At 70.9% G+C, this 57,671-nt stretch carries 44 protein-coding genes (2 of these 44 cut by a window edge); 20 read left to right on the forward strand and 24 right to left on the reverse strand.

From position 1 onward, the window contains the following. From AB0K00_RS22415 to AB0K00_RS22425, 3 genes are all read right to left on the reverse strand, one after another. Nucleotides 1-483 carry the 5' end (the start) of a nitrate- and nitrite sensing domain-containing protein gene (locus AB0K00_RS22415; RefSeq protein ID WP_363523427.1) on the reverse strand. Its footprint begins 2,046 nt before the window's first position, so the window shows 483 of its 2,529 coding nt (coding positions 1-483); its start codon is at nt 481-483; its stop codon lies off the left edge, out of view. After that, nucleotides 473-1,567 carry a hypothetical protein gene (locus AB0K00_RS22420; RefSeq protein ID WP_363523428.1) on the reverse strand — a complete coding sequence of 365 codons (1,095 nt, stop codon included), beginning with the start codon at nt 1,565-1,567 and terminating at the stop codon, nt 473-475. The genes AB0K00_RS22415 and AB0K00_RS22420 overlap by 11 nt, the downstream gene beginning before the upstream one ends. A gap of 301 nt (nt 1,568-1,868) precedes the next feature. Then, nucleotides 1,869-2,219 (reverse strand): hypothetical protein, encoded by a 351-nt coding sequence (locus AB0K00_RS22425; RefSeq protein ID WP_363523429.1) that lies wholly within the window; start codon nt 2,217-2,219, stop codon nt 1,869-1,871. A gap of 37 nt (nt 2,220-2,256) precedes the next feature. Here AB0K00_RS22425 and AB0K00_RS22430 point away from each other — a divergent pair, with 37 nt between their 5' ends. The 4 genes from AB0K00_RS22430 to AB0K00_RS22445 all read left to right on the forward strand — a co-directional run bounded on the left by AB0K00_RS22430 (nt 2,257) and on the right by AB0K00_RS22445 (nt 4,958). Beyond that, complete coding sequence (locus tag AB0K00_RS22430; protein ID WP_363523430.1) at nt 2,257-2,379, forward strand: hypothetical protein; 123 nt, start codon at nt 2,257-2,259, stop codon at nt 2,377-2,379. Nucleotides 2,380-2,844: 465 nt separating this feature from the next. Beyond that, nucleotides 2,845-3,144, forward strand: coding sequence for a hypothetical protein (locus AB0K00_RS22435; RefSeq protein ID WP_363523431.1), 300 nt, complete (start codon nt 2,845-2,847; stop codon nt 3,142-3,144). Continuing rightward, entirely contained in the window at nt 3,144-3,533 is a 390-nt protein-coding gene (locus tag AB0K00_RS22440; protein ID WP_363523432.1) for an integrase core domain-containing protein, read from the forward strand. Before AB0K00_RS22435 ends, AB0K00_RS22440 begins: the two co-directional genes overlap by 1 nt. A 114-nt stretch (nt 3,534-3,647) precedes the next feature. After that, the gene (locus AB0K00_RS22445) at nt 3,648-4,958 is read left to right on the forward strand and encodes an NAD(P)/FAD-dependent oxidoreductase (RefSeq protein WP_363523433.1); all 1,311 of its coding nucleotides are present in this window, start codon (nt 3,648-3,650) and stop codon (nt 4,956-4,958) included. 257 nt (nt 4,959-5,215) lie between these two features. On the opposite strand, the gene AB0K00_RS22450 is transcribed toward AB0K00_RS22445, so the two are convergent. Beyond that, nucleotides 5,216-6,793: an MFS transporter gene (locus AB0K00_RS22450; protein WP_363523434.1), complete on the reverse strand. Its 1,578-nt coding sequence runs from the start codon at nt 6,791-6,793 to the stop codon at nt 5,216-5,218. Between the two features lie 400 nt (nt 6,794-7,193). On the opposite strand from AB0K00_RS22450, the gene AB0K00_RS22455 reads away from it, so the two are divergent. The 3 genes from AB0K00_RS22455 to AB0K00_RS22465 all read left to right on the forward strand — a co-directional run bounded on the left by AB0K00_RS22455 (nt 7,194) and on the right by AB0K00_RS22465 (nt 12,122). Beyond that, complete coding sequence (locus AB0K00_RS22455) at nt 7,194-10,001, forward strand: AAA family ATPase (RefSeq protein WP_363523435.1); 2,808 nt, start codon at nt 7,194-7,196, stop codon at nt 9,999-10,001. 104 nt (nt 10,002-10,105) lie between these two features. After that, nucleotides 10,106-11,686 (forward strand): FAD-dependent monooxygenase, encoded by a 1,581-nt coding sequence (locus AB0K00_RS22460; RefSeq protein WP_363523436.1) that lies wholly within the window; start codon nt 10,106-10,108, stop codon nt 11,684-11,686. Between the two features lie 49 nt (nt 11,687-11,735). After that, complete coding sequence (locus AB0K00_RS22465) at nt 11,736-12,122, forward strand: hypothetical protein (RefSeq protein WP_363523437.1); 387 nt, start codon at nt 11,736-11,738, stop codon at nt 12,120-12,122. A gap of 61 nt (nt 12,123-12,183) precedes the next feature. Here the strand turns inward: AB0K00_RS22465 and AB0K00_RS22470 are convergent, their stop codons facing one another. Next, nucleotides 12,184-13,650 (reverse strand): FAD-binding oxidoreductase, encoded by a 1,467-nt coding sequence (locus AB0K00_RS22470; RefSeq protein ID WP_363523438.1) that lies wholly within the window; start codon nt 13,648-13,650, stop codon nt 12,184-12,186. 145 nt (nt 13,651-13,795) lie between these two features. Between AB0K00_RS22470 and AB0K00_RS22475 the strand changes: the two genes are divergently transcribed. After that, nucleotides 13,796-15,793 (forward strand): LuxR C-terminal-related transcriptional regulator, encoded by a 1,998-nt coding sequence (locus AB0K00_RS22475; RefSeq protein ID WP_363523439.1) that lies wholly within the window; start codon nt 13,796-13,798, stop codon nt 15,791-15,793. 30 nt (nt 15,794-15,823) lie between these two features. Here the strand turns inward: AB0K00_RS22475 and AB0K00_RS22480 are convergent, their stop codons facing one another. From AB0K00_RS22480 to AB0K00_RS22515, 8 genes are read right to left on the reverse strand one after another with little or no spacing between them, the layout of a single operon-like run. After that, nucleotides 15,824-16,477, reverse strand: coding sequence for an isochorismatase family protein (locus AB0K00_RS22480; RefSeq protein WP_363523440.1), 654 nt, complete (start codon nt 16,475-16,477; stop codon nt 15,824-15,826). 51 nt (nt 16,478-16,528) lie between these two features. Continuing rightward, nucleotides 16,529-17,317 (reverse strand): 2,3-dihydro-2,3-dihydroxybenzoate dehydrogenase, encoded by a 789-nt coding sequence (locus AB0K00_RS22485; RefSeq protein WP_363523441.1) that lies wholly within the window; start codon nt 17,315-17,317, stop codon nt 16,529-16,531. A 34-nt stretch (nt 17,318-17,351) separates the two neighbouring features. Then, nucleotides 17,352-18,536 (reverse strand): FAD-dependent monooxygenase, encoded by a 1,185-nt coding sequence (locus tag AB0K00_RS22490; RefSeq protein ID WP_363523442.1) that lies wholly within the window; start codon nt 18,534-18,536, stop codon nt 17,352-17,354. 15 nt (nt 18,537-18,551) lie between these two features. Next, nucleotides 18,552-19,865 (reverse strand): AMP-binding protein, encoded by a 1,314-nt coding sequence (locus AB0K00_RS22495; protein WP_363523443.1) that lies wholly within the window; start codon nt 19,863-19,865, stop codon nt 18,552-18,554. A gap of 16 nt (nt 19,866-19,881) precedes the next feature. Next, a complete protein-coding gene (locus tag AB0K00_RS22500) occupies nt 19,882-20,640 on the reverse strand; it encodes an amidohydrolase family protein (protein WP_363523444.1) in 759 nt (252 codons plus the stop codon). Nucleotides 20,641-20,650: 10 nt separating this feature from the next. Next, entirely contained in the window at nt 20,651-21,754 is a 1,104-nt protein-coding gene (locus AB0K00_RS22505) for a 3-dehydroquinate synthase II (RefSeq protein ID WP_363523445.1), read from the reverse strand. 58 nt (nt 21,755-21,812) lie between these two features. Next, nucleotides 21,813-22,640, reverse strand: coding sequence for a 2-amino-3,7-dideoxy-D-threo-hept-6-ulosonate synthase (locus AB0K00_RS22510; RefSeq protein ID WP_363523446.1), 828 nt, complete (start codon nt 22,638-22,640; stop codon nt 21,813-21,815). A 14-nt stretch (nt 22,641-22,654) separates the two neighbouring features. Then, the gene (locus AB0K00_RS22515; protein ID WP_363523447.1) at nt 22,655-23,899 is read right to left on the reverse strand and encodes an aspartate kinase; all 1,245 of its coding nucleotides are present in this window, start codon (nt 23,897-23,899) and stop codon (nt 22,655-22,657) included. Between the two features lie 193 nt (nt 23,900-24,092). Between AB0K00_RS22515 and AB0K00_RS22520 the strand changes: the two genes are divergently transcribed. From AB0K00_RS22520 to AB0K00_RS22530, 3 genes are all read left to right on the forward strand, one after another. Then, nucleotides 24,093-24,710 (forward strand): malonic semialdehyde reductase, encoded by a 618-nt coding sequence (locus AB0K00_RS22520; protein ID WP_363523448.1) that lies wholly within the window; start codon nt 24,093-24,095, stop codon nt 24,708-24,710. Nucleotides 24,711-24,930: 220 nt separating this feature from the next. Beyond that, nucleotides 24,931-26,850, forward strand: a complete 1,920-nt coding sequence (locus tag AB0K00_RS22525; RefSeq protein ID WP_363523449.1) for an anthranilate synthase family protein — start codon at nt 24,931-24,933, stop codon at nt 26,848-26,850. A gap of 10 nt (nt 26,851-26,860) precedes the next feature. Then, nucleotides 26,861-27,121, forward strand: a complete 261-nt coding sequence (locus AB0K00_RS22530; RefSeq protein ID WP_363523450.1) for a chorismate mutase — start codon at nt 26,861-26,863, stop codon at nt 27,119-27,121. Between the two features lie 98 nt (nt 27,122-27,219). On the opposite strand, the gene AB0K00_RS22535 is transcribed toward AB0K00_RS22530, so the two are convergent. Next, complete coding sequence (locus AB0K00_RS22535) at nt 27,220-27,654, reverse strand: DUF6069 family protein (RefSeq protein WP_363523451.1); 435 nt, start codon at nt 27,652-27,654, stop codon at nt 27,220-27,222. A gap of 193 nt (nt 27,655-27,847) precedes the next feature. On the opposite strand from AB0K00_RS22535, the gene AB0K00_RS22540 reads away from it, so the two are divergent. From AB0K00_RS22540 to AB0K00_RS22555, 4 genes are all read left to right on the forward strand, one after another. Further along, nucleotides 27,848-28,267, forward strand: coding sequence for a MarR family transcriptional regulator (locus AB0K00_RS22540; RefSeq protein WP_363523544.1), 420 nt, complete (start codon nt 27,848-27,850; stop codon nt 28,265-28,267). A gap of 80 nt (nt 28,268-28,347) precedes the next feature. After that, nucleotides 28,348-28,695 carry a PPOX class F420-dependent oxidoreductase gene (locus AB0K00_RS22545; RefSeq protein ID WP_363523452.1) on the forward strand — a complete coding sequence of 116 codons (348 nt, stop codon included), beginning with the start codon at nt 28,348-28,350 and terminating at the stop codon, nt 28,693-28,695. A gap of 9 nt (nt 28,696-28,704) precedes the next feature. After that, on the forward strand, nt 28,705-28,887 hold the full coding sequence (locus AB0K00_RS22550; protein ID WP_363523453.1) for a hypothetical protein: 183 nt from the start codon (nt 28,705-28,707) through the stop codon (nt 28,885-28,887). Next, on the forward strand, nt 28,888-29,190 hold the full coding sequence (locus AB0K00_RS22555; RefSeq protein WP_363523454.1) for a transposase: 303 nt from the start codon (nt 28,888-28,890) through the stop codon (nt 29,188-29,190). It begins immediately after the preceding gene. Nucleotides 29,191-29,196: 6 nt separating this feature from the next. Here AB0K00_RS22555 and AB0K00_RS22560 read toward each other — a convergent pair whose 3' ends face one another. The 4 genes from AB0K00_RS22560 to AB0K00_RS22575 all read right to left on the reverse strand — a co-directional run bounded on the left by AB0K00_RS22560 (nt 29,197) and on the right by AB0K00_RS22575 (nt 31,802). Then, nucleotides 29,197-29,601: a hypothetical protein gene (locus AB0K00_RS22560; RefSeq protein ID WP_363523455.1), complete on the reverse strand. Its 405-nt coding sequence runs from the start codon at nt 29,599-29,601 to the stop codon at nt 29,197-29,199. Between the two features lie 202 nt (nt 29,602-29,803). Beyond that, entirely contained in the window at nt 29,804-30,469 is a 666-nt protein-coding gene (locus tag AB0K00_RS22565; protein ID WP_363523456.1) for a hypothetical protein, read from the reverse strand. A 70-nt stretch (nt 30,470-30,539) separates the two neighbouring features. Further along, nucleotides 30,540-31,322 carry a transposase family protein gene (locus tag AB0K00_RS22570; protein ID WP_363523457.1) on the reverse strand — a complete coding sequence of 261 codons (783 nt, stop codon included), beginning with the start codon at nt 31,320-31,322 and terminating at the stop codon, nt 30,540-30,542. A 195-nt stretch (nt 31,323-31,517) separates the two neighbouring features. Further along, a complete protein-coding gene (locus tag AB0K00_RS22575) occupies nt 31,518-31,802 on the reverse strand; it encodes a hypothetical protein (RefSeq protein ID WP_363523458.1) in 285 nt (94 codons plus the stop codon). A 645-nt stretch (nt 31,803-32,447) separates the two neighbouring features. Here AB0K00_RS22575 and AB0K00_RS22580 point away from each other — a divergent pair. From AB0K00_RS22580 to AB0K00_RS22590, 3 genes are all read left to right on the forward strand, one after another. Then, nucleotides 32,448-33,389 (forward strand): hypothetical protein, encoded by a 942-nt coding sequence (locus tag AB0K00_RS22580; protein ID WP_363523459.1) that lies wholly within the window; start codon nt 32,448-32,450, stop codon nt 33,387-33,389. 4 nt (nt 33,390-33,393) lie between these two features. Further along, a complete protein-coding gene (locus AB0K00_RS22585; RefSeq protein WP_363523460.1) occupies nt 33,394-35,022 on the forward strand; it encodes an insulinase family protein in 1,629 nt (542 codons plus the stop codon). A gap of 786 nt (nt 35,023-35,808) precedes the next feature. Continuing rightward, nucleotides 35,809-38,358, forward strand: coding sequence for a tetratricopeptide repeat protein (locus AB0K00_RS22590; protein WP_363523461.1), 2,550 nt, complete (start codon nt 35,809-35,811; stop codon nt 38,356-38,358). Nucleotides 38,359-38,933: 575 nt separating this feature from the next. Here AB0K00_RS22590 and AB0K00_RS22595 read toward each other — a convergent pair. The 6 genes from AB0K00_RS22595 to AB0K00_RS22620 form a co-directional block, all read right to left on the reverse strand. After that, nucleotides 38,934-39,458 (reverse strand): hypothetical protein, encoded by a 525-nt coding sequence (locus AB0K00_RS22595; RefSeq protein ID WP_363523462.1) that lies wholly within the window; start codon nt 39,456-39,458, stop codon nt 38,934-38,936. A 45-nt stretch (nt 39,459-39,503) separates the two neighbouring features. Beyond that, entirely contained in the window at nt 39,504-40,007 is a 504-nt protein-coding gene (locus tag AB0K00_RS22600) for a hypothetical protein (RefSeq protein WP_363523463.1), read from the reverse strand. 19 nt (nt 40,008-40,026) lie between these two features. Further along, on the reverse strand, nt 40,027-46,308 hold the full coding sequence (locus tag AB0K00_RS22605) for an RHS repeat-associated core domain-containing protein (protein ID WP_363523464.1): 6,282 nt from the start codon (nt 46,306-46,308) through the stop codon (nt 40,027-40,029). Next, the gene (locus AB0K00_RS22610; RefSeq protein ID WP_363523465.1) at nt 46,305-49,910 is read right to left on the reverse strand and encodes a LamG-like jellyroll fold domain-containing protein; all 3,606 of its coding nucleotides are present in this window, start codon (nt 49,908-49,910) and stop codon (nt 46,305-46,307) included. Before AB0K00_RS22610 ends, AB0K00_RS22605 begins: the two co-directional genes overlap by 4 nt. Then, nucleotides 49,907-53,104 carry an FG-GAP repeat protein gene (locus tag AB0K00_RS22615; protein ID WP_363523466.1) on the reverse strand — a complete coding sequence of 1,066 codons (3,198 nt, stop codon included), beginning with the start codon at nt 53,102-53,104 and terminating at the stop codon, nt 49,907-49,909. The genes AB0K00_RS22610 and AB0K00_RS22615 overlap by 4 nt, the downstream gene beginning before the upstream one ends. Nucleotides 53,105-53,482: 378 nt before the next feature. Continuing rightward, nucleotides 53,483-53,935, reverse strand: a complete 453-nt coding sequence (locus AB0K00_RS22620) for a TIM barrel protein (RefSeq protein WP_363523467.1) — start codon at nt 53,933-53,935, stop codon at nt 53,483-53,485. A 707-nt stretch (nt 53,936-54,642) separates the two neighbouring features. On the opposite strand from AB0K00_RS22620, the gene AB0K00_RS22625 reads away from it, so the two are divergent. Together AB0K00_RS22625 and AB0K00_RS22630 are read left to right on the forward strand one after the other, a co-directional pair. Beyond that, nucleotides 54,643-55,656, forward strand: a complete 1,014-nt coding sequence (locus AB0K00_RS22625) for an integrase core domain-containing protein (protein WP_363523468.1) — start codon at nt 54,643-54,645, stop codon at nt 55,654-55,656. A 115-nt stretch (nt 55,657-55,771) separates the two neighbouring features. Next, a protein-coding gene (locus tag AB0K00_RS22630; protein WP_363523469.1) for a hypothetical protein crosses the window boundary here: on the forward strand, nt 55,772-57,671 show its 5' portion. The gene runs 383 nt beyond the window's last position; 1,900 of the gene's 2,283 nt are visible here — the first part of the coding sequence; its start codon is at nt 55,772-55,774; the stop codon falls past the right edge of the window.

The raw sequence follows: 57,671 nt of genomic DNA on the forward strand, positions 1-57,671 counted from the left end.
GCCCTCTGCGGTGGTCGCGTCGGCCGCGTCCATCAGCCGCAGCGCGTCGATCAGCCGGCCGATGACCGCGGTGAACTGGGTCAGCACCCCCTCGACGTCGGCGGTGCCGGCCACCAGCGAGGCACGCAGCCCGGCGAGCGACTTCACGTCGTCGATCGCTTCCGCCACCTCCGGTGACAGGTCGCCGGCGTAGTCGAGCCTGAGGTTGGTGATCCGGTCGGTGACCGCCGCCGTCTGCAGCAGCAGCCGCGAACGGCCGACCACCTGGACGAGGTACCCAACCGCCATCAGCCGTTCCTGCTGCAGGTCCTGGATGAGCGCGCCGACGTCACCGGCGACCCGGGCGGTCCGCGCGGTGTCCGCCGCCCGGCCGGCCTGCCCGACCCGGTCGACCACGACGACGACCGTGAGCAGCACGATCGCGACCAGCGGGGCGATGAGGAGGACCGCGAGCTTGCCGCGGATGCGAAGCCTAGCGAGCACCGGTCGGCTCCCGGCGCCAGGTGGGGACCACGTCCTCGGCCGGCAGGGAGGGCAGCGGGACGGGTGGGTCCGTGACCGGCCGACGGCGGGGCCGGACGAGCCGCACGGCCAGCGGGATCAGCGCCAGCAGCACCCCCACCGCCAGGGTGACAGCCGCCGTCCGCCGCTGCCGGTCCAGGTCCTCGATCCGGGCGCCGATCAGCAGGTCGAGCTCGTCCAGGATCGTCGCCGCCAGCTCAGACGCGGCCGTCTGGACCTCGTTGCGGACGTCCCGCAGCGCCGCGGTGTTCACCGCGGTCCGCCCGTCGACCGGCACCGTCGTCGCCGTCAGCGTCTCCATGCCGCGCCGGAACCGGTCCAGCCGGCTCAGCAGGTTGCCACTGAGGGTCCGGCTGCTGGTGCCGTCGACCGCGGCCTGCAGGCCGGCGGCGAGGTCGTTGGCAGGGTAGGTCACCGCGTCACGGGCGTTGAGCAGGTTGGCGGCCGTGCCCGCCGGGTCGTTGCGGGGCCGCCCGGCGGCGATGACCGCCAGGTCCATGAACCGGCCGGCGGCCACCACGGCCTCGGGCAACTGCTGCGCCGCGCCTTCCTGCAGGTAGGACGCGTCGACGTCCTGCTCGCGGGTCAGCTGCGAGTTGTCGCGGACCTCCTTGTACAGCGCGAGGAGCATGTCGGTCGCCTCACCGAAGGTGCTGAACGCCGTGGCGGGGTCGACGACGCTCAGCGCCGCCAGCGCCTCGATCTTGGCGCGCAGCCCGGACCATCGCTCGTGGGTGCGCAGGTCCCCGCCGATCCGGGCGTCGACCGAAGCGGTGGCCTCGACCACGCGGGTGATCGTGTCCCGCGGGAACGGGCGTCCCGAGACCGCGGCGGACTGCGCGTCCGTCAGCGCGATCGTGAGCTGACCGAGACTGCGGATGTACTGGATGCCGTTGCGTTCCGACTGGGCGAACCGGGCCCGCTCCCCGACCGAGCCCCAGACCCGGGCGAAGAGGAGCGTAGTCGGCGCCATCAGGGCGAATGCCAGCAGGCAGTGCAGAAGGACGGCGATCGATGAGCGGGACCGCGTCGCGTGTTGTGCCATCGTCGGAGCCTCCGGCTACGTGCCAAGGTGGCGGCCACACGCTGTGACGAGCCGTCGCGGTGCGTTCTGTTGACGGCCCGGCCGTGCGCCGGTCGCAGAGGTTAGACCAAAGTCCCCGTGCCGCCGGGCGATTGAACCGCACAATTTCTCGGTAAAGCGTTCCAAATTCGGACGGTGCGGCAGCGCTCACGAATAGCGACCGGAAATTGTCCGCTCCCGTCCCGTCTGCGCCCGAAATACGATTTACGACCAGTGCCGGTAATGTCACGGCATCGGGTAAATCCTCTGGCCAGTTCGGATTTCACCGAAAAGGTCGCCCTTCATCGACGCAGCGTTTCATCGAAACATCGACAATAAGGAGCCACTTGCGAAGCCGTTGATCGATATGGCTGGTACGCGGCTCTCTTGCGTTGGCCGTTCGCAAGATCAAGGCAGGCTTGGCCGATACAGCTGTTGAACCTGTCGAGCTCATAAAACTCGGTTCGGTGGCAGTGACGTGCGATTTGTCCGCCGCCAGACGGTCGGCAGCGACAACGATCCCGGCCAGGAGCGCCTCGCTGTTGTACCTGCTGCTCTGGCGTGCTGCTACGGCGAGCTGACGGGCGATGAGGTTGACGCCGTCGAGCCGTTCGGTGGTCAACGCGCCGCGCATGAGGCGATGTACATACACGCCGGTGCAATGCCGCACGGTGGCGAAGGTCGGCGACACTCAGCACGACATCGTCCTGTACGACGTGGTCAAGGCATTCGCCGCGATGCGGCAGGAGGAACATGCCTGGGGCGATCGCGGGCACGGCGGGTCCGCGCCCTGACGGCGCAGCTGACCCCGGGAGGCCGCGTCGACATCTAGGACACCGGCGGACCTGCTCAGGCCGTCGACAGCCGGATGGGGAATCGGCTCACTCGAGATGATGATGGCGGCCATGGACCATCGAAGACGCAAGGCATCGAGTCCTTCGATGAACTCGCCTCAATCGGCGGGCGGACATTCGTTGAGCCCGTCGAGGATCACCACAGGCGGCGTACCTACGTCAGCCGCGGCGGAGCAGGGGTGTGCACGACTCGGTCGTGAACGGTGCGACAGCACGCGAATGTGCATCGCTGAAGCGTCCGCTGGTTCTCGGCACTCGCAGGCGTAGCACGGCAACCTCATGACGCAGCACCAACAGCTCGGCAGCCATCGCGGACTCGCCGAGCGTCATCTGCGGCAACCAGCTGAACATCCGAACCGCGGTCAGGTACAGCAGCCGAACAACCCGACCTGAGGCCATCGCCGGGTGCAGGGTGAACTGGCTCGGCTGGGCTACCAGGTAGTAGCGGCCAGCACGGTCTGGAAGATCCTGCACCAAGCCGGCGTCGACCCGGCACCCCGCCGGACCGGACCCACCTGGCAGCAGTTCCTCACCACCCAGGCCCACACGATCCTGGCCTGCGACTTCTTCACCGTCGACACCGTGCTCCTCAACGCATCTACGTCCGGTTCTTCATCGAACTCGCCACCCGCCAGATCCACGTCGTCGGTGTCACCGCACATCCCACCGGCGCCTGGGTGGCGCAGCAGGCTCGGAACCCGCTGATGAGTCTCGACCAGCGCGCCGACGGACTGCGGTTCCTGCTGCGTGACCGGGACGCGAAGTTCACCGCGGCGTTCGACGCCGTGTTCACCGCCGCCGGTATCGACGTACTCCGCGCACCACCACAGGCGCCGAGGGCGAACGCCTACGCGGAACGCTGGGTCGGCACGGTACGACGCGAGTGCACCGACCGGATCCTCATCGCCGGCGAACGACACCTGACGAGCGTCCTGACCGAGTACACCACCCACTACAACGGCCACCGACCACACAGATCGCTCGACCAGCAACCACCGAACCCACCACCACAGGTCATCGACCCCACCGCCGCCCGCGTCCAACGACGCCCGATCCCGGGCGGACTGATCAACGAATACACGCAGGCCGCATAGCCGAAACCCGATTTACGAGCCCCACAGGCTCCGGATCGCGCGAACACGGGATGTCCCCGACCGCCCCGGCGGGCACGATCGGCTCAGTTTCAGCCGACATCGTGAGGGGACGACATGAACGACTCCGATCAGAGGCCCGACTCCGTCGACGTGGTGATCATCGGCGCCGGCCCGGGCGGGACGAGCGCCGCCTCGGCCCTGGCCCAGGCCGGCCGGTCGGTGCTGGTGCTCGAGCGCCGGGAGCTGCCGAGGTTCCACATCGGCGAGTCGATGCTGCCCTACACCATGGCGCTGATGGACCGGCTCAAGGCGACCGACCTGATCCGCGAGCAGGGCTACGTCGTCAAGCGCGGCGCCGAGTTCATCTTCCCGGACGGCAACTTCCGCCGGATCGACTTCAGCGACCAGGGGCCGGGCCGCGTCCCCGAGACGATCCAGGTTGAGCGGGCGCACTTCGACAACCTGCTCGCCGGGCACGCCCGGTCCAGCGGTGCCACCGTCCTGGAGCAGGCCAACGTGCAGGAGCTGGTCTTCGAGGGCGACCGGATCGTCGGGGTGCGCTACGAGATGGACGGCACCGTGCGGACCGTCCGGGCGAAGTACGTGATCGACGCCAGCGGTCGCAGCAGCAAGATCGCCCAGCACTACAGGCTGCGCAAGCCGGTGAAGTCGCTGCAGAACGTCGCCGTGTTCCGGCACTACACCGGCCTGGACGAGCGGTACAACCCCGGCTTCGAAGGCGACATCCAGGTCGGCGGCCACCCGGAGGGCTGGCTGTGGGCGATCCCGATCTGGTCCGACACGATCAGCGTCGGCGCGGTCATGGCCCGAACGGTGCTCAGCCAGCGCAAGCCCGACGAGGTGTTCGCCGAGCACCTGGCCCGGTCCCCCCGGGTCGAGCAGCGGCTGACCGGCGCGCAGCCGATCAGCGAGGTGCGGGTCGAGACCGACTACTGCTACTACTCCGACACGCTCGCCGGACCCGGCTGGTTCCTGGTCGGCGACTCGGGTTGCTTCTTCGACCCGATCTTCTCCGGCGGCTTTTTCGTGGCCACGCTGACCGGCGTCAAGGCCGCCGAGGCGGTCGACCGGCTGCTGTCCGAGCCGGACCGTGAGCCCGTCGTACAGGACGAGTTCGAGCGGATGTGCAAGACCGGCCTCGACACCTACCTGCGGATCATCCACGCCTACTACGAGTCGCAGTTCAACCTGGGTCGGTACCTGCGCGGCCTGGGCGCCGACGTGGCCGGCTCGCCGTTCGTGCGGCTGCTGAGCGGCGACTTCTGGAGCGTCGCCAACCCGCTCGGCCAGCTGTTGCGGGAGAACCCGCGGTGGGACACGTTCGCGCCGTTCGAGCGGCTGTACGGCTGCCCCGTCTACCCGGAGTTGGACGCCGCGGAGACGGCCGCGTTGCAGAACAGCTGACCGGCCCGAACCCCGCGACTCCTGGCCCCCGCTTGCCCCTGGCGAGCGGGGGCCGGATGCCCTGTGCCCGAACGTCGAGATCCTGCCTGGCATCCGGACCCGGGTCACGACCTGACATCTGGCAGGTCACCGACCTCGACGCGCCCGCCAACAGCGGCACCCCGTTCGCATCCCGCACAACTTCCACCTGCACCTGGCGGTCCTGAAGATCGCCTGAACCGCCGCCAGGGGTGCGTCCGTGCACCTCCGGCGGCGCGTCAGCCGACCGGCTGGGGCTCGGGCTCGGTCTCGACCAGCGGCAGCCCGGCGGTCTCCAGCCCGGTGCGCCACAGCACGATCGCCGCCGCGGCGACCGGCACCACCGCCGTCACCGCGAGCAAGCCCAGCCCCGGCGCGAGCACCAGGACCGGAACGAGCACGCCGGCCACCTTCGTCGCCGACGCCGCCAGCCCGCCCCCGGTGGCCCGCAGCGCGGTCGGGAAGATCTCGGTCGAGTACGGCGACAGCATCGCGATCATCCCGGCGTTGCCGGCCAGCAGCACCATGAGCAGCACCACCAGCAGGGTCGTGTCATGGGACCGGTCCGGGCGGGCGATGACGAACCCGGCGAGCGCCGCCGCGGTGAGCGCCGAGTACAGCAGCATCGTGCGGCGGCTGCTCCACCGCTCGTACAGCACGGCCGCCACGACCGTCGCGGGCACCGCCAGCAGCGACGCCTCGAACAGCAGCCTGCTGACCCCGGGCCCGTAGACGGGGGTCAGGAACGCCGGCAGGAGCGTCACGAACCCCCAGTTGACCGCGCCCCAGCCGAGGCCGTAGAGGACGACCGCGATCGTGCGGATGCGGTACCGGTCGGACAGCAGCGCACCACGACCCGCCTTCGGCATGACGGGCGACGCGGGCGCCGCAGGGGCGGCGGTGGTGATGCCGTAACGCGCCATGACCCGCTGCGCCTCGGCGGTCCGCCCCGCGGCGAGCAGATAGCGCGGCGACTCCGGCACCCAGCGGCTCAGCAGGAGCAGCAGCAGGCCGGTCGGCGCGCCGAGCAGCCACAGCGCCCGCCAGCTGTAGTGCGGCACCAGCACCGCGGCGGCGCCACTGGCCACCAGGTAGCCGAGGACCGCGCCGAGCCCGCTCTGCACGACCAGGATCGCGCCGCGGTGGCGGCTCGGCACCGACTCCGACATGAGCGAGTAGACAGTCGGGAGCATCCCGCCGGCGGAGGCGCCCATCGCCAGGCACATGACCAGGTTCCAGCCGAAGCTCGGCATCAGCCCGCAGATCGACGTGCTGACATAGATCACCGCGGACAGCATGATCGCGCCGCGCCGCCCGATGAGGTCGGCCAGATATGCCCAGGCGATGGAGCCCACCACCGCACCGGTGATCGACGCGAACGGCAACAGCGCCGCGCGGCCGGTGCTGATCCCGTACTCCGCGGCCATGCCGGGCACGACGAAGCCCAGCGACGCGGGCTTCATGGTGTCTACCACGAGCCCGACGGTGAGCGCGACGACCAGCGCCCAGTGCGCCCGGGTCATTCTGGCCGAGTCCAGCGCGGCGAAGTTCGCGGTGCCGGCGGCGCCGGCGAGCCGCAGGCGCTGCGCCCGGCCGGGCAGCACGGCGCGGACTGCCAGCATCAGCCCCAGCACGATCAGCGTCATGCCGGCCGCCATCGTGCCGCCCATCGGCATGCCCGCCATCACGAAGTCGTGATGGCGGGCCATCACATAGTCCGGCAGGTGCAGCGCGACCCCCGCGAGCACCAGGGCGACGCCCACCCAGAACGACCGCCGGACCGCCATGAGGTCCGGTTCTCCACGTCCGTGCGACATGCGCGCATCCCCTCAATCGTGCCTGACGCCGATTCGGGCCGATCGGATCTGGCCAATGTGCGTCCGGGCCCGCCGGAATCATCCGGGGATCCAGGTGACGGGTGCATCGCGTGATTCAGTGATCGTGGAGGTGGACGCGGTACATCGAAAATGGTTGCTCGTCCGAATGGCCAATTTCTTGAGGAAAACAGGGACGTCAGTCGATCACCCCGGTGAGCTACGGTTGGTCCGGCACCGCGCGTACGAGGAGGACATGCATGGCTGGCGATGTTGCCAGCGATGCGTCTGCTAGGAAGATCTGCCCGTGACCCCGCCGTCCGCACAGGAGAGGTGGTATCAGCACGGCTGAGGTCCAGCGGGATTCCTGACGAGTTCACGCATGCATACGGGGGACTATTTCATGCTGGCTGCCACGTGGCCATTGGTAGGTAGGGACACCACACTCGAAAGCATTCGACCCGCACTTGCAGCGACCGCCGCCGGCGTCGGCGGCTGGGGTTGCGTCGTCGTCGAAGGACCCGCGGGCATCGGAAAGACGCGGCTGCTGGAGGCCGTCGCCGCGGAGGCCGCCGAGCTCGGCGTGGCGCTCGCGTTCGGCCGGGCCAGCGAGCTGGACCGGGTCGCGCCGCTGACCAGCCTGCTGACGACACTGCAGTCCACCGACCCGCCGGATCTGGGCCTGCGGGAGCTCACCACCAGCGACGCCAACCGCTTCCAGCTCATCGACCGGATCGGTGACGCGGTGGAGCGGTACTCGCGGACCCGGCCGCTGCTGATGATCCTCGACGACGCGCACTGGGCCGACGAGGTCTCCGCGCTGGCGCTGCGAATCCTCGTGCCGTCCTGCGCCTCCTTGCCCGTGCTGTGGCTGCTCGCCCGCCGCCAGACGGCGCGGCCGTCGCCGGCACAGGACGCGATCGACTGGCTCATTGACGAGGGGGCGCAGCGGGTCGAGCTGGACCCGTTGCCGGAGGCCGCCGTCGCCGACCTCTGCGCGCAGGTGCTCGGCGCGGTGCCCGACGAGACCGTGATGGCGCTGGCCGCCCGCTCCGGCGGTAACCCGTTCCTGGCGCAGCAGCTGGTGACGGCATTACAGGACACCTGCCAGATGCGGGTCTGCGAAGGCACCGCGACGCTGGTCGGCGACGCGCTGCCGTCCAGCTTCCTGGCCGCCGTGCGGCAGCGGCTGCGCGGGCTGAGCCCCGACGCCCGGCGCATGCTGGAGGTCGGCTCGGTGCTCAAGCGCCCGTTCACCGTGCACGCAGCCGCGCGGATGATGGGCCGCTCCGCGGCCGAACTGCTGACGACCACCGACGAGACCCTCGGCGGCGGTCTGCTCGTCGACCGGGGCTTCGAGCTGGCGTTCCGGCACGACCTGCTGGCCGAGGCGGTCTACGACAACCTGGCGGGGCCGGTCCGCTCGGCGCTGCACCGGGAGGCCGCCGAGGTCGCCCGCGCCGAGAACCGCCCACCGATGGAGATCGCCGAGCACCTGGTCCGCAGCGGCAGCCCGGGCACCGGCGAGGCGCTGGAGATGCTCCGCGACGCCGCCACACAGGTCGCGACCCACACCCCCGGCACTGCGGCCGACCTCATCCTGCGGGCGCTGGACCTGGTCAGCGAGCACGATCCGGCCCGCCCCGCACTGACCGCGGACGCGGTGCGGCTGCTGGCGTCCGCCGGCCGCCTGGTCGAGGCGGGGCAGCTCGGCGAGACGGCGCTGCACAGCGGGCTCGACGCCGCGACCGAGGCGGCGCTGCGCCTGGGCCTGGCCGAGGCGCTCAAGCACGCGGGGCACAACGCCGTGGTCGTGCACCACACCGAACGCGCGCTGGCCCGCAGCGGGGTGCCTGAGCCGCTGATCGCCCGGCTGCTGGCGCTCCAGGCGCACGCGCTGGTGTTCGACGACCCGGACCGCGCGGACCGGGTCGCCGCCGATGCGGTCCGCCTGGGCACCGAGGTCGGCGAGCACACCGCGTCGGTCTTCGCCGGGGTCGCCCGCAGCGTCGTGGCCCGGGTCCGGGGCAACCTGGAGGAGGCGGTCGAGCACGCCGAGTGGGCCACCGGCCTGGCCGACCGGGTCGGTGGCGAGGCGCACCACCGCCATCCGCGGCTGTGGCTCGGCTGCGCGCTCGCCACCCTGGACCGGTTCGACGAGGCCGAGGCGATGTACACCACGGGCCAGCGTGAGGCCCAGCAGATGGGCACCGCCTGGTCGCAGCCGCTGTGGCACTTCTACCGCGCCTCGTTGCTGCTCGGGGCGGGCCATCTGGCCGATGCGGAGACCGAGGCCGAGGCAGGAGTGCGGATCGCCGAGCAGCTCACCGCGCTTCAGATGAGCATCCCGCTGCTCACGATCATCGCACAGGTCGCGATCCGCCGGGCCCAGGTGACCGTTGCCCGTAACCACCTGCAGCGCGCGCAGCAGCTGCTCGCCGACGGCATCACCGTCGCGCGGGAGGACCTGACCTGGTCGATGGCGCAGCTGCGGGACCTGACCGGGGAGACGGCGGCGACCCGCGACCTGCTCGGCTCGCTGTGCGAGGTGCTGCCGGACCGCAAGCTGCTGCTGGCCAACGACCCCGGGGCGGGACCGGCGCTGGTGCGCATCGCCTTGCGGGCCTGCGCTGCGGAGCACGCCAAGACCGCGACGGTCACCATGCGGCAGCTGGCCGATCGCAGCCCGGGCGTCGCCTCGCTCGCCGGTGCCGCCGCGCACGCCGAGGGCCTGCTGTATCAGGACGTCGGCGCGTTGCGCGAGGCGGTGCTGTACTACCGGCTCAGCCCCCGCCCGCTGGCGAGCGCGAGCGCGATCGAGGACCTGGCGGTCGCCGAGTACCTCGCCGGCCACCGGCACCAGGGGGTGGAGCTGTTCGACGAGGCCGTCGGCCTGTACCGGGCCTGCGGCGCCCAGCTCGACGTCGCCCGGGTGTACAAGCGGCTCCGCACGTTCGGGGTCAGGCGGGTCGCGGTCGTCGAGCCCGGCTCGGAGGACAGCTGGGGCAGCCTCACCCAGTCCGAACTGCGGGTGGTGAGGCTGGTCGCCGAGGGCCTGACCAACCGCGACGTCGCCGACCGGCTGTACCTGTCACCGCACACCGTGGACAGCCACCTCCGGCACGTGTTCACGAAGCTCGGCGTGCGCAGCCGGGTGGAGCTGACCCGCAAGTTCGTGGCGGAGGACGGAATCGGCCAGGACGCGGCCTGAACGAGGGCGGATATCCCGTGAAGACGTCATGACGGGACCTACCGCCGATCGAGATCCTTCCCTGCAGGCGGTCACGCGGCCGCCCGCAGGGAGGAGCAGCAGCCTTGAGCACACACGATGAGCGGGTCCTGGTGGTCGGGGCTGGGCCGGTGGGCGCGGTCCTCGCTCTGGAGCTCGCCCGCCACGGCATACCGAGCGTGCTCGTCGAACGCTCGACGGGCCCGTCCAGACACCCGAAGATGGACTACGTCAACGGCCGCAGCATGGAGCTGCTGCGCCGGTTGGGTCTCGCCGAGGAGATCCGGGCCCGCGGCATCGGCGCCGAGCATCAGGCGAACTTCCTGTGGACGCGGGGGTTCCAGGAGCCGCCCGTGCGGACGTGGCAGCACGAGTCGGTCGCCGGCGTCGCCGCTCGCCTCGCCACCGTCAACGACGGCACCGCGCCGCTGGAGCCGTACCAGCGGGTGCAGGGCTCCCTGCTGGAGGAGATCGTGCGCCGCGAGGCCCGCGACCACCCGCTCGTCGATCTGGTCGAGGGATGGGCGTTCACCGACCTGGAGGACACCGGCGACGGTGTCGTGGTGTCCCTCGCGGGACCCGGCGGCCAGGTGCGGACGGTCCGGGCGCCGTACGTCGCCGCCTGCGACGGCGCGAACAGCACCGTCCGCCGGTGTCTGGGCATCCCGGTCGAGGAGACCGGACCGAAGGCCCGCAACTGCTCGGTCTACTTCCGCAGCACCGACCCGGCGCTGCGGCGGCACGGCCGGGCGTTCGTGACGATCTCGGCGCGGGGGCTGACGCTGGTGTCCCGCGACGAGGCCGACACCTGGACCGGCAGCATCCCGCTGCACGGCGACGGGCCCTTCACCGCCGACCCGGTCGAGACGATGCGGCAGCGGCTCGGGACCGACTTCGCGGTCGACGAGGTGCTCAACGTCGCGGTCTGGGAGGGGTCACTGTCGGTGGCTTCGACGTACCGCAGCGGCTCGGTCTTCCTCGTCGGCGACTCCGCGCACCACTTCTTCCCCACTGGCGGGCACGGCGCGAACACCGGCCTCGCCGACGCCGTCGACCTCGGCTGGAAGCTCGCCGCCGTGCTGCACGGCTGGGGCGGGCCGCGGCTGCTGGCCAGCTACGAGGCCGAGCGGCGGCCGGTGGCGCTGTTCAACCGGGAGATGTGCGCCAACCTGCTGGAGGTCTGGCGGCGGTTCGCCCGGATGGTCGCCGACGGCGCGTCCCGGGAGCACCTGGGCGGGTTCCTGGACGCCGAGGTGTACCAGCTCGACAACGTCGGCGTGCACTTCGGCTACCGGTACAGCGACTCGCCCGTCATCTGGCCCGAGCAGGGCACCCCGCCGCCGTGGCGCTGGCACGAGATCGTCCCGACGACCTGGCCTGGCAGCCGCGCTCCGTCGCTGCGGCTGGCGGACGGAACCGACATCTTCGACCGGCTCGGCACCGGCCTCACCCTCGTGGACTTCACCGGTGGCGACACGGGCGCCGCTCTGGTGAAGGAGGCGCTGGAACACGGGGTGCCGATGGAGCACCTCGCCGTCGACGATGCCGCGCGCGCCGTCTGGGAACGCGACCTCGTGCTGGTGCGCCCCGACCAGCACGTCGCGTGGCGCGGCGACGCGGCGCCGGAGCACTGGGCCGGGGTGCTCGACCACATCCGCGGTCACTGACCCGCACACGTTTCCCGTTCTGTCCGCAAGCTCCTACAGGGAGGCACCAATGTCCAAAGTGGTCAAGTACGTCGCGCGGCCGGTCCGCCGCGAGGTGTTCAAGAACGGCGACGCCGAGGTCAACCTCGGTGACCGCAGCGTCTTCACGCACGACCTCTTCGTCGACGACGAGAAGGTCGGCTTCGACGGCGGGGTGTGCACGGTGGTGCGCCTGGAGGACGGCGCGTCCTACATCCTGTGCAACGTGACGATGCAGCTGCCGGACGGCACGATCGCGTTCCAGACGTTCCTGGACGAGAAGTTCCCGCCGCCGCCGTTCTTCACCGCCATCACCGGCGGCACCGGTGCGTACAAGGGCGCCAGCGGCGAGATGCACATCGACCCGGCCAGCCCCGACACCCACTTCTACACGGTGTACCTCGACGGCACCGACTGACGCACGGCACGAAGCAGGGCGGCGACCCGGTCGGGTCGCCGCCCTGCTCGGCATCTCGGGGTCACACTGACGGCGGGATGTTGTGGTTGACGCGAAACACGTTCTCCGGGTCGTAGGCGCGCTTCACGCCGACGATGCGGCGGTAGTCGGCCTCGGTGTAGGCCGACCGCACCCGGGCCGGTGCGGCGTCGTGCGTGCCCATGAAGTTCAGCGCTGCGCCGCCCGTCGTCCACGGCGCCAGGCGCGCGAGGATCTCGTCGGCGTAGCCGGCGACCGCGTGCGGGTCCGCCGGCGGGCAGACCGCGGCGAGGTACAGCAGGAACCCCGCGTCGCGGTGGCCGACGGCGTTCGGCACCTCCGGCGCCCGGCCCAGCGCGCCACCGAGGTGCCGCAGCTCCACCAGCGTCATCGGGCACGTGCTGTCCGGACCGGCCAGGTCCACGAGCGCGTCGACCGCGTCCTCGTCCAGCTCGCGCAGGTAGGCGGTGCGCTCGTACAGGCCGAACGGCTCCAACGGGTCCGCGTGGATCGACCCGGACGCGGTGTACGGCATCTCCGCGACCGTGTCCAGCATCGTCACCGCGGCCTCCCGCAGCGGGCGGACCAGGCGCTCACCCTCGGCGGCCGTGCCGTTGTACGCAATGCGGACGTGGACGACGAACCTGCCCCGCAGGCGGTCCGGCAGCTGCGGCTGCCACGGGAATCGGGTCAGGGCGATCGACGACGTCATCGCGTCGGGCAACGACCGCGCCCACCGGCGGTAGGCGTTGAACACCTGCGGCGCGGAGCTGGCCCTGAAGTAGAGGCCGCCACCGTACAGCCTGGGTACCGGGAACAGGTCGATCTCCAGCGAGGTGACGACGCCGAAGTTACCCTTACCGCCGCGTAGCGCCCAGAACAGGTCGGCGTACTGCTGCGGCGACACCTGCCGTTGCATCCCGTGCGCGGTCACGATGTCCACGCCCCGCACGTGGTCGGCGGCGTAGCCGAACGAGCGGCCGAGCAGTCCCAGGCCGCCGCCGAGGGTGTAGCCCACGACGCCGACGTGCGGGGCGGACCCGCTCAGCGGCGCCAGCCCGAACGCGGCAGCTTCGTGGATGACCCGGTCCCAGCGCACCCCCGCCTCGACCCGCGCCACCCGGTTGAACGGGTCGACCCGGACCCCCTGCATGCGCCGGGTGCTGACGAGCAGCGCACCGTCGGCGGCCACCGCCGCGCCGTGGCCGGTGCTGAGCACCCCGACCGGCAGCCCGTGCGTGGTCGCGAACGCGACCGCGGCCATCACGTCGGCGGGGCCGTCGGCGCCCACGACGACCGCGGGCCGGTGCTCCAGCATCGTGTTGTAGCCGGACCGCTCGTCGTCGTAGCCGGCGTCGCCGGGCAGGAACAGCGGGCCGTGCAGGCGCGGCGCGAGCTGCGCCACCGCGTTCTCCCGGATCGTCGCGTCGGCCCAGGCGAGCTGCCCGGCCCGGGTGTCCGCGGGATGTACGGCGCGGACCTCGGCGGCACGCGTTGTCGTGGCGCTCAACCTGACTCCCTCGTTGGCCGGTAGTGCACAGGGCGTCAGTCTGCCGAGCCGGGTCCACGCCGAGCATCCCGTGATCGCGTGATTGGGTTGGGCCCCGATGTACGGCAGGCTGGGCTTTCGACAGCCGGTCGCACAGGGGGCGAGTGTGTCTGTACGGACGGGACGACGGGAACCGGAACTGCTGGAGCCGGCCGGGCGTCCGGGCCCGGCCGAGGTGCCCGGTGACGGCGGATCGATCGAGATGGTCGTGCACGCGCGGCTGCGTGCGGTGTCGCTGCGGTGCCGGCAGCTGCTGCAGGTCGGAGCGGCCCTCGGCAACGTCTTCGCGCTGCGGGACGCGGCCGAGATGTTGCGCGAGACGACCGCGACGTTGCTGCCGGCGCTGGAGGAGGCCCTCGCCGCCGGTCTGCTGGTGTCGACGGCGGACCATCTGGCGTTCGGTCAGGAGCTCGTCTGGCAGGTCGTGGCGGACTCGATCCCCGGCTCCGCCCGCCAGGCGCTGCACCGCGAGATCGGGCTGATGCTGGTCGCCCGCGGCGACCGCGGCGACCGCGGCGACCCGCCCGGCGGGTCCGCGGTGTCGGCGCGCCGCCTGGCGTCGGCCGCGCCCGAGGCCGTCGACGCCCACCTCGCCTCCGGGCACCTGGCGTCGGCGACGGCGCTCGCCGCCGGCGCATTGGCCCAGCCGATGCCCACGCACGTCGCCGCCGAGCTGCGGTGCCGGCTGGCGCACATCCTCATCATGAGCGGCCAGGCCGGGCAGGCGACCGCGCTGGCCGGGAAGGTGCTCGCGGAGCCGCACCTGCCGGCGCACGTGCGGGAGAACGCCACCGCCGCCCGGGTCCTGGCGCTGTCGCTGCACGACGAGCCGGGCGCCCGCGCCGTCGCGCTGTCCATCGTGGACGGCGGGGAGCGACGCCAGGGCGACCCGGCGTACGTCACGGCGAAGACGGTGCTGTCCAACCTCGCTTGGGACGGTGGGTGCCTGGCGGACAGCATGCGGCTGGCCCGCGAGTCGGTCGAGGCCATCACCGAGGGCACCCCGTCGGCGTGGTGCACCCATGCCCGCTTGGCGCTGGCCCGCAAGCTGTCCACCCGGCGGGAGTTCCCGGAGGCGGCCGAGCTGATCCGCCAGACCCAGGCGGAGATCGACCGCTTCGGCATCGCCCTGCACGCGGCTGCCCCGCCGATCGCCCGGGCCAGGCTGCTGGCGCAGGAGGGCCGGATCGCCGAGGCGCGGTCGGAGGCCTGGTCGGCGCTGTCGGCCGCGCAGGAACTCGGCGCGGAGATGCTCATCCCGCTCGCCTTCTCGGTCCTGGCCACCGTCGCCCTGCGGTCCGGTGACCTGCTGGCCGCCGCGGACCACGTGCGGCGCTACCGGGCGCACCTGGAGGCCGGGACCGCTCCGCTGTGGTCGGTGCAGTACGAGTGGGTCGAGGTGCTGCTCGCCGCCGAGCAGGACGGCCCCAGGCGGGCGGCGGAACTGCTGGCCGGCCGGTTCGCGGGCCTCGCCCGGCGCCCGGCGCTGTTCGTCGAGGAGCCCGGCGCCGCCGCGTGGCTGGTCCGGCTCGGGCGCGCGGTCGGCGACGACGGGCTCGCCCGTGCCGCCGTCGCCGCGGCCGAGACGCTCGCCGCGGCCAACCCGGGCTTCCCGACGCTGCTCGCCGGCGCGGTGCACGCCCGGGCGCTGCTGCACGGCGACGCCGACGGGCTGCGCCGCGCCGCCGACGAGCACTGCGACCCGTGGGCCGCCGCCTGGGCCGCCGAGGACCTCGGGCTCGCCGGCGGCCCCGTGGCCGTCGCCACGCTGGAGACCGCCCTCGGCGGCTTCGAGTGGATGGGTGCCGGCCGGGACGCCGCGAGGGTGCGCAACCACCTGCGGTCCTTAGGCGTCCGTCGCCGGGCGGTCGGACCCGGCGGCGGCTCGTCGCACGGCTGGGACAGCCTGAGCGAGACCGAACGGACCATTTCCCACCTGGTCAACCAGGGTCTCACCAACCGGCAGATCGCGAAGCGAGTGTTCCTGTCCCCGCACACCGTCAACTACCACCTGCGGCAGATCTTCCGGAAGCTGTCGATCGGCTCCCGGGTGGACCTCGCCAGGATTACCCAGCAGCACGACACGGTCCGCGACGACGGGTAGCCGGCGCGGACCGTGTACGGATGCTGTACCTCACCGCACCTGGAGCGGGGCCTCCTGGAGGCGCTCGAGGATCTGGGTGGTGGAGGCGACGACGGCGCACCGGCGGGCGGCGTAGTCGATCGCCATCCGGTGGTCCTCAGCGGTGAAGTCGGCGACCGCGTCCGCGACCAGGAACGGCTGGATGTCGCGGCTGAACGCGTCGGACACGGTCATCAGGCACCCGACATGGGCGTAGACGCCGCAGACGATCAGCTGGTCCCGGCCCGCGCTGCTGAGCAGCTCCTCCAGCGGCGAGCGGTGGAAGGCGCTGTAGCGCCACTTCGTCAGGATCACGTCGTTGGGAGCCGGGGCGATCCCGTCCACGACCTGCCGGTCGGCGGGGGTGGCGTCCATGCCCTTGCCCCATACGTCGAACAGCAGGCCCCGGTCCTCGCGGGTCATCGCGCCGGGCTGCGCGGTGTACATGACCGGCATCCCGAGCGCCGTCATGGTCCGCTTGAGCCGGGCGATGTTGGCAACCAACCGGTCGACGAGCTCGCCCGGCGGGAAGAAGTTCACGAAGTACCGCTGCATGTCGTGGATCAGCAGGACGGCACGGGCCGGGTCGGGGCGCCAGCCGGCGACGCTGGCCGGCAGCTCCGACTCCTCCGGCATGGCATACGCGGTGATCGGCGGGATGGCCATGGATGTCTGGTCCTCTCCTGAAGACGACAGCGGGGCGGCGGTGCCGGACGGTCAGCCGCCCAGCACCGCCCCGCCGTCGACGAAGATCTCCTGCATCGTGATGTGCCGGGCCCGGTCGGAGGCGAGGAAGATCACGGCGTCGGCGACGTCCGCCGGCTCCGCCAGGCGCCGTAACGGGATGCCGACCTTGAACAACGCCGGGGCGCCGGCGATCACGCCCGCCGCGTCGCTGCCCGCGTCGGACAGCATGGATCGCAGCATCGCGGTGTCCGTCGAGCCGGGCGACACGATGTTGCACCGGATGTCGTGCCCGGACAGTTCCAGCCCCAGGCACTTCGTGAAGTGGGTCGCGGCCGCTTTCGACGCGGCGTACGCGGCCATGTGCATGCGCGGCACCCCGCCCGCGTTGGATGCGATGGTGACGATCGAGCCGGACCGGCGCTGGACCATGGCCCGTGCGACGGCCCGGGACAGGTGGAAGACCCCGGTTGCGTTGACCGCGAAGATGTCGGCCCAGTCCTGGTCGCTGCACTCCACGATCGGCCCGGTCCGCAGCACGCCGGCCACGTTGACCAGCACGCCGACCGGTCCGAGCTCGTGCTCGACCCGCTTGACGACGGTGTTCACGGCGGTGCTGTCGCGCACGTCGAGCTGATACGCCGCCGCCTGGTGCCCGAGCCCGACCAGCTCGGCGGCGACCCGGTCGGCCCCCGCCGCGTCGACGTCGAGCACCGCGACCAGCGCGCCGTGCTCGGCCAGCGAACGCGCCACCGCGAGCCCGATGCCCTGGGCAGAGCCGGTGACGATGGCCACCTTGCCGTCCATCGATCCTATCTGCATGTCCCCGTGTCCCTTCATCGTGCGGTCCAGGCGGTCAGGCCCCGACCGCCTCCTCGGCGTCGTAGCCGTACAGCCAGGCCTGGCCGCGCAGCCCCCACAGCTCGTCCATGGCCTGGTCGCGTTGCCGCTGCTCCTCACCCTCGGCGAGGTGGTGGTTGCGGGCGTTCTCCCGCATCGTGCGGTGCACGGCCTCGGTCCTGGGTCGACGGACCTCCTCGTAGCGCTTCAGTGCCGCCGGGATGTCCTCGGTTGTCGCCGCGCGCAGGCACACGGCGAGGGCCGCGGCGTCCTCGATCGCCTGGTTCGCGCCCTGCGCGCCGAACGGCAGCATCGGGTGCGCGGCGTCGCCGACCAGGGTGACCCGGTCGCTGCTCCACCGCTGGACCGTGTCGCGGTCGTGGATCGCCCAGCGGGTCACCGTGTCGGCGGCGCCGACGACCTCGCGGACCTGGTCGTTCCATCCGGTGTACGCCGTGAGGACGTCCTCCACCCGACCGGCGGCGGTCCACGACTCGGTCTGCCAACCGTCCGCCGGGATCGTCGCCACGAAACTGACCGACCGCCCGGCCCAGACCGGATAGCAGACGCAGTGCTGGCCCGGGCCGAGCCAGATGAGGACCTTCGGCTCACGCAGCAGCCGCGGCAGCCGGTCCGACGGCACCAGACCGCGGTAGACGGTCTGCCCGGAGAAGCGGGGCTCGTCGCCGACGAGCAGATCCCGGACCACCGAGTGGATCCCGTCGGCGCCGACCACCACGTCGGCGGTGACCGTGGAGCCGTCGTCGAAGCGGAGCACCACGTCGTCGGGGCGCTCTTCGACCGACGCCAGCCGCCGCCCGAGCCGCACCACTCCCGGCGGGAGCAACCGCAGCAGGCCGCGGTGCAGGTCGGCGCGGCGCGCGCTGTAATACGGTGCGCCGTACATGCTCTCGCAGACGGACCCGAGGACCGTGCGCATCAGCACCGCGTCGCTGTCCCAGCGGCGCATCTCGATCGCCGCGGGCCGGACGCCCACGCTGTCCAGATACGGGCCGAGCCCGAGCCGCAACAGCAGCCGGGTGGCGTTCGGGGAGATCTGGATGCCCGCGCCGACCTCCCCGAGCGTCCGGGTCTGCTCGTACACCTGGCAATGCACGCCTGCACCGTTGAGTGCGGCAGCGACCGTCAGGCCGGCGATCCCGGCTCCTACGACGGCGACGTGAACCTTGTCCGTGCGCATTGTGCCCCTCACAGGTCAGTAGTAGAGCAACGCCTTGCCCCAGTCCTCGTCGGCGCCGAAGAGGCTGCGGGGCTTGACCACGTCATGCACGGCGGTCAGCAGGTGCAGCGGGACGAGGCTGCCGGGCGGCACCCCCACGACGTCGGCGTCGATGCCGTACTCCTCACGGACCGCCGCGGCCAGGGCGAGGCACGCGCCGTCGCGCCGGGCGTCGGGCACCTCGATCTCCACCGTGAGCCGCTGCGGTTCCGCCTTGGCCCGCCAGAACAGCACCTCGTCCTGCACGGGCAGCGAGAACACCAGCTCCTCGAGCCGCTGCTGGGTGACGTTCGCGGCGCCGACCGGGTAGCGGAACGCGGACCGGCCCAGCACCCGCACCGTCGGCAGGTGCCAGCCGCACGGGCAGCCGTCGTAGGACACCTCGACGTTGTCCTCGAGGTTGTACCGCAGCAGCGGCATCGCCTCGCGGAAGAGCGGGGTGACGACGAGCTGCCCGCTGCCGTCCGGGCTGGTGCGCCCGGTCGCCGGGTCGTGCACCTCGAAGATCGCCCGGTCGGCCCACAGGTGCAGGTGGCCGTGCGGGCACTCGCCGGCGAGGCTGCCGGTCTCGGTCGAGCCGTACTCCTCGACGACCGGCACGCCCCAGATCTCGCTGATCCGCCGGCGGCGCGCCGGGCTGAGCGGCTCGCCGCCGACGAACAGCGCCCGCAGCGCCGGGAAGTCGGTGCCCGGCCGGTGCCCGGCGGCCCGCGCCGCGGCGGCCCACAGCAGCGTCTCCGTCGGCATCGACCAGGTGAGCGTCACGTCGAGGTCGTGCAGGACCCGCACCACCCGCGAGTACGGCATGGCGAGGGACCGGTTGTCTCCGGGCACGACGGTGGCGCCGACCGCCCTGGCCGACGCGTGCGCGAGGTGCCCGGTGATCATCAGGGCGTACGGGGTGCGGACCAGGAACGTGTCCGAGGCGTCCATGCCGACCCACTTGCGGCCGTACCGGTCGGTCAGGTCGACCCAGTCCTCCTCGGTGTAGTACGAGGGGGTCGGCTGGCCGGCCGTGCCGCTGGACTCGTGGTAGGTCGCCAGTCGCTCCTTCGGCACCGCCAGCATCCCGAACGGGTAGTTGTCCCGCAGGTCCTGCTTCGTGGTCAGTGGCAGCGCCAGCAGGTCGGCGCGGCTCGCCGGTACACCGGCGCCGAAACGACGCGAGTAGAACGGTGAGGCGGCCGCCCAGCGCAGCAACTGCCCAACCTGCTGGTCCTGGATCGCGAGCAGCTCGTCGGTGCCGCCCCACTGCCCGAGCTGCGGCAGCCTGGTCAGGATCTCGGTCATACCCTCTCCTCCTCGGTCATGCCCTCTCCTCGGACGGGTCGAGCAGGCGGTGCCCGTTGTCCCAGGCGATCCGCTGCCAGTCGGCCGGGCCGAGGCCGAGCGCGTCGAACTTCGCCAGCTCGACCCGGGGGTGTTGCAGTGGGTACTCGGTGCCGAACAGCACCCGCCCGGCGCCGAGCCGCTCGACCGCCGCCCCGGCCACCCCGGTGTAGCAGCCGGACGTCTCGGCGACGATGTTCGGCGTGTCGACGACCCGGCTCACCGCGTTGACGTCGATGCCGACGAAGCCGCAGTGCCCGAGCACGAACGTCACCTCCGGGAACTTCCCGGCGAGCGTCACGAGGTCGGCGACGCCGGCACCCGGGCGGCCGAGGCACACGATGTACACCGGGTGCCGGTGCTCCGCGGCGACCTCGACGAACGCGGTGTTGCGCACGTCGGTGAGGGGCACGCCGTGCACCGCCGGGGACAGCTCCAAGCCGCGGAAGCCGGCGGCGTCGCGGTACCGCCCGGCCGTGCGGTGCGGGTTGCCGAACCAGAACGGCACGAGCCGTCCGTCGGAGCCCTCGCACGCGTCCAGGACTGCCTGGTTGTCGGCGTCGGCCTCGATGTGGCCACCCTCGACCACGTGCCGGGACAGGCGCTCCAGGTCGATCATGCCGCCGGCGACGACGACCGCGCGAGTGATGCCGCAGTTGTCCATCGTGGCCAGCATCCGTGCGGCGGCCTGCGGGTGCGGGCCGAGCCGGGCGTGGAAGTCCAGGATGTCCGTCAACGGTCTCGCCTCACTGCTCGAAGCAGAACTCGTTGATCGGGTAGCCGACGTGGCGGTCCTGGGTCGGCAGGTAGCCGAGCACCTTGTCGCCGGGCTTGAGCTCGGTCGAGTTCAGCACCACCGCGCCCGGGCCGAGCACCCGCACGTGCCAATCGTCCTGCAGGATCAGGTTGACCTCCTGCCCGTTGGGCGCGACCGCGTCGACGGACAGCAGCGGGCGGGTCTCGATCTTGATCCGGCCGACCGTCGCCAGCCTGGTCCGGCCCTTCGTGTCCACGGCGAGGACCTTGCTGCCGGCGCGCAGCTCGCTGAGGTAGTTGGTCCGCTCGTTCGCTGACAGGGTGTAGGACATGATGGCGCCGGCGTTCACGCGGAACGGGCGGGTCGGCATGTAGGGCAGCGGGTGCGTCTCGCTGACGCACAGGATCATGCCCTTGGAGTGCGAGCCGACCAGGATGCCCTCGTCCTGCCGGAAGTACGTGCAGGTGTCCACGCACGCCCGCTCGCCCATGCCGACGTGGGTGACCTGGGTGATCTCCAGCTCGACCAGCTCGAGCTCCTGCGGCCGCACGTCCGCGGCCAGTTTCAGGCCGCTCGCGTCGCCGACCGCCTGCGGGGCCATCATCACGCCGTCGGAGCCGTGCTCCAGTACCCCGAAGATGATCTCGGCCTCGGTGACGTCGCCTGCGACCGTGACGATGCTGCCCTTCGCGCCGGCCGCGGCCGCGATCACGATCTCCAGCGGGATCTTCGTCGGGTCCCGGAACAGCAGGACGCTCCACGCCTGGGTCCGTGCCGCCTGGCAGGCCAGCTCCAGCGTGTCGGCGTCCACGATCTCCACGAACGAGCCGAACTCCACCTCGGGGTGGCGCTTGGCCAGCTCGGCCGGCTCACCATGGGTCAGCGGGTCGACGATCACGAGGTCAACCGCGCTCAGGTCCTCCGGCAGCGGTCGGTGCAGCGGCAGCAGCACCTTGCGCACGGTCGGCGGCAGCCCCTCCAGATCGGCGAGGTCGGCCGCGACGATGCCGTCCACCCGCTGGTGGACCGCCTCCTCCAGGATGGCCGCGCGGGCGTCGGTGATGGTGCGGATGTCCAGCCAGCAGAGCTTCACGATGACACTCCTCGTCTCGTTCGCTTTCAGACGGTCTCGTTTGCGGCTTCGGGTGGGCTCAGCGGGCGGCGGCGACCGGCTCGCGGCCGAGGACCAGCGACGGGGCGCCGGTGATCCGGGCGTGGATGAGGTCGGAGACGCTCCGGGTCGTTGCGGTCGGGTCGGCGGACTGGAAGATGCCGCGGCCCATCGCGACCCCGGCGGCGCCGCCCTCCAATGCCTCGGCGACGTAGGACAGCGTCTCGCTCAGGCGCCGCGGCGGGCCGCCGGCCACGATGACCGGCACCGGGCAGGCCGCGGTCAGGTCCGCCATCGCCGCCGCCGAGCCGACGTGCACCGTCTTGACGATGTCGGCGCCGAGGTCGGCGGCGAGGATCGCGGCGTGCGCGACGAGCTCAGGGTCGCGGGCGTCGCGGACCTGCGGCCCGCGCGGGTACATCATGGCCAGCAGCGGCACGTTCCACCGGTCGCAGGCGTCGGCGACCGAGCCAAGGTCGGCGACCTGCTGCCGCTCGTCCCGGGAGCCGAGGTTGACGTGCACACTGACCGCGTCGGCGCCCAGCCGCAACGCCTCCTCGACGCTGGCGACGAGGTACTTCGCGTCCGGGTCGGCGGCCTGCGCGGTGCTGGCGCTCAGGTGCACGATCAACGCGATGTCGCTGAACCGGCGCGGGTCGACCCGCCGGACGCTGCCCTTGTGCAGCACCACGGCGTCGGCGCCGCCGGTGGCGAGCTGGCCGACCAGGCCGTCGAGGGCGTCGTGGCGCACGATCGGGCCGTCGGTTACCGAGTGGTCCAGGGGCACGACCAGCAGTCGGTCGTCGTTGTGCCGGTACAGGTGCTGGAGCCGGACCTGCCGCCCGGCGGAGGTGTTGGTCGACATCATGGTCTTCCCTTCGGTCAGGCGGCGGTCGCCGAGCGGGCCGTCGCGTCGTCCCGGTCGAGCTCGAACTCGCGGTGCAGCAGCTCGACGCCGTCCAGGACGCGGTCGAGCGGCACGGCGACGGAGGTCCGCAGCTGTGAGGTGGAGATCCAGCTGGTCGTGATGCCGGCGGCGGACAGCGCGGCGAGCATCCTGGCCGTGTACTGCGGCCGGTTGAGCAGGCCCATGCCGACCACGGACAGCTTGCCGACGTGCTCCTCGACGACGACCCCGCCGCCGAGCGCCGCGGCGAAGCGGGCCAGGTCCGGGCGGACCCGCTCGGCGTCGTTGCGGCGGATCGTGAAGCCCATCCGGAACTCTTCCTCGTACGTGCCGGACCGGGCCACCAGGTCGACCGGGACGGCGTGCCCGGCGAGCAGGCCGAGCACCTCCGCCGCGAGGTCGCGCCCGGCGCCGCGGGTGTGCACCAGCACCCGGGCCACGTCCATGTCATGGGTCACGGCGACGATGACGCCCCGCGTCTCCAACACCTTCACGCCGGCACCTCCGGAGATGACCGAGCCGCGCCCGTCGGTGAGCGAGCTGCGGACATGGATTTCGATGCCTTCCATCGCGGCCAGCTCCACCGACCGTGAGTGCAGGACCCGCGCCCCGGCGAACGCCATCTCCGCCATCACCGCAACGTCGACCTCGGGCAGCACCCGAGCGACGGAGACGACCCTGGGGTCGGCTGAGTACACGCCGTCCACGTCGGTGTAGATCTCGCACCGGCGGGCGCCGAGCTCCGCGGCGAGCGCCACGGCCGTCGTGTCGGAGCCGCCGCGGCCGAGGGTGACGACGTCGTCGTCGGCACCGATGCCCTGGAACCCGGCGACCACGGCGACCTGGCCGTCGCGCAGCACCCGGCGCACCCGGTCGGTCTGCACGGCGGCGATCACGCCGGCCCCGTGCCGCCCTTCGGCCAGGACGCCCGCCTGGGCCGCGGTGAGCGACACGGCGGGGACGCCGATGTCGTGCAACGCGATCGCGAGCAGCGCCGCGGACGCGGACTCGCCGGTGGCAAGCAGCTGGTCGAGCTCCCGCGCCGGCGGCGCCGCGCCGTAGCCGGCGGCGGTGCGGATGAGCGTGTCGGTGAGGTCGCCCTGGGCCGAGACCACGACGGCGACAGGACCGCGCTCCTTCGCTATCCGGTCCGCCACCCGACGCACCCGTTCGAGGGTTGCCAGGGAGCTGCCGCCGTATTTCTGCACCACGATGTCCATGTCCCGATCCCCCCGTCCACGGCTTTCCGGAAATGCATTCAAACGCTTTTCCGGTACCGGCAGAACGGTACCGTCGAGTGGTCGGCGCTCCCACTACCCACATGGGTAGCCAGCCCTACCCGACCTTGCCCGAACCCCGCGGATCACGAGACCACGTGATGCCGTGCACGGTCCCGATCGGCATGCTCAGACAATGACTACCGTCACCGAATACTCCGATCACATCGTGATCGACCGGCACGCGCAGGACGTGCTGTTCCGGCAGGCGCGCACCGCCAACGCCTTCACCTCGGAGCCCGTGACCGACGAGCAGGTCCAGGCGCTCTACGACCTGGTCAAGTGGGCGCCGACGTCGTTCAACCAGCAGCCGCTGCGGGTGGTGCTGGTCCGCTCCGCCGAGGCTCGGGAGCGGCTGGGCACCATGATGATCGACAACAACCGGGCGAAGACCCTGGCCGCGCCGCTCACCGCGATCCTCGCCGCCGACACCGAGTTCCACCGGCACCTACCCACCCAGTTCCCGGTGTTTCCGCAGGCCAAGGACGTGCTTTTCGGCGACCCGACGGTCCGGGAGGAGTCGGCGCTGCTCAACGCCACGCTCCAGATCGCCTACTTCATCATCGGTGTCCGGGCGCTCGGGCTGGCCGCCGGACCGATGAGCGGGTTCGACAGCGCCGCGGTGACCAAGGAGTTCTTCCCCGACGGCACGGCCCGCGCGCTGGTCGTCGTCAACCTCGGCCGGCCGGCCGACGGCGCCCGGTGGGACCGGCTCGACCGGCTCGGCTACGAGCAGGTGTTCACCACCGCCTAAGGCGTCACCGCACCGCGGAACCGCCCCGACCGATCGCCGGTCGGGGCATTTCGCGACTTCTTCGAAATACGCTTCAACCACTTCCACCGCTCGGTCGAGTAGTTGTCCACCCGTAGGTGGCATGCCACGATTACATTCGCGCCGGAAAATCACGAGTCGAGCCTTGAGAGCTCCTCATCTGAATCGGCGCACCGCAGTTCTTCCGGAGGGGGAATACGGTATGCCTGAAATCATCGCCGACCTCGACCTGATATTCGGTGCGGACACACCCGCGTTCGCGCTGCTGCACCGGCCGGAATCGACCGGGGAGCACCGGCTCGACCTCCTGGTCGGTGACGTGACGACCGTGGACCGGCTCGCCGACCTGCCGCTGCCGGAGCTGACCGGCGGACCGCAGGTCCACGACGTGCTCGCGGTCGTGCCGTACCGGCAGATCGCCGAGCGCGGCTTCGCGCACCACGACGACGGCGCCCCGCTGCTCGCGCTGACCGTCCACGCGCAGGGCACGGTGACCCGGCAGGAGCTCGAGGACCGGGTCGGCGACGTCGACGTCACGCTCACCGGCGGCCGGTTTGACATCGACGACGATGCGTACGCGGCCCTCGTCGGCCGGATCCTGACGGACGAGATCGGCCGTGGCGAGGGCTCCAACTTCGTCATCAAGCGCTCGTTCACCGCCCAGGTCGACGGCTGGTCCACCGGCACCGCCCTGGCGATCTTCCGCCGGCTGCTGGCCCAGGAGCTCGGCGCCTACTGGACGTTCGTGGTGCACACCGGCACCCGCACCTTCATCGGCGCCACCCCGGAACGGCACGTCAGCGTCCAGGACGGCTCGGTGGTGATGAACCCGATCAGCGGCACCTACCGGTACGGCGCCGCCGGCCCGAACGTGCCGGAGGCGCTGCGCTTCCTCAGCGACCCCAAGGAGGCCGACGAGCTCTACATGGTCGTCGACGAGGAGCTCAAGATGATGGCCCGGGTCTGCGCCGAGGGCGGACGGGTGGTTGGGCCGTACCTGAAGGAGATGGCCCGGCTCGCCCACACCGAGTACTTCATCGAGGGCCGCAGCGACCGGGACGTGCGCGACATCATCCGGGAGACCATGTTCGCGCCGACCGTGACCGGCAGCCCGCTGGAGAGCGCGTTCCGGGTGATCAGCCGGTATGAGCCGACCGGTCGCGGCTACTACGGCGGCATCATGGCGCTGATCGGCAGGAACGCGGGCCGGCGCACGCTGGACTCGGCGATCCTCATCCGCACCGTGGACGTCGACCCGGCCGGGCGGCTCGACCTCGGCGTCGGCGCGACCCTGGTGCGGCACTCGGACGCGCGGTCCGAGGTGGAGGAGACCCGTACGAAGGCCGCCGCGATGCTCGCGACGCTCGGCGTCGGCACCGCGAACCACCGGCCCGGCGCGCACACCCCCGGCCGGCTGGGCGCCCACCTGGACGTGCGGCTGGCGCTGGCCGACCGCAACGTGACGCTGTCCCGCTTCTGGCTGGAGGCCAGGGGGGTCGGGGCCGCCGTGCCGGAGCTGGTCGGACGGCGGGTGCTGGTGGTCGACGCGGAGGACATGTTCACCGCGATGCTCGCCCAGCAGTTGTCCTCGCTCGGCCCCACGGTCGACATCCACGGGTTCGGCGGTGACTGGGAGACCGGCGGGTACGACGTCGTCGTCGTCGGCCCGGGCCCGGGTGACCCACGCGACCTGGGCGACCCGAAGATGGCCGCGTTGTGGACGGGCACCCGGCGGCTGCTGGAGGAACGGGTGCCGTTCCTGTCGGTGTGCCTGGGGCATCAGGTGCTTGCGCACCTGCTCGGGTTCGAGCTCGCCCGGCGGGACGTGCCCAACCAGGGCGTCCAGCGGGAGGTCGACTTTTTCGGCCGGGGGCTGCGGGTCGGGTTCTACAACACGTTCGAGGCGCGCTGCGCGCACGACGAGGTCGCTTCGCCGGTGGCCGGGGGTGCCGTGCGGGTCAGCCGTGACCGGGGTACCGGCGAGGTGTACGGGCTGCGCGGCCCGGCGTTCCGCTCGGTGCAGTTCCACCCCGAGTCGGTGCTGACCCAGGAGGGCCCGCGGATCCTGGCGGAGCTGCTGATGTCGCTGCCGATGTCGCTGCCGCAGCCGGCGGCGGTGTGAGGTGACGGCGGTGACCGGACTGACCGAAGAGATCCCCGTCGTGCGGACCGAGATCGACACGCTGGAGAGCCGCATGGACCGGGTGGACGTCGAGATCCTGACGCTGGTGAGGGAGCGGATCGCCCTGGCGGAGGCGTTGCGGGCGGCCCGGGCGGAGGCGGGCGGGACCCGCTTCGTGCACGAACGCGACCTCGCCGCGGTCCGCCGCTTCGCCGCGCTGGGGCCGGCCGGCGCCGACCTCGCCGCTACCCTGCTCCGGCTGTGCGGCTGAGCGCACGACGAGGCCGCCGGCGCCTCCCGCTTCGGTCTTTCGCGGGCGGCACCGGCGGCCTTTGGCTGTGCGATCTACGGTGGCGTGCGATCCACGCTCTAGTTGGAGCGGCGGAACCCGCTCGGCAGGAACGGGATGAGCACCACGGCGACCGTGACGTGCAGCAGCAGCAGGCCGATCCGGTTGCCGGTGGTGATGCCCTCACCGGACAGGGGGCCGCCGACGGACAGCAGCAGCACGACCGCGGCGATGATCGTCCAGATCAGCCGCGCCCTGGCGGTGATCTTCTCCAGCAGCGCGAGCAGGCCCCAGGCGACCAGCGAGACGATCGCCACCAGCACGAAGACGAACCCCGCGTTGACGTCGGAGGACTGCTGCCCGTTCATGGCAGGGGTCTTCACCGCGTCGAGAACGGCTGACTCCACGAGGAACACCAGCATCGCGGCGGCCGCGGCCACCGCGACCACGATGAGGCGGCCCTTCCACTTCCCCTGCGCAGTGCTGCCGGGCGTGACCTCGGTCGAGGCGGTCATGTGGTCTACCTCCGTGACGGGGACCGGCAACGCCGGTCGACTTCCGAAATTGTTGGTGCGACTCATTAGTGGTAGAACTATACTATCAACGATAGTGGAGCTAGTCAACTATGGAGAGACCGGTGCTATTCTTGCGACCATGGAGCGCACAGCAGACGACGTGGCGATGTTGGACGAGCTGGCCCGCCGGTTGATGTCCGTGTCGATCTGGACCGGGCGCTACCTGGACACCCACTTCGACCGCCTCGGCCTGACCCCGGCGGGCGCCCGTGCACTGCTGCAACTCGACCCCGACCGCGCTGTGCCGACCCGGGTCCTGGCGGAGCGGCTGTGCTGCGACCCGTCCAACGTCACCTCGTTCGTCGACCGGCTCGAGGAGTCCAAGCTCATCGAGCGCCGCACCGACCCCGACGACCGGCGGGTCAAGACGCTCGTCGTCACTGAGGCCGGCCGGCGGGTCAGGCAGGAGATGGCCGACATCATCGCCACGACCCCGCCGTCACTGCTGGCCCTCACCCCCGACGAGCAGCGCACCATGCGCGACCTGCTCAACAAGGCATGGGCCGCCTGCGAGTCGCACGACACCAGACTCCGCGGCGCCCGCCGCGGCTGACCCACCCCGCCGCCGGCCGACCCGGACATCCCCCGCCCACCGACCCGCACCGCAGACGACCCGTTCGCCAGGAGGATCGCATGGCCGCGTTCAGCGAAGCACACCTCGCCTACCTGCAGGGACCGGCCGGCCTCGGCCGGATCGCCACCGTCGGACCCGACGGCATGCCGCACGTGACCCCCGTCGGCTGGAAGGTCGACCCGGAGGCCGGGGTCATCGAGATCAGCGGGATGAACTTCGCCACCACCAAGAAATTCCGGGACGTGGCCCGCACCGGCCGCGCGGCGATCGTCATCGACGACGTCCGGCCGCCGTGGCGCCCCCGCGGCATCGAGATCCGCGGCACCGCCGAGGCCATCGACGACGGCTCACCCCGGATCCGGATCCACCCGCAGCGCATCGTCGCCTGGGGGCTCGACGAGGCCTAACCTGTGCGTATGGCTGACGCGGACGACGTCCGGCGGCTCGCCCTGGCACTGCCGCACGTGGTCGAGATCGAGAGCCGGTGCTTCGACTTCGTCGACGGCCAGGACGTCATCGTGGTCAGCTTCCCCCTCAGCGCCCGCATCACCTGCCCGGCCCGCACCGAGTGCACCCGCTCACAGCAGCGTCGACGATAGTTGACGCTACGACCCCGCCACCTGCACGAAGCCCTCCACGACGCCCGCGCCGAGCAGCACACCGACGCCTGGAAACAGACCTACCGCGCCCGCGCCGGGATCGAAGGCACCATCCACCAGGCCACCGCAACCACTGGCATCCACCAAGCCCGATACGTCGGCCTCGGCAAAGTCGACCTCGAACACGCCTTCGCCGCCACCGCGGTCAACCTCATCCGCCTCCACGCCTGGTGGACTGGCACACCCATACAACGCACCCGAACAACCCGTCTGAGCAGGCTCGATCTCACCCTCGCCGCATAGACAGAATTAGGCAACAGAGTCGCACAGGGTCGTTGCCGGGTCCAGCCGAGCTTTCGCTCCCGCGGCACCTGCCACGTCTGCGTCGCCGAGTACCGCAACCACGGTCACCCGCTCGATCACGTCCGCGACCCGGGCCAGGGTCCACATGTCGGTGGCGAAGCCGTGGGCCTTCGGCCCAGCCAGCAACGCCGCCTCCACCTGTCCGATCTGCTCGTCGGACAGCCGTGGTCTGCGTCCCAGCCGTACCGCACCGACCAACGCGTCCCGCCCGCCGGACGGCCAAGCGTGGTACCACCGTGACGCGGCCTGCGCCGTGACACCCAACGCGTTGACCACGTCGACCTGCCGGCAGCCGGTCTCGAACATGTCCACCGCCCGCATCCGCTGTTCCCCCCAACGCATCCACGTCACGAACGACACCGCGACGCGCACCGGCCGACCGGGGTGAAGCAGTGAGCCTTTTCCAACCTCATCCGTGCTGGTCTCCGACCTGTTGAAGGACGAGGATCGCGGCGGTCAGGGCGGTCGCGCGCTGCGGGCGGTTGCGGACAGTATTTCTGCCAACGGCTGGCGGTCACCGACGCTGGCTGGGTTTCCCGAGTGCCGGTGAGCGTTAGTTGCAGTCCAGCTGCTGCAGTGCGGTAACCGCCCATTGCTTGTGGATCGGGCTCGTACAGACGGTGAGGAATCGTCGCACCGCAGCGGCAACGCGCTCACGGTGGCCTTCGAGCCCTGCATCTTGCACCAGAATCACCGCCACGGCGAGGGCGGATTTACGCACTATGGGGTCCGGATCGTAGAAGAAGGGCCCGACGGCGTCTAACGCCTGTGGCCGGACCTGCCGGACCGCATGCCATGGTGAGTCCGGGTCTTCGATCGGCGAGAAACCGGCGAGCTCGACGAAGTGGCGGACACTCGCGTCATTTGCCGATCGGAGCGCTGCTGCCAGCCACGCAAGCAGGTGCGCCCGCAACGGCAGCAGCCTGCTGTCCGAGCTGGACCTGAGCACAACGTCAGGCAGCGGTTCCGTCAGGAGCGCGGCCACATATCGAACCGCCGGCGCCGTTGCCGGGTGCACGTTCGGGTGCTCTGTCACTAGGTCGTGCATGAGGTGCCAGAGTCCCGCTTCCACGAGTGGCAGGTTGTCGGATGCCAACCCTCGAAGCCGGACGGCCGAGTCCAGCGGAGGCCAGCCTTTGGCGATGTCGTCCCAGTTCTCGAAGCTGCGCCAGTCGGTCTCTTCGAGGATGCTCCGTGATGCAGCGAACCCGTCGGCCACCTGCGTACTGTGTCAGCTCGCGGCCACGTTTTCGACCCCGAAGACCACGTGCGGCAACAGTGAGACATCTTCATCCTGTGTAGCGACTGCTCTCGACGCGGTGTAGGGCGAGGATGGCCTGCACGATGGCGGTGGCGCGGCGTGGGCAGCAGCGGAGCTTCGTCAGGATCTTCCAGGTCTTGAGCGTGGCGATCGCGCGTTCGCCGCAGGCCCGGATCTTTGCGTGGGTCTTGTTTACCGCTTTCTGCCGGCGTGACAGCTTGGGCCTGTGGCGGTGGCGCTTGAACGGCGTGCGTACCGTCCCGCCGGCACCCTGGTAGCCCTTGTCGGCGAACGCCATCACGCCAGCGCCGGTCAGCGCGTCGATGATGCCGTGGGTGCGAGCGGCGGTCAGGTCGTGTGCCGCGCCTGGCACCGCGGGTGACGCCCACATGAGACGCCCGGCGGCGTCCGCGATGACCTGGACGTTCACGCCGTGTCGTCGGTGTTTGCCGGAGTAGTACGGCCGCTGGTCGGCGACTCGGTCGATCGGGATGAGTGTGCCGTCCAGGATGACGTACGGCAGCTGGCGAATCCGGGCCATGGCCGTGGTCAGGTCACCGGCGGTTGCGGCGAGCAAGGTGATGACTTCCTGCACGTATCGCCAGGCGGTTGCGACGCCGACGTCGAATCCGGCGGCAAGGCGGGTGTAGGTGTCGCCGTTGCGCAGGTGTGCCAGGGCGAGCAGCGCCTGCCGGCCTGGGTTGAGACGCCGCCACCGGGATCGGTGCTGGCTTCGGTGCCGGCGGATACGGTCGGCGAGGTTGTGCAGGGTCCGGCTGGACAGCGGGATCGTAGCGGGGTAAGACAGCACAGCGAGGCTCCGGTCGGGGCATCGGATCTTGGTCGACTGCTGTCCTACCTGGAGCCTTGCCCTCATTGATGCCCGGGTCCGTTGCACCCACCTCGAGCTGCAAGGTCAGCTTGGAAATGGCTCAGTCATGCCCCTGATTGTTTTACGCGCCAACCCGATCGACCGACAACGACTCACCGAGAACCCGAAAGATCTTTAAAAGACGAATCCCCGGGCTTCGTAGGCCATGACGTCGTGAACGTCGATGTAATCGCACTCGCCGGTGCTGAGGTCGACTCGCACCGGCACATTGCCGCCGAGTCTTTCCGATTCGTCACCGCCATCGAGCGACGCCACGGAGTCGTAGGGAACGATCAGAATCGAACCGTCGATGAACGCACGATCAGGCATCGTACGCACTGCGTGCTGCTCGGCCCAGCCCTGCACCTCTTCTTCGAGAAATGCAGCTGCGGCCGCAAGGCCCTCTTCCCGACTCAGCATGTCAACCCTAATCCAGCTTGAAGACGATGTAGCTGATGTTTGGCCTGGCGAGATGGTAACGAGCCGCGCCGAGCTGATAGTCGCTGAGGACTACCCGGCCACGGTACGGCTCTGGTTCATGCCAGCCGGTCTACGCCAAGGAGTCCAGATCCTCGCGGTCGGCGCACTCATCGGCGCCGCCTACTGCACCCACCACACCATCCAGACCCGACGACGCCGCACCCGCCCAATCAACCCACTCACCGCCGGCCGCCCGACGTGATCATGGGCGTACCTGGGTATCACGAACGCGTTCGCGTTGCTGCGACTGCTGCCGGGCAATGCCCGGGACAAGGATGCGGAGATCCTCGCCCTGCGGCACCAGCTCGCGGTGCTGCACCGCCAGCTCGGCGGGCCCGTAGCGCTTCGAGGAGGTCGTCGATGCGGGTGTAGCTGTCGATCAGTGCCCGCCGGACGACGCTCGCCGCGCCGTGGCGCTGTGGCCAACCTGTCCGGCGCGGCGGTCCCGTACCGGCCGGCGAGGTCCTGCTCGCCAGCGGCGACCTCACCGGCGGCCACCTGCCCGCCGACACTGCCGTCTGGCTGCGGTAGAGCCGCCCTGTCAGGGGGCATCCCGGGCGCGGCGGGTCGCATATGCTGCCCGCCGTGCCGTTTCACATGCCGGTGCCGGAGAGCGAGCCGGTCGACCTCTTCACCGAGCTGCGCCGGCTGGCCAACGACGCCGACCGGGGCGACTGGCCCGCCGTCGCGGCGTTCCTCGGCGGCCTGCGCACCCTCGACGACCTGTCGGTGGCGTGCCGTCAGGTGGAGGACCGCCTGACCGACCAGTTGCTGGAGCGGGTGCCGCCCACCGACCCGTCGTGGTTGCTCGCGCAGACGCTGCTGGGCGTCCGCACCGTGCTGCGGGGTTGGAGCATCCGGGGCAGCGGTTGGGCCCGCAACGTGACCAGGCAGCAGTGGGCCGGCTTCCACGAGCATCTCAACCGGGCCGAGCAGATCCTCATCGAGGTCACCGCGCGCCAGCCGGAGCAGGGCTACGCCTGGCTGGAGCGGATGATCATCTGCCGGGGTATCTCGCTCGGTCACGACGAGGCCCGGCGGCGCTACGACCGGCTCGGCGTGCACCACCCGCACGCGTACATCGCCGGCTACCACCTCATCCAGCAGCTCCAGCCGAAGTGGGGCGGGTCGTGGGAGAAGGTGGCCGAGTTCTCCGCCGAGCTGGTGCGCACCGCGCCGCCGGGGTCGGTCGGGCTGCTGACGGTCGTCGCCGGGCACATGGAGCGCTTCGGCGCCGCCGACAACGACGCCGCGGGCACGGCGCTGCTGCGGGACCCCGCGGTCGTCGCGCAGATCCACGCTGTCGCCGACCTGACCGTCAGGCACCCAGCGTTCCAACCCGGCTACCGGTACTACACCGCGCACGACTGGTTCGCGATGCTGTTCTCGCTCATCGGCGACCACGCCGCCGCGGCACCGCACTTCCGGGCCCTCGCCGGGCGGCGCACCCCGCTCTGGGCGGAGTACTTCGACAACGCGGGGACCGCGTACGCCAACCTCCGTGACCGCGCGCTGGCCAGAGGCTGATCCCATGCTGCACCGCACCGACGTCGACGGCGTTGCGACCCTGCTCGCGCCGGGCTCCGGCCCGATGACCGCCGGTCTGACCTTCCGGGTCGGCCTGGCCGACGAGGGTGCCGCCCGGATCGGCATCACACACCTCGTCGAGCACCTCGCCCTGCACCGGCACGGCGTCGCCGACTACCACTACAACGGCGCCACCGGAAGCGTCGTCACGCACTTCCACATGCAGGGCAGCGAGAGCGACATCGTCACGTACCTGGAGATGCTCTGCGACTCCCTTGCGAACCTGCCGGTGCAGCGGCTGGAGACCGAGAAGGCGATCCTGCGCACCGAGGCTGCCGGTCGGGGCGGCGGCGTTAACCGGATGCTGCCGATGTGGCGGTACGGCGCACAGCACTACGGCCTGGTCAGCTACCCCGAGTGGGGCATCGACCGGCTCGGCCCCGACGACGTGCAGGCCTGGGCAAGCGCCTGGTTCACCCGGGCGAACGCCGTGCTGTGGATCTCCGGCGACCGGATTCCGCCGGGCCTGCGGCTACGCCTGCCGGCCGGGACGCTGCGCCCGGTGCCGGTCGCCTCGACGATCCTGCCGCCGACCCCGGCGTACTTCAATGGCGCCGCCGGCGGTGTCGTCTTCGACGGCATCACGCGGCGGCACCCGGCCGGTTCGGTGTTCGCCCTGATGCTGGAGCGGGAGTTGTTCCGGTCGCTGCGGCAGGAAAGCGGCCTGTCGTATGCGGCGAGCGCCGCGTACGACCCGCGCGGCGACGGCTTCGCGGTCGTCACCGCGTTCGCCGACGCGCTGCCGGAGAAGCAGGGCGCGGTTGTCGGCGGTTTCGTCGACGTCCTCGCCGGGTTCCGGGTCGGCCGGATCCTCCAGACCGAGCTCGACGCGGTCCGCGCGAAATGCGACGAGGCGCTGCGCCACCGCGACGCGGCCGCGGACCGGCTGCCGGGACTTGCCACCGACCTGCTCACCGGGGCGCGGCTGCGCAGCCTGGACGAGCTGCGCGCCTCGCTGCACGCCGTCACCCTCGCCGACGTGCACGCCGCCGCCCTGCAGGTCCTCGGCTCGGGGCTGCTGCAGGTGCCGCCAGGCAGCCGCGCCGACTGGGCCGGGTTCGTGGCGGCGCCGACGACGTCGACGGACGCGATACCCGGGCACACGTACCGGGCGGTCGACGGCTCCGGCGCGGCGCTCGTCCTCGGCGCCGACGGGGTCAGCGTCGTGGACGGCGAGTGCCGGGCCACGGTCCGCTACCGCTCCTGCGCGGTGGTGCACGCGTGGCCGGACGGCGCGCGGCAGCTGATCGGCCTGGACGGCATCGCGGTGCTGGTCGAGCCGGCACTTTTCGCCGCGCCCGCGGACACCACCGCTCGCATCGACCGGTCCGTGGACCCGTCGATCGTCCTGCCGATGCCGGCCCGCAACCCGAGCGACATCCCGCGGCCGGCGCCGGCACCCTCCAGCGGCGGGTTCCCGTCGTCCACCGGCCCGATCCCGGGGACCGCCGGCGTGCTCCCGCCCATCGCCGTGCTCCCGCCCGGCGGCTCGTTCCCGCCCGTGACCGGGACGTTCCCGCCGTTCACCGGTCCGCGGCCGCCTTCCGGCGGCACGTTTCCGCCGTCCAACTGAGCGTTGTCCGCCGACGACCACGGCCTTGCGCTTGCCGAAACCCATCCGCCCTGGTGAGGCCGGTGTGGGGTGTCGGAGATGTTGACCGGTTGCTGGGCCTGGGTGTAGCTGGTGATCGATGCGGCATGATGGGCTGCCACGTTGCTGGGACTGGCGTACCTGGCTGTGACGAACGCGTTCACGGTGCTGCGCCTGCTGCCGAAAAAAGGCCAGCTGAGCTGGCCTTCAGCAAGGTCGGGACGGCGGGATTCGAACCCACGACCCCTTGACCCCCAGGGCCGGCGCGTCAAGCGTTTCTGCACGTCAAACGCGGTATGCAGCCCCTGCTGACGTGTCAAGACGCGCCGATCGTGCGGCACCGCGCTGGACGCGTGGTCCCCAGCTGGTCCCCGGACGCAGGTGCCACCGCGGGGTTCTGCCCTCTCCACCAGGCTGCCAGGACGACCATGTCTTCTGACTACGTCGGCGGTCTCCGCGCCGTTGATGCATATCTGCCTGGTGCCCGCTTACCCTCGGTGGCCTTTGATGTTGCGCCCCTAGGGTGATGGGCCGCCCCCGTTTGCCGGCCCGTCACCCTGGCGCACGTCTTCCTTGGCAAAGTGCCGATACCTGGTATCAGCATCGCCGGACGTCCCTTACGATCGCCGGACGTGGTGGTAACCGCCAGGTCAATGGGCGGCAGTTGACCGGCAACTTCGCCCGTTGGCATCATGGGCACGGCATCGGTCAGGGCCGATGCACTGGTCCTCACCCAGCAGGTGTTGGGGCTTCTACGGAAAGGATCGGATGTTCAGCGCGCAGGTACGGGCCCACCGCCAGCGGCTAGGTATGACGCAGGAAGACCTGGCAGCCAATACAGGCGTGAGCGTGCGCACCATCCGTAACCTCGAAGCCGGCCAGACCGGCCGCGCCCGGCCTGGAACGGTACGACTGCTGGCCGACGCGTTCGCGCTTGCCGGCGCCGAACGGGACCGGTTCTGCCGGTCCGCGCTCGACGGCACCGACCAGCAGCCCGCAGACAAGGCCCCGACGAGCGCCGCCGGCACTCCCCCAGCGCACGGACGACCCGTTCCGGCGCAGTTGCCCGCAGACGTGGCCGGATTCGTCGGCCGTACCGACCAGCTGCGGCAGCTCACCAAGCTGCTCGACGACCATGACCGGCCGGCCGCGGTGGTGATCTCCGCGATCGCCGGCACGGCCGGCGTGGGCAAGACCGCCCTCGCGGTGCACTGGGCACACCAGACCCTCGACCGGTTCCCCGACGGGCAGCTGTATGTCAACCTGCGCGGCTATGACCCCGACCAGCCCGCCACCCCCGCCGAGGTGCTGGCCCGGTTCCTCACCGCCCTCGGGGTGCCCGGCACCGACATCCCCGCCGACCTCGACGAACGCGCCGCCCGCTACCGCACCGAGCTCACCGGCCGACGCCTGCTCATCGCGCTCGACAACGCCGCCACCGTCGACCAGGTCCGTCCCCTGCTACCCGGAACCGGTTCCTGCCTGGTCCTGGTGACCAGCCGCGACAGCCTCGCCGGACTAGTCGCCGTCAACGGCGCCCACCGCCTCGACCTCGACCTACTCCTCCCAGCCGACGCGATCACGTTGCTGCGCCGGCTCATCGGCCACCGCGTCGACGCCGACCCCGACGCCGCGGCCACCCTCGCCACCCAATGCGCCCATCTACCTTTGGCGCTGCGGGTCGCCGCCGAACTCGCCGTCGCCCGCCCCACCACCCCCCTGGCCGACCTGGTCATCGAACTGGCCGACCAACAGCACCGCCTGGACCTGCTCGACGCCGACGGCGACCCCCGCGCCGCCGTCACGGCGGTGTTCTCCTGGTCGATGCGCCACCTACCGGTCGACGCCGCCCGCACCTTCCGGCTGCTGGGCCTGCACCCCGGCCCCGACATCGACGCCTACACCACCGCTGCGCTCACCGACACCAGCCTGTCGCAGGCTCGCCTCGCCCTCGACCGGCTCGCCCGGGCCCACCTCGTGCATCCCACCGGCCCGGCCAGGTACGGCATGCACGACCTGCTACGCGCCTACGCCACCACCCTCGCCACCGCGCACGACTCCGACGCCGACCGCCGGGCGGCGTCGACCCGACTGTTCGACTACTACCTGGTCACCGCCGCGGCCGCCACGCAACAGCTGCGCCTCGTCGATGCCCACGGCCGGCCCGGCACCGCTCCGCCGGCCACCACCCCGACCCCGGAACTGGCCGACCCCGGCACCGCCCGGCGGTGGCTGGACACCGAACGGCCCTGCCTGGTGGCCGCTGCCGCGCACACCGCCACCCACGGCTGGCCCGCCCACGCCGTGCGGCTGTCGATGACCCTGTACCGCTATCTCGAGGGCGGCCACTACATCGACGCGCTCACCATCCACGCACACGCCCTCGACGCCGCCCTGCAAGCTGGTGATCCGGCCGGGCAGGCCCACGCGCAGCTCGGCCTCGGCGGCATAAACATTCGCCTCGGCCGGCTGGAGTTGGCCACGGAGCATCTCGTCCAGGCGTCAGTGCTGTTCCGGCAAGCCGGCGACCTGATCGGCCAAGCCCGCGTGCTGACGAACCTCGGCGTCGTCGAGGACCACCGAGGCTTCTACCAGGCCGCCGCCGACCGCCTCGAGCAGGCGCTGGCCCTGTACCGGCAGACCTGCCACACAATCGGCGAAGCCATGGCTCTGCACAACCTCGGCGTCGCAGAGGACCACCTGGGCCGTCATCAGGCCGCCGCCGACCGCCTCGAGCAGGCGCTGGCCCTGTACCGACGGCTCGGCTACCCCCGCGAAGAAGCCATGGCGCTGCACAACCTCGGCCTCGCTGAGATGGGGCTGGGCCGCTACCAGGAAGCCGCCGACCGCCAGGAGCAGGCGCTGGCCCTGCTCCGACAGCTCGGCTACCCGCGCGGGGAAGCCTGGGCGCTGTATGGCCTCGGTAGCGTCCAGACCCGCCTCGGCCAGCCTGACCAGGCCATCGCGCTCCACAAGCAGGCCCTCACCCTCTTCCGGGAGTCAGGTGAGCGCGGCGGCGAAATCCGAGCGCTCAACGGCCTGGGCGAAGCCACCCTCGCCGCCGGCCGCCCTGCCGACGCGCTGACCCACCACACCGCCGCCCTGAGCACCAGCGTTATCCCCGATCAGCAGGCCCGCGCCCATACCGGGGCCGGCCGCGCCCACCACATTCTCGGCGACCTCGTCCGCGCCCGGCACCACTATGAACACGCCCTGGCCCTGCACACCCGCCTCGGATCCCCGGATGCCCACGACGTTGGGGCATACCTCATCGCCCTCGACGCGTCACCTGACACCGGCCACGACCAACACGATTGACGGACCCTCTTCTGCTCAGGTTGATCGCCAGCGGCTCGAGGGCGGCGCCCGAGGTTCGATGCCGTTACGGATGGACGACTTCAGCGCTTTGCGTCCCTAGTATCGGCAGGGTGCCGTCCTGGACGTGAAGGTCGGGAATTCCCGGCAGGCAAATGGACGAGGGGGTAGTCACCGGCCCAACGGAACCTCGGCACTCGGTCCGTCCCATGAGGATCACAACCTGGCATGCACACATGTAGGCATCTAACGCATGCGCGGGCCGAAGATTCAAAATACGATCCGCCGTGCTCCGAAACCGAGGAAGCCGAGCTGGGCAAGTAATCGCTCTGATTCCTTGACCACCGGTCAAGATGCGCTACGCGAACCGAACTTGACCGATCTGGTCCCCAGGACGCCAAAATGGGCCGACCCTAGAAGTGGATCAGCCCTCTGACCTGCGTCGAGACGGCGGGATTCGAACCCACGACCCCTTGACCCCCAGATTAACACGGCTGCGTGTTGGCCAGTGTTGCGTCATCCTGCCGCGTCCGCCAGGAGTTGATCTCCGCTGTGAGCGCGTTGTTGGCGCACTCCAATCAAGTACCGTTCGTGATGTTGCGTCCACGTCGGACTTGCACATCACCGTCACAGGCCCTTCGGGCCACGCGCGGCCTGGGATGCACCAGGAAGAACTTGTCGGTCGACAGCGCGCGGCGGATCTGCGTGTCTTCGAGCGTCACGTGATCGGGTTCTGCACCGGCAGGGACCTTGATTTCGTAGAACTGCCGCAGGTCGTCGATGGCGTCGGCGTCAACGCCGTGTTGCGCGCAGATCGACCATGTCGTGCGCGTCGCTCCCAAGTACCTGCGCACGAGGTCGAGACCGAGGGTCTCCTTCTCTAGATCCTGTACCGTGCCAATACTCGACGCACCCCGGCGTGAGCTGCTGTTTCGCGGCAGCGAGGCAGGATGGCAGGCGTGTTGGTGCGGGTGCTGTACCTGAGCGTTGTGCGGGTGTTCGGCTGGCTGCCGCAGGCTGTGCGGAGTGAGTCCGCGATGGTCGCGGAGCTCAAGCTTGCCTCGATCTTGCCAACGCTCAATGCAACGGAGCCCGTCGAGCACGCACGACTCCGCCTCGACCCCTGGTGACGCGGCGCGGTCGCCGGATCACCGCGACGGCGACGGCGACGCCCCGCTGCCGCCCGCGCAGGGCCCGGGGCACTTCGTGAACACGATGGCCCGGAACTCCAGCACCGTCTGGGAGCCCTGCGACAACGCGTCCAGCCCGCCGCCGCCACGGGTCTGGATGAACCCTCCGGGCTCGAAGGTGAGCTCGACGACGTTGCGAAGCCCGGCCGGGGCGGAAGGCTTCCGCCCCGGCAGGGCCCAGCTGCCGACCGCGTCGATCCGGTCCCGGCTCCTGTCGAAACCGGGGGTCAGCGCGCTCTGGAAATCGAGGAAGTACTCCGGCGGCACGTTCGTCCCCTGCATCGTGCCGTCGGCGGCGAACACGAAGGTGGCGTCCCGGGCCGCGTTGCGCCAAGCGCCGACGACCATCTCCGGGGTGACGTCCACGGCCAGGGCCGGGGTCCGGCCCGGCCGCGGGTCGACAGTCTGACTCCCACAGGCCATCAGTACCAGCGCCACCAGCGCGAACGCCACCTTTCGCATCGACTGTCCTTCCGTGCCACTAGAGGAAGTTCTTCGCCACTTTCAGCCCGGCGTAGATCGCGGCCTGCCCGAACGGATCGCGCTTGTTCGGGTCGCCCCAGGGGACACCGTCTCGCGTGCCGACGTGCACGGTTGGCTGGTTGTCCGTGGTGAAGGGTTCGCGCCAGCGCACGGATTGCTGCAGCCAGTGCTCGCCCGGTTTGGCGTCATGGCCGTCGCCGGCCGACTGGTCAAGACCGTAATCCGCCACTTTGCCCTTGTCGAGTTTGGCGGAGTTCATGGTACTGGCGTTCGTCAGGTGGAACTCGACCACCGGGCCGCCGTTCGCGTCCTTGCCGACGACCTGCCACGTCAGGTCGTAGGACCCGAGGAATGACGCCGCTTCCTGCATCCCCTGCTCCCCGAGCGTATAGATGCTCATGGCGGTGTTGTACGCATTCCATTCGCGCTCTTCCGGCGTGAACCTGGCGAGATGGAAGTCCGTGGTCTTCTGGCCGTACAACTTCCCGGCGGCCAGTTCCGAAGCGATGATCTGCCGTGCCACGTCGATCGTGTAGAGCTCCTGGATCTCCTCCGTGAACCGGTCACCGTCCTGGAAGTACTCGGTCGTCGAGCATGCCTTCGACTCGTCCTCGCAACCGGCGATCTCGTTCTGCACCCATTCGACGCCCAGGTCGTAGGCCGTCTTGTTGTTCTTCGGACGGCAGTACTCGGGGGTCGCGCTGGAGCACTTCGGCTTCGGGTTCCCGGGAGGCGCCGCGGGCGGCGGACCCTGTGGGTTCATCATTTCGTCCTGGCTGTTGGGGTTGGTGCCGTTGGGGTCCGACTCCACCAGCGGGCTGCTCCCCGAATACCCGTACCCGTTCATCTGCTCCGGGTTGTCGACGTCCAGCACCGGGTCGGGTGAGATGAACCGCCCGATCACCGGGTCGTACTCGCGGGCGGAGAGGTGGACCAGGCCGCCGGCGTCGACGGTGCCGCCGAGGAAGCCCCGGTCGTCCGGCCACGCGGCCGGCGCGGCGCCGCGGACACCGCCGTAGGGCAGGGTGCGCCGCCAGGTGATGGCGCCGGTGGTCGCGTCGATCGCGCAGCTGTTGGTGTTGTGCGGGTCGGCGACCGTCCAGCTCAACGCCGACGGCGTCCGGGTGGCGATGCCGTATCCGGCGAACGTGTAGTACCGCGTGCCGGTGACGACCCGGGTCGCGAGGTCCAGCCGCAGCTGCATCGTCCCGAGGTACAGCGTCGTCGCGCCGGGTTCCTTGCGCAGCAGCCGGTTGCCCGAGGCGTCGTAGACGAATGTGGTGCCCGGGCCGCCGTCGCTGGAGTACTTCGCCAACTGCGCGTCGGTGTTCCACTGGAACGACTCCGACTTCGCCGGGTTCTGCCGGGTCAGCAGCGCACCCCGCTCGTCGTAGGTGTAGTCGGTCGTCGTCGCGGCGCTGCCCTGGTCGATGGAGCGCAGCGTGTGCGGCTTGGGCTGCCCGGTGCCCGCGTAGTGGTAGTTCGTTGTGACACCGGGCCCGGCGACCGGGTAGTTCGTCTCGGTGAGGCGGCCACCGCCCGCGTCGAACGTCCACGCCTGGTGGTACGGGGCGGGTCCGCCGACCCCGGTCGAGGCCGCACCGTTCTGGCACCGGGTCCAGTCGGTGGTGGCCGTGCTCCACGCCTCGGTGAGGTGCCGCGACCCGTCGTAGAGGAAGCACTGCGTGTCGACCGGGCCGCCGGCGGGCGTGTCGGCGATCGCGAGGACGTTGCCGGCGTCGTCGTACTTGTAGTGCTGGTCCAGGTCAACCGCGGCGATGTCCTGGCGGTCCAGGCGGATGCCGGTCTGCCGGTTGGTGCCCCGCTCCCAGCTGAAGGTCAGCCACGCCTTCTTCCCGGTGCCGTTCCACAGCATCATCCGCAGCAGCTCACCGGTGTCGGCGTAGCTCGTCGGGTTCTCCTCGTTGCTGACCACGTAGGAGTTGAGGCCGGTCATGGACAGCGGCCGCTGCAGGTTGTCGTAGCCGAAGACCAGGTTCTCGGCCGGCAGGCCACCCGCGGCCGGCATGCCGATCCCCTGCACGCTGTCGTCGGTGTTGTACGTGGAGACGAAGTCGTACGTCCTGGCCAGTTCCGTGCCGGCGTCGGCCGGGATGGTGTAGGTCGTCTTCGTGACCCGGTACAGGTTGTCGCGCTGCGGATAGGTGATCGTGTACGCGGCACTGCCGACGTACCGGACCGTCCCCGCGACCTGTCCCTTGTAGAAGCTGTCGTAGATGGTCGCGGTCTGCTTGACGGATCCGGTGACGCCGATCTTGCCGAGCCAGGTCTCCGTCAGGCGGCCCAGCTTGTCGTAGACGTTCGAGGTCAGGACGTGCCGGGCGTCCTCCACGGTCGCGATCCGGTTGAGCTTGTCATACGTGAACTTCGTCGTGCCGGCGTCGGGGTCGTCGGTCCGGATCAGGTTGCCGCGGGGGTCGTAGGTGTAGCTCCAGACGTTGCCGAGCACGTCGGTCATCGACGCGACCTTGCCGTTCTGGCCGAAGGAGTACTGGGTCGTCTTCGACGGCCCGGACGCCGTGTGCCCGGCGTACTCGATGAGTTCGGTGGTGTGGCCCCGGGCGTCGACCACGCTCGTACGCGGCACCCCGCCCATCGGCGGCACCGTGCTGGTCCGGGCACCGTCGTAGCTCGTCGTCGTGCGCCACTTCTCGTCGCCGGCGACGGTGAAGATGTCGGCCGTCTCCCGGTCGGCGCCGTCGTAGCGGTGCTTGTGCGCGCCGTTCGTCGACCCCTCCGGGACGGTCAGCAGCAGGTCACCGGCGACGCCCTGCACCGAGTAGGGCTCGGTCTGGGTCTCCACCTTGCCGTTGCGGTAGACGGTGTCGATGAGCAGCAGCGTGTTGTTCGCACCCGCGGACTGCATCTGGCGCACCCGCAGCTGGCTGTCAAGCAGCTGGTAGGTCGTGACGTACGTGCCGTCGTTGCGCACCTTCGCGGTCGAGATGACGCTCGGCTTGTCGGCGCGCAGCAGGTAGCTGTACTTCGTGTTCGGCGTGTCCGGGTACAGCGACCTGGGCCGGGTCGGCAGCCAGACGCTGATCAGCCGCCCCAGCGGGTCGTACGCCAGGTCGGTGCGCTTGCCGTTGACGTCGATGACCGCCGTCGCCTGCCCGAACGCCCGGGACGTGTCGGTGGCCGTGCTCTGCAGCATCGGGTTCTTGACCGTGGTCCGGACGCCGAACCCGTCGCTGTAGACGTAGGCGTTCTCGGTGACCGACCCGCCCGGGTCGGTGACGGTGAGCTGCCGGCCGTACTCGTTGTAGGTCATGGTGGTGGCCAGATACCTGGTGCCCGTCGCGTCGACCGTGTCCAGTGACTCCGACGTGGTGATGTCGCCCTTGCCGGGGGCGGCGCCGTAGGCGAGGCCGTCGAAGGTGTTGCGGTCGGAGCTCATCAGCTGGGTCGCGCGGTCGGTGACCGACGCGCACTTGACCGAGAACTTCTCGGTCAGTTTCGGCAGGTCGTACCGCCAGGTGTTGCCGTTGTCGGCGTACTCCATCGTGGTGCACACGTCGTCGGTGGTGGTGCCGACGTCGCCCTGGTCGTCGGTCTTGACGGTGCGGCCCCAGGTCTGGTCGAACGTGCTGTCAGTCCTGGTCTCCCGCCAGACGGGCTGGCCCTGGGCGTCGGGGCTCAGCGCGGTCCACACCCGCTGTGAGGCCGTCCTGGACATGACCGCATGGCGGGTGCCCCAGGTCTCCGTCTGGGTTTGGGTGTACCAGAACGTCGGCTCGCTCACCGCCTTCGAAATGACCTCGGCGCCGTTGTAGGTGACCGTCTCGTATTCAGTGCCGCTGAGTTCGTCGGCGTCGGTGAAGACGGTGCCCTGGTCGGTGGTGACCTTGACCGAGCGGTGGCCGCCGCCGGCGCCGGCGGGCTTCTCGTCGCCGTCCATGCCGCGCAGGAAGTAGTGCTCGACCTTCGTGGTCAGGGTCTGCAGGTCGCCGGTGCGGACGGTGACCTTCGGGTAGCCGCGCCACTGCGACCAGGTGAGGTCCTCGGCCTTGGTGATGCCGTCCGGGTCGGTCTTGCGCCACGCCGCCCCGACGATCGGGTCCTGGGTGCCGAAGCCCTGGTTGCCGTACTCGTACACGGTGCGCACGTCGGGGCTGCCGCCGGTCGGGTCCGACGCGATGACCTCCTGGACGACGTACTTGTGGAACCAGTCCGTGAGGTCGTCGTCGGTGCCGAACGGGTTCCACAGCACCGGGTAGCAGCGTTTCGTGCTGCTGCCCGCCGTGGGCAGGCTGCCCGCGGCGCAGTCCGCCGGGGCGTAGTTCACCTGGATCTGCGCGCCGGTGTCGGTGATGACCGAGCTCAGCCGGAACCGGTTCAGCGGCGCCAGCATGTCGGTGTCGGTGTCGATCCGGTTCGGCAGCTGGATACCCACCAGCTGCACCGGCGGCATCGTGGCCGTGCCGCCGTAGAGGCCGGCGTGGTCGATCTTGTCCAGCCACAGGGTCTTCGAGCCGTCGCCGTTGTCGGTGTACGAGTGGCTGAGCGTCCACTGCTCGACCGGCGTCCAGCCGCTGCCCTCCCGGATCTCGGTGGTGATGCCGGTCAGGCGCTTGCGGGTCCAGAACGTCGGCGCCGCCTGGGTGTCCTTGCAGTGGGTGCCGAGCGCGCAGTTGCGGTCCCACGGCACGTCCGGCCACGAGGTGGCGGTGTCGTCGGTCAGCTGACCCTCCGCGCAGGTGATCACGCCGGCCGCGATGCAGCGCTCCGCGGTGTCGAAGCGGACGCGGGCCGGTGCGTTCGTCGTGTACACCTGCCCGTCGCGCTGGCCGTAGTCGATCTGTTTGAGCCAGCCGCCGCGCACGTAGGTGAGGCCGTTGGCGTCGGTCTTCGCACCCTTCGCGTACGCGTTGAGCTCCTTGCCGTAGTAGTACGAGATGACGTTGCCGTGCGGGTCCTTGACGTAGTCCAGGTTCCACCGCCAGCCCTGGTCGCAGAACGAGTCCAGCCAGCCGGAGCTCTTGTAGCAGGGCTCGTTGACGTCGTCGCCGGAGACCGGGATGGTCCACGCCGAATTGGTCTCGTCCTTGTTCGCACTCCAGCCGGGCAGCCGGTTCAGGCCGAAGTAGTACTCGGTGCCGCCGGTGGTGGTGACCTTCCAGTATTCGCCGTCGTTGTCGCCGTTGGTCGCGCCGGTCTTGCGCTCGACCTTCGTGCCGTCGTCGCCGGACAGCTTCCACAGGTTGTCGTTGACCTTGATCAGGTCACCGGAGTGCCCGCTGAGCATGATCGAGCCGTTGGAGAACGCCCAGCACTGGTCGTTGTAGTGCTCGTGACCGTCGTCGTCGCACGCCTTGTACTTGCGCTCGATGTAACCCGGCTCGTACGTGAAGCCCTCACCGACCCACGAACCCTGGTTGTTGGTCGCGGAGGTGCGGCCGTCGACGGTCTGCGACGAGTAGCTCAGCGTCGCCTGCGGCTCCAGGCCGCCGGGCGTCTTCGGCATCCGCACGTCATAGCTCCACGACAGCGCGCCGGAGGAGAGCGACACGTCCCACTTCGACGACGGCGACAGTTTCGTCGCCTCGTAGGTGCCCTGGGCGGAGGTGTCGCCGGGTTCCGCGGCGAGCACCGTCATCCCCGCCGCCGCCGCGCTGACCGTCGCGCCGAGCTGCCGCTGGGCGGTGTCGTTGGACGAGCCGACCGGGGTGCGCACCTGGCACTCCGGCCGGTCCGGGGTGGTGAGCACGCAGGCAGGCAGCTCGACGAGGTGCAGCCGGGCGCCGTAGTCGCCGCCGAACGCGTCGGCGAACCCGCCGTACGCCAGGCCGACGTGGACACCGCCCGCGGAGCGCCCGCCGTCGGCGCGGCTCACGGTCAACAGGGTGCCCTGCACGCGCGCCCTGGTCGCGGCGGCGTGGTCGAGCACGCCGACGCGCACCTTGGACGGCACCAGGTCCGCCGACGCGGTGGTGCGGCCAGCCGGTTCGACCGCCTTCGCCGACACCTGCAGCCCGCCGGCCGTCGTGGTCCTCCCGCCAGTGGTCAGGTCGAGCTCGACGCCGGCGGCCTCCGGCCAGTGCACGGCCGGCGGGGTCCTCACCGCCGCGGCCGCCGCCGGGTTCGCCACCACACGCTGCTTGACCTGCTGGGCGGTGGCCTTCGGCGCGGCCCGGTGCGGCACGGCGGGCGCGTCGCGGCGCACAGGCCCGGCGAAGGCAGGCTGCTGCACGCCGGCGACGAGCAGGGCGACGACGACGGGACCGGTCAGGCGCCGGACCCAGGCGGACGGTCGGTTCACAGTTCAGCCACCTCGTTCGGGACGTTGAGCTGCTGGACGGTCGTCGCGGAGAGCGGGCCGCTGTAGACCCGCACCTCGTCGAGCACACCGGCGGTGTAGGCACCCCAGGTGGTGTCGGACAGGCCCCGGCCGACCTGCAGGCCGCCGGTCGCGTTCCACGGCAGCGCCACCCCGGTCGCGGTGCCGGCGAGCTGGCCGTCGACGTAGAGCCGCAGGGTCTGGGTGGGTGCGTCGTAGGTGACGGTGAGGAACTGCCCGCCGGCCGCGCCCGGGTCGGGCCGGGAGATCGTGCCGCTGCCGGTCAGGGTCGTGCCGGCGGTGCCGTTGGTGTCGGTGCCGGCGATCACGACCCGCCACAGCGCGCCGCCCGCACCGTCCGGGGCGCAGCCCACGGTGAACGCGCTGGCGTGCGCGCCGGGCTGGGAGAGCACGGTCATCGGTGCCGTCGTGCAGTCCGTCGCCAGCTGGACGCGGGCCGCGACGGAGAAGCTGCCGTTGGTCACCGCGACCGGACCGGCGGTCGCCGCGTAGCCTGTGGCGCCGTCGAGGACCAGGTGCCCGTCGCCGACGAGCGGGCTCGGCGCGAACGGGTCCGCCAGGTCCCGGGTGTACACCGAGGCACCGGTGTACAGGTTGAGCTCCAGGGTGGGATCGATCTCGGTCGTGCCGCCCGGCGCGGGGGTGCCGTAGCCGGCGCTCTTGCCGACGAGCGGCGGCTGGCCGGTGATGACGGTGGCCGCGTTCAGGTCCCAGTAGCCGAGCCGCCTGGTGAGCAGGGTCGGCTGGACCAGCGCCTCGGACGGCACCAGCGGCCGGTCCCAGACCTTCACGCCGGCGACGTCCCCGCTGAGGATGTTGCCGTAGACGCCGGCCTGCAGGTACCTGCGGCCGATCTGCAGCGGGCCGTGCGAGATCCACGGTCCCCGCCAGTCGCCGGTGCCGGCGGCGACACCGTTCACGTACAACGTCAGTTTGAGGGTCGCGGCGTCGAAGACGACCGTCAGGTGGGTCCACCGGTCGGCCTGCGCGATCGGGCCGGCGACCGCCCACTGGCCGAGCGTCTGCACGTCGAACACCGGAACCGCGACCAGCCATCTGCCGCTGCCGGCGTTGTAGCCGAGTCTGAACCCGGTCTCACCGGAGCCGTCCTGGGACACGATCGTCTGGTCGCGGGTCAGGTCCGCGAGCCTGGCCCAGACGCTAACGGTGAAGCTCTGGCCGGTGTCGACCACCGGCCCGGCCGTCGCCAGTCCACCCGAGGTGCCGTTGAAGCGCACCGCCCGGTCGGCGGCACCACCGGGTCCGGCGACGCCGAACTGGGTGCCGGCCAGCGCGGTCGCCGGGTGTGCGCCGGCGGTGTCGGCGGCGACCGTGGCGCCGGGCGCGTCGGTGAGCGGCCAGGTGCCGACCGGGGTGGTGCCTGCGGCGACCCGGAAGGTGCAGCTGGAGATGTCGGACTGCTTGCCGGCGTGGTCGATCGCGACCACGGAGACGGTGTGCGGGCCCTCGCCCTGCGGCTGCCACGGCACCGTCACGGGGCCACCGTCGAACAGCGGGGTGAGCTGGTTGGAAGGCGACGGGTTGCTGTCGAACCCGTACCGGTAGGCGTTGACGTCGGTGGCGTCGCTGTCGAAGGTGAACGTTCCCCACCGCCCGACGCCCGGCAGCCAGGTGGCACTCTCCACACAGGACGGGGTGTGGTCGGCGGCGTCGGACGGCAGGTATTCCGCGGAGTCGATGTCCGGCCCGCTGGGCCTGGTCGTGTCGAGGACGAACTCGCACGACGGCGACCAGCCACCGGTCGCGGTGCCGTCGCCGGCTCGGACCTGCCACGACGTGACGACGTTCTCCGGCAGGGCAGGCGTGCCGGTCGCGGCGTCGGCGAGGTTGTAGGTGAAGGTCGAGCCGTTCGCCAGCTGCGGCGAGGTCCAGATCCTGACCTGGTGCATGCCGTTGGCGTCCCAGGTCACCCGGAAGTCGGCGGTCAGCGGCTCGGCGTCGGCCGTGTCGGGGTCGGTGAGCACGGCTTTCAGACTCGGCAGCGAGCTCACGAACGGCCGGCCGGCGCCGGTGACGCAGGCGCCACCCGGGTTGAGGCTCAGGTTCCCCGCGACCGGCTGGTTGGGGGCGCGGTTGTAGGTGACGGACAGGACCGCGTTGTTGCAGAAGCGTTTGAGGTGCAGGTAGCTCGACTCGTTCTCGGCACGGATCAGGAACGTGGTCTTCGACCAGCCGTAGGTGGCCGCCGTGGTGACCGCCTCCATCGCGTTGAACTCGGTGTTGCGGGTCGCGCCGGTCTCGCAGCCGGTCGTGCCGGTCGGCGCGATCGTCTGCTGGTGGGCGAAGCCGGACATGCCCGCCCCGCCGGGCATGTTGCCCCAGTTGGTGCCGCTGGTGATGAGCGCGCCGCCGCTGCCGGCCCGGTACAGGCTGACGTTGCGAGCGGTGCTGTCGTAGGTGTGCTGCAACGTCACCCGGAACTTGGCGTCGATGATGCTCATACCGGCGTAGTCGGTGGGCAGCACGTAGAACAGGCGCTTGATCTTGGAGCTGTTGCAGACCTGGCCGGAGACGCCGACGGGGCAGTAGCCGACCCGCTCGTTGGTCGCGCCGTCGAACTTCCAGTACTCCTCGGACGGGTAGCCGGAGTCGGTCATCGCCCACGACTCGTTGGACCCACCGCTGGTGAACGGGTCGATGTGGACCGGGAAGACGGTGCCGGGCGCGTCGAGCAGCGCCGGGTCCGGCGTCAGCGTGAGGCTGTCCCCGGCCACGGCGACCCCGACCGGGGCGGTCGATGCGCCGTCCGGCGCCGCGAGGGTCAGGTCGCCGTCCTCGGCCGGCACGCTGGAGTCCCACATCCGGGGCGCCGGCGCGTCGAGGACGAGCCCGCCGGTGCCGGCGTCGAGCATCCGCAGTCCGCCACCGGCGGCCGCCTCGACCCTGAGCAGCCGCAGGCCCAGCCCGAGCCGGATCTGCCGCACCTGTGGGAGCTTCGCCGCCTGCGGGGTCTTCACCACGAGTACGTGAGTGAAGCCGGTGACGGCGGCGTGCACAACCAGGTCGACGCCGGGCAGGACCTCGGCGTAGGTGGCAGTGGAGCCGTCCAGCCGGGGGGCCGGCAGCCGGCCGGGCCAGGTCAGCGCATAGCCGCGGCCGGCCCGCTCGACCGTGGCGAAGGCGCCGTCGCCGCCGCCGGACAGCCGCAGCCCGAGCACGGCAGCGCGCGGCGTGACGGTGCCGTCCGGATGCCGGACCAGGGTCGCGTCGGTGGGCACCCAGCGGTCGGCCTGCAGCGTCCGGAACGGCTGCTGGAAGGTCTCCCGGGTGATCGTGCCGTCCGGGTTGGCGAACACCTGCTGCCGCTCCGCGCGCAGGCCGGTGACCTCGACACGCCTACCGGTCGCCCGCGCCACCGCGGCGGCGCCGGGGATGGTCCGGTCGGCGCCGGCGGGTGGGCCCGCGGGCATCGCCTGGACCTCCGCCGGGCCGCCGGCCCGCGGCGCGGCCGCCCACATCGTTGCCGCGATCAGCCCGGCGAGGGCTGCAGCCAGCCCGCCGCGGCGCGTCCAGAGGCGCACTCGCTGTCCCTTCGTGCTCATCCGGCAGCCACCCCGAACGCGGTGACCGCCGACGGGATGCCGCCCTGGCCGGGCGTGTAGGTGCGGGCCGGGGTGGCGCTGCCACCCGCGAGGCCGGCCCACGGGACGGCGTAGACCGCCCGGGTGCCGCCGTAGGGGCTGGACACGAGCAGGTTGACGCCGTCGCTGGCGAGCCAGCCGCCGAGCAGTTCCTGCGCCACCGGGGTGCCCGGCAGCCCGGCGCCCCGCTCGACCTGGACGCTGCCGGTCAGGATGTTGGTGCCGGCCCGGAACACCCGGACCGAGCCGGTGTCCAGCGCGGTGCCCCGGTCCTCGCCGGCCGTGCCGACCGCGAGCAGCACCGTGCTCGCCGATGCCTCGGCGGCCGGGTCACGGTTGACCAGCACGACGCGCTGACCGAAGTAGTCGCCCACCTCGTCGGCCTCGCCGACGCCCGGCGTGCCGCTGCCGACGGTGCCGACGTGCATGCCCGCGGTCGGGGTGATGAGGTACTGCTGCACCATGCCGGCGTCGACGACCGTGCCGATGTCCTCACCGGGCACACCGACGGCCAGCAGCGAGTCCGCGACGCCGGCCGGCGCCCCGGCGGGCCGGTAGGCGACCATCGCGATCGACGCGCCGAAACGGTCCCCGCGTTCCGGGCTGTCCATCCCGTACGTGTCGTCGCCTTGGACGAAACACCGGATGCCCGACGGCGGGGTGCTGCCGCTGTTGTGGTTGAGCACGCAGGCGGAACCCGAGAACTCGGTGCCCGGGCCGGCCGACTCACCGGGCGAGCCGATGCCCAGCTGGAAGGGCGTCGCGGCGACGGAGGAGCCGCTGCGGTCGTCCGTCTCCGCGCCCTGCGGTGACCAGCCGTCGAGCTTCACGTCGACGGCGCCGCGCAGGTAGTGCACGGTGCCCGCGTCGACGGCGCCGTCGACGTCCTCGCCGGGAGCACCGATGACCAGGTAGGGCTCGCCGGACGCGGTCGTCCCGCCGGCCAGCGAGGCGCCGAACCAGTCGTCGGTCTCGGGGGTGTCCGGCACCGTGCCGTGGTTGCCCGGCAGGACCGCCCCCTGCTGGACGGTCATCGTCGGCGGGCCGTTGCCGAGGCCCTGCGGTGCGCCGTAGAAGAGGAACACGGCACCGGCGTCGACCTTGCCGTTAAGGTCCCGCTTCGGCGCGCCGACGGCCAGGTCCGCGCAGCCGTCCAGGTTGGCGTCGTAGACGGCCAGGCTGGTGCCGAAACCGTCGGCGAGGACCGGCAGCGGCGACTGCAGGGCCCGCGTGGTGCCGGCCGCGCCGTCCACCAGGTGCACCTTGCCGGCGCCGTCCTGCGGATCGGCGATGACCCGGTCCGCGACGCCGTCGCCGTTGAAGTCGCCCGCGACGGGGTTCGCCGGGCAGCCGGCCGCCTGCGGGTCCAGGACCGGGGTGGTAAACTCGCACCATCCTGACGTCGCCGCCGACACCCCGTCGGAGACGCTGACCCGCCACTGGTACGCCGTGCCGCCGACCAGCTGCGCGGACGGGATCTGCGTCACGGCGGGCACCCCGCCGGTCACCCCGGTGACGGTGGCCGAGCCGACCGCCGCGCCGCCGCCGACCTGCCACCATTCGAAGGTGGCCGACATCGGGGCGGTCTCCGCGTCCTGGGCGGTGACCGACAGCCGCGGCACCAGCGAGCCGATCGTCGGTCGGCCGGCACCGGTGACGCAGCCGGTCGCCGGTGTCGTCGCCCGGGCAGTGATCGCCGGAGTGGAGTTGTAGTCGAGCTTCAGCAGCGGCACGCCGACGGCGCCGTTCGCGTACTTCGCCCAGCTGGTCTGGCTGAGCTCGTCGATCGCCTTCAGCCCGAGCGTCACCGAGCCGCAGCAGCCCAGGCCCATCGTGGCGATGTGCGGGGTGAGGTCGAAGGACACGTCGGCCGGCCCGCACGAGCCGGTGGAGCCGTTGCGGTGCGCCTCCGTGGTCGTGCCGACCTTGTTGGCCCACCCGGTGTCGTCGCTGTTCCAGCCGGTATTCCAGTTGGTGGCCGAGGTGATCGGCGGGGTCCAGAACAGCCCGATCGGGGCCGCCGTCCCGCACATCGACCAGGACCAGCGCTGCGGAATGGTGAAGGTCGCCTTGGTGACCGGTCCCAGGCCCTGCACGCCGGCGGTGCTCATCTCGAACAGCGCCCGCAGGGTGTTGGGAGCCGGGGTCGTGGTGTAGCCGACCTTGACGTTGCCGTTCAGGTCGCCGGTGTCCGCCTGGTCGTAGAAGACCTGCGCCGGGGTCAGCTTGGCGACCTGGGCCCAGTGGTTCACGCCGCCGGTCCAGGTCGGGTCGATGACGACCGGGTAGACCGCTGCCGCGTCGTCGAGCAGCGTGGTGTCCGGGTACAGGACAAGGTCCCCGCCGTCCACGTGCACCCCCATCGTGCGGGTCCGCGGCGCCGCGGCACCGCGGTAGCCCACCATCGGCGCCTGGTCGGCCGAGTCCCACATCAGCGGCGCCGGTGCGGCGAAGACGACGTCACCAGCGGCGTCGACGGCCGACACGCCGCCGTCCGGGCCGGGCCGGACCGTCACGCCCCGGCCGGTGAGACCGAGTCGCACCTGGCGGACGTCGGCGCGGGCCGCGGCGGCGCGGGTCTTCACCACCAGGTGCTCGGTGAAGCCGTCGACGCCGGCGATGACCCGCAGGTCGACGCCGGGGAGCACCTCGGCGTAGGTCGCCGTGCTGCCCGACAGCACCGGCCGGGGCAGCGTGCCCTTCCACGACATCGCCAGCCGGTGGCCGCTGCGCTCCGCGCTGATCAGCGGCGCCGACGCCCCGCCACCGGAGAACGCCATCGGGAAGGCGGCGGCCCTCGGAGAGACCGTGCCGTCGAGGTTGGCGACCAGCGTCGGGTCGGCGGCGACCCAGCTGCCGTCCGCGGCCCGGCCGAATCTGGGCCGGACGCTGGACTCCCAGGTGAAGCTGCCGTCCGCATTCGCGAACGTCTGGGAGGTCTCGTCGGTGGCCGAGCTCACCAGCACCCGGTCGCCGCAGCGGCGGGCCATCGCCATCGCCCCGAACCGGTCGGGCACGTCCCGGGCACAAGCGACGTCCTGACGCACCGGACGCGGCTCGGGTCCCTTGTGGACGATCGCCGTCACCGCACCGCTGAACAGCAACGCGAGGCTCATCGGTGCGATGGCACGGCGCAGCAGCCTGCGAGACCTCATGGACTCCCCCGTGTTCCGGCCCAAGTGCAAGTGGCGGAAGCGTACGGCTTCGTCGATCCGTTGCGGGTGCCCGAAATCGACATTGGCAGAACTCTGCCAACCTTGACAGCGGGCCTTGCGTCACTCACCATTCGCCCTGCGAAGGCAGTACCAACCGGGGGGTCGGTCGTCATGGAATCAGCCGACATCAACGACGAGGAAAAAGCACTGCTATATCTGTTCATGTCCGATTTGCGGGATCATGAAATCGCATTGCGGATGTTCATCAGCGTGCGCACGGTGCAGCGCCGGCTGGAGCGTCTGATGACGCTCGCCAACGCGGAGACGCGGTTCGGGCTGGGTGCCCTCGCCACGAAGCTCGGGTGGATCGACCCTGAGTCAGCCCTGCTGGCGCGCGGAGGCGAGGAGGCCGCGCAGGTGGGCCAGGCCGTCCAGGCCGTCCAGGGCGAGCTGGTCCTGGGTCTCGGCCAGGGAGCGCCAGATCGAGGCGGCCGTCGCGATGGTCTTGTTGTCCGCCGTGAAGGACTCGATGCATAGCGCACCCGTGTAGCCGGCATTCTCCAGGGCGAGCAGGAAACGCGGCCAGTCGAGGTGGTCGCTGCCGGGGGCGCCGCGGTCGGTGCCGCTGACCTGGACGTGTTTGATGTGCGGGGCAGCGAGGGTCACGGCCGCGTAAGGGCCCTTCGCCTGCAGACCTTTCTGCCATCGCTTGCAGTCACCGATGCTGATGGAAGCCATCGCCATTGGCCCGAGAATGGGAAATACATGCAGCTCCAGGCGTTCCAGATATTTCTGGAGTGACTCCTCGCTGGCCGTCTCCTTGTCATCCAATACTCCCGGACTCGAACCCTGACTCCCTCGACGCGAAGAGGGCAGTTGCGTGCCAGCTCGATGTCCTTGGTTTACCCGGCGGGTTCAGATGCCCGCTCCGGCTCCCGCCCGGGTAGAGCCCAAAGAGCGGGCACGCGTGGCCGCCGCAAAACAAGCGGCGGCCACGGTCTTCCTCCCCCTACGGTGCGCGGCGGATACGGCGGCGGGCGGCAGCCAGGCTGCGGGTGGGATGCGGGGTCGTGCCAGCGTTGCGGTCCTCAACCAGCGGTTCGGTAGGGCCGAAGATGGCCGTCTCCATCAGTTCCGCAGCCTTGCGCGCGCTCAGGTCCAGGACGTGCGTGTAGATCTCGTCGGTCGTGCGCCCGCTCGCGTGACCCTGTGCTTGCCGAAAACGTCATCCGCCCTGGTCAGAGCCATACCAGGCCATTAGGGATCTTGACCCGTTCAACTGCGGCCGCCTGCACGCGTGGCAACGCCCATTGCGGGATAATGGCCCGTCGTGTTGCTACGACTGGCATACCTCGGCGTGACGAACGCACTCGCGATCCTGCGACTACTGCCGATGAACGACCGGGACAAGGACGCCGAGATCCTCTCCCTACGCCACCAGATCACGGTGCTGCAACGCCAGCTGGGCAAGGAGAGAGTGCGGTTCGACCCGACCGATCGGGCGTTCCTGGCAGCGCTGCTGCACCGACTGCCAACGGATGCTGCACGGGCTGCGGTTACTCGTCGGCCCCGACACCGTGCTGCGCTGGCACCGCGATCTCATCGCCCGTCGCCACGCGGCCGCCTCCCGACCCAAGCGCCCCGGCCGGCCACGCACGCTACGGTCCATCCGCGCCCTGGTGCTCCGCCTGGCGAAGGAAAACCCCAGCTGGGGCTACCGACGTCTCCACGGTGAACTACTCGTGCTGGGAGTCAAGGTCGCCGCGTCCACGGTCTGGGAGATCCTCCACCAGGCCGGGATCGATCCGGCACCCAAGCGGTCCGCCAGCACCTGGGCGGACTTCCTGCGTTCGCAGGCCAACGCCCTGCTGGCATGCGACTTCCTCGAAACGATCACGTTGACCGGGACACGAATGTACGTGCTCGCGGTGATCGAGCACACCAGCCGCCGGATCCAGGTCCTCGGCGCCACCGCCCATCCGACCGCCTCCTGGGTGGTACAGGTCGCGCGGAACCTTGTCATGGACCTCGAGGACGCCGGATCCAACGCCAAGTACCTGATCCGCGACCGGGACGGCAAGTTCCCCGAACTGTTCGACGCCGTGCTCGCCGACGCCGGTATCAAGATAGTGCTCAGCGGCATCCAGACACCCCGCATGAACTCGATCATGGAACGCTGGGTACGGACTTGCCGCCACGAACTGCTGGACCGGACCCTGATCTGGAACCAGCGGCATCTCCTGCACGCGCTGCGCGAATTCGAGCATTTCTACAACGGCCATCGACCGCATCAACCTTCACCTGGAACATCAACGGCCTCAAAATCCGCAGCGACGGTCTCCACTTCACCCCCGACGGCGTCAAACAAATCATCGCCCCCTGGCTCCTCCCCCAACTCAAAAAACTCGCCACCACCGCGTAGGCGAGCAAGCCCCGACCGCTCGGCGCGCACGCAACCGGCAAACACGTCGCACCGGCGTCAAACGCTCCCGTCGCGGCACGAATCCAGTTCCTGCGAACCGTCTCCGCCGCCGCACGGCCTTCGTTCGTGACGGGATGGGTTACGCCGTCAGGCTGACAGCCCGCTCGCGCCGGGCGCCACCGGACACCGCCGAGGAGATGATCTGGTTAAGATCCATGGCGTCTCGATCAAGGAGCGGCCGGACCGTGCATGAACTGCTTGTGGACCCACCCATCGCGGAGTCCGACCATGGTCCGGGCTGGTTCGCCCGCCGCTGCGCCGACCTGATGTCCCTCACGGTCGTGGCGGTCGTCGTCGCGATCGCCGCGCAACTGCCGGTGCTCAAGACGCACCTGTTCTACTACGAGGACGACACCGCAGCTGTCATCGTCTCAGGCTGGCGGATCATCGGCGAGCAGCTGCTCGAGGGTCGGCTGCCACTGCTGGACATCGACACGTGGCTGGGCGGAAACTTCGCCGGTGAGGCCCAGTTCGGCCTGTTCAACCCGCTGACCATGGGCAACGCCGTGCTCGTCGCGCTGCTGCCTAACCTGGCCGTCGCAACCAGCCTGATCAAGACCGAGTTCCTGGTGCTGCTCGCCGCGGGCGTCTACCTGCTGGCCCGCGAGTACGGCGCCCGCCGGCCCGCCGCCGTCGTCGTCGCGGCCGCGATGCCGTTCGCCGGATACACGCTGTACTGGGACTCCCACGCCTGGATCACCAACCTGCTCGCGTTCACGCTCACCATCCATGCCTGGTGGACGCTGCGCCGCTTCTCCCGCGGCCGGCTGCACCCAGTGGTGCCGCTCATCGCCACCGTGCTCGCCGCCACCTGCGGCAGCCCATACGGCGTGCTCGGCGTCGCGGTCGCCACCACCGCCGTCGTGGCCGAACGGCTGATCAACCGGCAGCTGCGGATGGCGATCGGGGCGGCCACCATCGGGCTCGCCGCCGGGCTGACGGCCGCCGTGGTCTTCCTGCCACTGCTCGGCATCCAGCCCGTCGGCACCCGCGGAGCCGGCGGCGTGTTCAACGACGGCCTGTTCGTGCCGTCGCTCGCGCACCTGCTCAACCTCAGCGCCCCCACCTACGTACCACCGCTGAAAACATTCGGCGGGCCAAGCACCCCGATGACCTACCTGGCGTGGTTCATCGTGCCGCTGCTGCCCTGGTTCGCCTGGTCGGCGCTCCGAAATTTCCGCGCCAACGCCGGCATCGCCGTGTTCGGCCTCGGCTACCTGGCGATGGTCATCGGACCGTCCAACCTGTGGATGTTCCGCTGGCCGGCACGGCTGATCGAATACTTCTTCCTCGCCGTTATCCTGGTCGTCGCGCTGCTGCTCAGCCCAGGCCTGCGCACCGACAACCCGCTGCGCCGGGCGGCGCTCACCGGCGGACTGATCCTCGCCCAGACGTACCTGGTCTGGGCCAACCGGCCCGACCATGCCCGCCGCGCCGCCGAGGCCGCCGCTGTCGTTGCCGTGCTCATGCTCGCGGTGGTCCTCGCCGCCAAGCACCGAACCAGACTGCTCGCACCCGCGCTGGTTGCCGGAACACTGGCGATGCTCGCGCTGCAGCTCAACTGGTTCCCACAGAACAAGGACATGAGCGCCTGGCGGTTCCCGCACGACGTGGCCCAGATGCGCGCCGACTTCGCCGACCGCGCCGAAGGCAACACCCTCGCCGTCGCCGACCAGTTCAGCCTGTCCCGCAACGAGAAGCAGCCCAACCGGGCCTGGAAAGAAGTCCTCCTCGGCAACCTGCCCCGAGTCGCCGGCATGCGCAACCTCGGCTCCTACACCGGCATGGGCAACGTGAAATACGCCGAGGCCCTCTGCATGGGCTACGACGGCGGCGTCTGCGACCAGGCCTACCAACTCGCCTTCGCCACCGACCCAAGCACCGGCGCGCCCCTCGCCGACCTGCTACGCCTGCAAACAGTCACGCTCGTCAACCGCAAAGTACCCGGCACTCAGCAGCCGACCCCCGACCTGCTGCGCGACCAGCCCTACGCCTACGACCTGACCAAGACACCACCCGGCTGGGAGCACGCCAAACGCGGCACGATCAGCACCGTCATCCGCCGGACCGGCACCCTGCCACACC

The organism is Dactylosporangium sp. NPDC049525 (assembly GCF_040676755.1).
In the GTDB taxonomy this organism is placed as follows: Bacteria; Actinomycetota; Actinomycetes; order Mycobacteriales; family Micromonosporaceae; genus Dactylosporangium.

Excerpts from the sequence above, each read along its gene's own strand:
- AB0K00_RS22420 (WP_363523428.1), bottom strand. The coding sequence starts at position 1,567 with ATGGCACAACACGCGACGCGGTCCCGCTCATCGATCGCCGTCCTTCTG.
- AB0K00_RS22425 (WP_363523429.1), bottom strand. The coding sequence starts at position 2,219 with ATGCGCGGCGCGTTGACCACCGAACGGCTCGACGGCGTCAACCTCATC.
- AB0K00_RS22440 (WP_363523432.1), top strand. The coding sequence starts at position 3,144 with ATGAGTCTCGACCAGCGCGCCGACGGACTGCGGTTCCTGCTGCGTGAC.
- AB0K00_RS22445 (WP_363523433.1), top strand. The coding sequence starts at position 3,648 with ATGAACGACTCCGATCAGAGGCCCGACTCCGTCGACGTGGTGATCATC.
- AB0K00_RS22450 (WP_363523434.1), bottom strand. The coding sequence starts at position 6,793 with ATGTCGCACGGACGTGGAGAACCGGACCTCATGGCGGTCCGGCGGTCG.
- AB0K00_RS22455 (WP_363523435.1), top strand. The coding sequence starts at position 7,194 with ATGCTGGCTGCCACGTGGCCATTGGTAGGTAGGGACACCACACTCGAA.
- AB0K00_RS22465 (WP_363523437.1), top strand. The coding sequence starts at position 11,736 with ATGTCCAAAGTGGTCAAGTACGTCGCGCGGCCGGTCCGCCGCGAGGTG.
- AB0K00_RS22480 (WP_363523440.1), bottom strand. The coding sequence starts at position 16,477 with ATGGCCATCCCGCCGATCACCGCGTATGCCATGCCGGAGGAGTCGGAG.
- AB0K00_RS22485 (WP_363523441.1), bottom strand. The coding sequence starts at position 17,317 with ATGCAGATAGGATCGATGGACGGCAAGGTGGCCATCGTCACCGGCTCT.
- AB0K00_RS22490 (WP_363523442.1), bottom strand. The coding sequence starts at position 18,536 with ATGCGCACGGACAAGGTTCACGTCGCCGTCGTAGGAGCCGGGATCGCC.
- AB0K00_RS22495 (WP_363523443.1), bottom strand. The coding sequence starts at position 19,865 with ATGACCGAGATCCTGACCAGGCTGCCGCAGCTCGGGCAGTGGGGCGGC.
- AB0K00_RS22510 (WP_363523446.1), bottom strand. The coding sequence starts at position 22,640 with ATGATGTCGACCAACACCTCCGCCGGGCGGCAGGTCCGGCTCCAGCAC.
- AB0K00_RS22515 (WP_363523447.1), bottom strand. The coding sequence starts at position 23,899 with ATGGACATCGTGGTGCAGAAATACGGCGGCAGCTCCCTGGCAACCCTC.
- AB0K00_RS22520 (WP_363523448.1), top strand. The coding sequence starts at position 24,093 with ATGACTACCGTCACCGAATACTCCGATCACATCGTGATCGACCGGCAC.
- AB0K00_RS22525 (WP_363523449.1), top strand. The coding sequence starts at position 24,931 with ATGCCTGAAATCATCGCCGACCTCGACCTGATATTCGGTGCGGACACA.
- AB0K00_RS22535 (WP_363523451.1), bottom strand. The coding sequence starts at position 27,654 with ATGACCGCCTCGACCGAGGTCACGCCCGGCAGCACTGCGCAGGGGAAG.
- AB0K00_RS22540 (WP_363523544.1), top strand. The coding sequence starts at position 27,848 with ATGTCCGTGTCGATCTGGACCGGGCGCTACCTGGACACCCACTTCGAC.
- AB0K00_RS22545 (WP_363523452.1), top strand. The coding sequence starts at position 28,348 with ATGGCCGCGTTCAGCGAAGCACACCTCGCCTACCTGCAGGGACCGGCC.
- AB0K00_RS22550 (WP_363523453.1), top strand. The coding sequence starts at position 28,705 with ATGGCTGACGCGGACGACGTCCGGCGGCTCGCCCTGGCACTGCCGCAC.
- AB0K00_RS22575 (WP_363523458.1), bottom strand. The coding sequence starts at position 31,802 with ATGCTGAGTCGGGAAGAGGGCCTTGCGGCCGCAGCTGCATTTCTCGAA.
- AB0K00_RS22585 (WP_363523460.1), top strand. The coding sequence starts at position 33,394 with ATGCTGCACCGCACCGACGTCGACGGCGTTGCGACCCTGCTCGCGCCG.
- AB0K00_RS22590 (WP_363523461.1), top strand. The coding sequence starts at position 35,809 with ATGTTCAGCGCGCAGGTACGGGCCCACCGCCAGCGGCTAGGTATGACG.
- AB0K00_RS22600 (WP_363523463.1), bottom strand. The coding sequence starts at position 40,007 with ATGCGAAAGGTGGCGTTCGCGCTGGTGGCGCTGGTACTGATGGCCTGT.
- AB0K00_RS22610 (WP_363523465.1), bottom strand. The coding sequence starts at position 49,910 with ATGAGCACGAAGGGACAGCGAGTGCGCCTCTGGACGCGCCGCGGCGGG.
- AB0K00_RS22615 (WP_363523466.1), bottom strand. The coding sequence starts at position 53,104 with ATGAGGTCTCGCAGGCTGCTGCGCCGTGCCATCGCACCGATGAGCCTC.
- AB0K00_RS22625 (WP_363523468.1), top strand. The coding sequence starts at position 54,643 with ATGCTGCACGGGCTGCGGTTACTCGTCGGCCCCGACACCGTGCTGCGC.